We start from the raw sequence: 57,256 nt of genomic DNA, 5'->3' as shown, positions 1-57,256 counted from the left end.
GTGGCGAAGACTGTCATCGGCCACCCGCCGTGGCCGTTCATGGCCTGGGTGGCGGACATGTACACGGCGTCCACGTCCGGGCGTTCCTCGCGGTCGACCTTGACGTTGACGAAGTGCTCGTTCATCAGCGCGGCCGTGCCCTCGTCCTCGAACGACTCGTGGGCCATCACATGACACCAGTGGCAGGCGCTGTATCCCACGCTGATCAGCAGCGGCACGTTGCGGCGCCGGGCCTCGGCGAAGGCCTCGTCCCCCCAGGGGAACCACTCCACCGGATTGTCGGCGTGCTGCAGCAGATAGGGACTGGTCGCGTCCTTCAAGCGGTTCATGATGACCTCTCTCCTACGCGGTGCGTACGCTCTCCTCGCGAGGTGCGCGGGTCGCGCGTCACGGTTTCTACCCGCAGGGCCCGGCTCACACCTGCCGGTTCCGCCCGCAGGGTCGGCTCACACCTGACGGTCGGGGGCGGGCACGCCCAGCGCCAGCAGGGCGGTGTCGTCGTCCAGGCCGTCGCCGAAGGTGCCGAGCAGCTCGGTCACCGCCGCCACGGCCGCGGGCGCGCCGGCGGGCGACAGGCCGGTGGCGAAGGCGAGCAGGGCCTCGTCGCCGTACCGGTCGCCGCCGGGGAGACGGGCCTCGGTCAGCCCGTCGGTGTAGAGCAGCAGGGTGTCGCCGGGCCCGAGCCGGGTCTCGACGGCGGTGAAGCGGGCCTCGGCCAGGGCGCCGATGAGCAGGCCCTCGGGGGTGTGCAGGTACCGGGCGTCCTCGCCGGCGGCGCGCAGCAGCAGCGCCGGGGGGTGGCCGCCGCTGGCCAGGGTGGCGGTGAAACCGTCGCCGTCCGGGGTGATCACGCCGAAGATGACGGTGCAGAAGCGCATCTCGTCGTCGGTGTACTCCTGGCGCAGCACGGTGTTGAGGGTGCGCAGCACCTCCAGCGGATCGGGGGCGTAGGCGGCCGCGGCGCGCAGCGTGTACCGGGTCAGGGAGGTCAGCGCGGCGGCCCCGGCCCCCTTGCCGCACACGTCGCCCAGGAAGATCCCCCACCGGCCGTCGCCGAGCGGGAACACGTCGTAGAAGTCGCCGCCCACCTGGTCGGGAGAGGCGATGTGGTAGTGCGCGGCGATCTCCATCCCGGGCACGTGCGGCAGGACCGGGGGCAGCAGGCTGCGCTGCAGGGTGGCCACCAGGCGCTTGAGCCGCTCCCGGTCGCGTTCGGCCTCCTGGCGGGCGCGGAGCAGCTCGCGTTCGTAGGCCCGGCGGTCGCGGGCGTCGAAGACGGTCGTGCGGATCAGCAGCGGCCGGCCGTCGGTGTCGGTCTTCAGCACCGAGGTGACCATGACGGGTAATCGGGCGCCGTCCGCGGTCCGCATCTCCAGGGCCACCCCGCCCAGCTCGCCCTGCATGCGCAGCAGGGGCGCGAAGTGGGTCTCGTGGTAGAGCCTGCCGCCGACGGTGAGCAGGTCGCTGAAGCGGCGCCGGCCCACCAGCTGCTCGCGGGTGTGGCCGAGCCAGGTCAGCAGGGTGGTGTTGATCTTGACGATCTGGCCGTCCAGGAGAGTGGACAGGTAGCCGCACGGCGCGTGCTCGTACAGGTCCTCGGAGCTGTCCTCCAGCAGCGCGTTGAACAGCGCGACCTGGGACGGGTCGTGGGCACCGGTCTGGCGGGGGACGCCCCCGCGATCCGGTGTCACCCGGTACCGGCCGCGAAGGAGGTGATCGCCTCCGCGGTGAGCCGGGGCGCGCTGAGCTGCGGGCAGTGGCCGACGGCGTCCAGGGTCACCAGCCGGCTGCCGGGGATCTGGGCGTGGACGAACGCACCCACCTCGCGCGGGGCGATGGCGTCGCTGGCGCACTCGATCACCAGGGTCGGCACGGTGACCTTGACCAGGTCGGCCCGGTTGTCGGACAGGAACGTGGTCCTGGCGAAGACGCGCGCGATCTGCGGGTCGGTACGGCAGAAGCTGTTGGTCAGCTCCTCGCCCAGCTCGGGACGGTCCGGGTTCCCCATGATCACCGGGGCCATCGCCGCGGACCAGCCCAGGTAGTTGCTGTCCAGCGACTCCAGCAGCTCCTCGATGTCGGCCTCGCTGAAACCGCCCCGGTAGCCGTCCTCGTCGTCGATGTAGCGCGGTGAGGGGGTGAGCAGGACCAGCTTGGCGAAGCACTCCGGCTCCCGCGCCGCCGCCAGCACGCCGATCATGGAGCTGACGGAGTGACCCACGAACACCGTCTCGCGCAGGCCCAGCTCCCGGCAGATGTCCAGCACGTCGTCGGCGTAGCCGTCCAGGGTGGAGTACCGCTCGGGCAGCCAGGCCGACATGTCCGACCGGCCCGCGCCCACGTGGTCGAAGAGCACGACGCGGAAGCGCTCGGCCAGGGCCGGGACCACCAGGCGCCAGAGGTTCTGGTCGCAGCCGAAGCCGTGGGCGAGCATGACCGGCGTCCCGTCCTCGGGGCCGGTGATCACGACGTTGTTCCGTCTGGTCGCGCTCATCCGTGCATCATTTCATCTTTTGTCACGACACCGGGAGCCCGCCCCGGGCTCCGCCGCCGTCCCCGGGCGGGCCGGGCCCCCGGCCCGCGACGATCTCCCCGGCGCCCCGCCGGTGCCCCTGTGCCCCACCGGTGGGTCATCGGGGCTCCGGTACGGCCCCGGGACGGCCTCAGCCGCCAGCGGGGCGCGCCGGGACGAGGACGAACCCGCTCGCCGGGCGGGCCGGGATGCGGTGCAGCGCGATGCGGAGGTCCTGGGCGGGCACCTCGTACTCCAGCCGGGCCAGGCGGACGCTCAGGGCCCGCAGGAGCGCGACGCTGATCGCGTCCCCCGGGCACCGGTGGCCGGTACGCGGGTCACCGCCACCCTGGGGGATCAGGTCGAACGAGCCGGGCCGGTGACCGGCGAACCGCTGCGGGTCGAACGTGTAGGGCTCCTTCCACAGGGAGGGGGCGTGGTTCTGGCCGTAGACGTCCAGCAGCACCAGCGAGCCCTCCTCGATCGGCTGCCCCTGCCAGGACAGGTCCCGGACGGCCCTGCCGCCGACGAAGGGGGCGAAGGGGTAGAAGCGGCGGATCTCCTGGGCGAACATCTCGGCGAACAGGCTCTGGTCGTCGACCTCGCGCAGGGCGGCGCGCTGCTCGGGCCAGCGGTGCAGGGCGTGGGCCGCGAACGTGACGTACCAGCACACGGCCACGGTCGGCCGGATCACGTTGAGCAGCTCCACCGCGGCCACGCGCGGGTCGAGGAGCTCACCGTCGGGGCCGCGATGACCGGCGACCACCGCGAGCGCCGAACTCGCCGGCGCGGAGCGCACCCCGTCCCGCACGTCCCGGACCAGACCGGCCAGCCACGCCTCCAGGCGCCCGCGGGCCGCGCGGGCCCGCCAGTGCCGCGGCCCGCCGGTGGCGAAGCCGTCGACCAGGGCGACCAGGGCGCGGGCCGTGTCGTCCACGTCGTCGTCGGCGACCGGGACGCCGGTCCACCGGGTCACCCCCCGGGTCAGCACCCTGGAGACCTCGTCGAAGAGCACGACCGGCCGCCCGGCGGGCCAGGAGGCCACCGCGTCGGCCCAGGCCGCCACGGTGTGACCGACCAGGTCGCGGACGCCGTCCTCGGTCATGAGCGACATGAACATCGCCTTGCGCAGGCGGTGGTCGGCGCCGTCCAGGGTGTGCACGGCCCCGTGGCCGGTCAGCGTGCTCTTGATCGGGCCGGGCAGGGCGTCGACGCGCCTGATGTGGTCCTCGTCGTAGAAGAAGCGCGCCGCCTCGGGACCGCACAGCGCCGTCACGCGCATGCCCAGCAGGCGCGTGCGGACCACGTCGTTCCCGGTACGGCGCCGGAGGTTCGGCAGCCAGCCGTAGCCCTCGAGCAGCAGCGGAAGGGTGTTGTCGAGATCAGGCATACGGTCGTGCATGCCCTGACCCGCCCGCCGAAAACAGCCGGGAGCCGCGGCCGGGGCGACGGCGGGCACGGCGGCCTGCAACACCGAACGGCTCGCCCGGCCGGAGCCGCCGTCCCGGACCGGGGACGGCGGTTCAGCCGAGGACGCCGACCTGGCCGCCGTCGGCGTCGGAGAGGCGATCCGCGGCGACCCCCGGGTCGCCGCGGTCCTGACGGTTCCCAAGGCCCCGCGGGACCCCTTCCAGGGCCTCCCCCAGGGTGTCGCGGAGCTCGAACACCGTGTTCAGCCCCGTGATCCTCAGGGTGCGGCACAGTGACGGCGGCGGGGCGGCCAGCACGAAGCGCACCTGGCGCGCCCGGCATCCCTTGGAGATCTCGATCAGCGTGCCGAGCCCCATGGAGTCGCAGAACGTCATCGGGCTCAGGTCCAGGATCAGGGAACCGTCCCGCAGGAAGTCCCAAAGGTGCTCGACCATGGTGGTGAGGGTGGGGGCGCTGTTCCAGTCCAGTTCACCGCGGACGTGGACCACGGCATGACTGCCCGGCTCGCCCAGATCGACGGTGAAGGCCAGCTCGTCGGAGGGGTGCGTGCCCATCTTCTCCAGTCCTTCTCGCGTGTCCCGCCCTCCATTGTGCAGCCGGATCGGATGAACGTCTCGCAGACCCCCGGACGGGCGCGACGGCCCCTCGGATGGTGTGCTCGGGGCACTTCGGGCGTAGGCTCACTGGGCGTGGATCTCGACTTCGTCTGTGCGCACGCCGGAAGAGCGGCCTCCGGGCTGACCCGGCGTGATGTTGCCCGTGCGCTGCTCGCCGTGCCGTCCGGTGTGGCGCTGGTGGCGCTGCCCGACCTGAGAAGGGCGATGCTCGCGGCGGGCAACCCGCTCTCGGCCCCGTTCTGGGACTCGGCCAAGGCCACGCTCAGCGCGATCGAGTCCGGCGGTGCCACCGTGGGGGACGTGCAGCGCTGGATGGAGTCCACCGGTACCGAGCCGCTCCTGCTGACCCGGAGCTTCTTCGTCTGGCCCGAGGAGGACGAGCGCGGGCCGGTCGGCGAGGAGATGTTCCGCAGGCTGGTGGCCCACCTGGAGGAGAAGGTCGCCGAGGGCGAGATAGACCCGGACGCCCTCGCCCGGGGCGACGAGGAGGCCAGGGAGGCGTACGCGGACCTGCAGGAACGCTGGCTCACCGGGCCGCTGCCGGACGGGCGGATCCCCGGCGCGGCCGTCTCCGACGAGCAGGACGAGGAGCTCTTCGCCGCCTGGGACGAGGAGGAGGCGTTCGCCCTGGGCGAGCTGCGGCGCATCCTGGCCGAGCTGCCCGCCCCCGAGCGTCCGGCCAGGGACCTCCGGGTCGCCGCCGCGCGGCTGCGCGAGATGCTGGACAGGCCCGGCTATCCCGGCAACGTGCTGCGGGCCTGCGCCGGGTACGAGGAGGAGCCGCTGCCCACCGACGACGAGGAACTGTGGATGACCGTCACGGCGGGCATCGCGGGGCCGATCTCGGACCTGCCGGAGGAGGACGACCGGGTGGAGGTCTTCTCCGACCTGGAGGGGGAACTCGGCCCGGAGGACGCGGTGCTGGCCGCGCTCTGCGCGATCCACCACGCCGACTGGCTGGCCGTGGTCGCGGCCCTGGCCAGGCGCGGTCCCGGGGTGCTGGCCTCGCCGGAACGGATCGCCCGGCTCATCGCCGAGTCCGAGGACATCGACGTCGACATGGACGAGCCCGAGGACCTGGACGCGGCCGAGACGCTCTTCAGCTCGGTCACCCCGCTCTGGGCCTGCCTGGGGATCGTCGACCGGACCGAGGTGCTCACCCCGCTGGGGCACTGGGGCCTGCCCAAGGCGCTGGAGCGGGCCTGGTCCTCGACGGACGCCCTCGGCGACTGACGGCCGCGGGAGCCGGGTCCTTCCGACCGGCGGCGGGGCGGGTCAGGTCTGCGCGGTCTCCTCGTCGACGAGGTCGGCGTATCCCTCCGGGACCAGGTCCCGGTAGGCGGGGTGCCGCCGGATGTAACCGGCGATGAACGGGCAGAGCGGCACGACCGCCCGGCCCGAGGCCCGGCTCGCGTCCAGGGCCGCCGAGGCGAGCCGTCCGCCCAGGCCCCTGCCCTCGAACGCGGGCGAGATCTCGGTGTGGGTGAAGATGATCTTCCCGGCCCGGAGCCGGTACGCGGCGAATCCCGCGGCCGTGCCGTCCACCGTGATCTCGAAGCGGGAGGCCCCGGGGTCGTCGGAGACGGCCACGCCGCCGGAAGGGGCGCCGGGGCCGGTGGTCTCGGCCATGCTCGTCCTCGAAGCTGTCGGCCCGGCCGGAGCCGGGGTCAGGGAGCGGTGGTCGGGGCCGAGGGTGCCGAGGGCCCCGGGGGCACCTGAGGGGCCGTAGAAGCGGTGGGTCCCGCGGACGCCGGGGGCTCCGCCGGCCCGGTGGAACCGCCGGCCCCGGCGTCGTTCCGCCGCTGCCTGAACTCCGCCTCCGAGGGGACCTCGATCCTGGAGATCTGCTTCCTCATCGACTTGACGAGCATGTACAGGGCGAACCCCAGCCCGGCCACGACCAGGAAACCCAGCAGGCCGGGACTGACGTCACCCGTGGGGCCCGTAGGGGCGGTTTCGAATGCAATCACGGCTCAAGTCTGCCACCGCCCCCTCGCGGTCGTGTCAGTGGCAGGCGGGCGAGACCGTGTCCGCGTGGATGCCGGTGAACAGGTCGTTCTCGGGAAGCTCGACGTCCACGAGCGAGCGGGCCAGGTGGTAGTCCTCGGTCGGCCAGATCTCGCGCTGCAGGTCGCGCGGGCAGACGAACCAGAACCCGTCCGGGTCCACCTGGGTGGCGTGCGCGAGCAGCGCCTCGTCGCGGGCCTCGAAGTAGTCCCCGCAGGGGACGCGGGTGGTCACCGGCCACTTCTGCGGCCGGTCCTCCCAGCGGGCGATCCAGTCGGCGTACGGGGAGCCGATGCCCCGGGCGTTCATCGCCTCGTGCAGCGCCTCGAAGCGGTCCTTGGTGAAACCCATGTGGTAGTAGAGCTTCAGGGGCTGCCAGGGCTCACCGGTGCCGGGGTAGCGGTCGGGGTCACCGGCCGCCTCGAAGGCCTCCACCGAGACGCGATTGGTCATGATGTGGTCGGGGTGCGGGTAGCCGCCGTCGTCGTCGTAGGTGAGGATGACGTGCGGCCGGAACTCCCGGACGGCCGCCACCAGGGGCTCCGAGGCGACCTCGATCGGCTGTACGGCGAAGCAGCCCTCGGGCAGCGCCTCGTTCTCGTCCTCGGGCAGGCCGGAGTCGACGAACCCCATGAAGCGCTGCCGCACGCCGAGGATCTCGCGGGCGCGCTCCATCTCCAGCCGCCGGACCTCGGCGATGTTCTCCAGGATGTCGGGACGGTCCATCTTGGGGTTCAGGATCGACCCGCGCTCGCCTCCGGTGAGCGTACAGACCAGCACGTCCACGCCCTCGGCCACGTAGCGCGCCATGGTGGCGGCGCCCTTGCTCGACTCGTCGTCGGGATGCGCGTGAACGGCCATCAGCCTGAGCGGTGCACTCACGGGCTCGGTGTCTCCTCTGTGTCGGTCACGCTCTTCGATGTCACCGGCCGCCGCGCGGGCGGACGGCCTGTCCGGCCGTGCCCCCCGCGCCACTCCGGCGCCTCGTCCCGCGTGCCCTCGGCTTACGTCACTCCGAAGAAAGGTTAGTTTCTCCTGGGCGGTCGCGAGGGCGACACCCCCGCGAGGGACAATCGTCTCGGATAACACCGAGGTAGTGCAGGGAGATTCCGTGATGGCCACCAGCGAAGCCGAGAAGGGCCGTCAGGACGGTCCCGTCCTCGGCAGCCCGGGCGACTTTCCCGACCGCCCGGAGCGCCGGGGGCGCCTGGTCGTGCACGTGGTGATCGCCATCCTCTGCGCGGTCTGCGCCGGGGGGTGGGGGTACGTGATGTGGGCGTCGAAGGGGAATACGGAGGTCTTCGAGCAGGTCGTGACGTTCGACGTCAGCCGCGGCGATTCCGTGCGGATCACCTTCGAGGCGTACAAGCCGGCGGATCGCTCGGCGCGCTGCCGTCTCCGGGCCATGGACGTCGACCATGTCGAGGTGGGCAACAAGGAGGTCGGTATCCCCCCTGGTGAGGAGCATGTCCGGCTTACCGAACGGCTAGAGACCAGTGCCCAGGCCACTTCCGTCGATGTCCAGTACTGCTATCTCGTATAGTGAGACATTTGGGGAGGCGGTGGAGGGCTTAACTTGTTAGCCTTTCGAGATTCGTCCGACCGCAACCCCCTGAAGCAGCATGCCCCCTAGAGGAAGCAAGGAGAACCCGTGGCCGACTCCCACAACGAGAGCGTCACCTGGCTCACTCAGGAGGCGTACGACCGCCTGAAGGCTGAGTTTGAGCACCTCTCGGGGCCCGGGCGCGTCGACATCGCCAAGAAGATCGAGGCAGCCCGCGAAGAGGGAGATCTGAAGGAGAACGGCGGCTACCACGCGGCCAAGGACGAGCAGGGCAAGATGGAGGCGCGCATCTTCCACCTCCGTCAGATCCTGGACAACGCCAAGGTCGGCGAGGCGCCCCGTACCGAGGGCGTGGTCGGCCCCGGAATGACGGTCACCGTGCGTTTCGAGGGCGACGACGAGGAGGTGGCCTTCCTGCTGGCCTCCCGTGAGGAGAGCGGCGCCCCGATCGACGTCTACTCGCCCAAGTCGCCCCTGGGTGCGGCGATCAACGGCAAGAAGATCGGCGAGAAGGCGACCTACACCATGCCGAACGGCCGTTCCAACACGGTGGAGATCCTCGAGGCGGTGCCCTACATCGGCAACTGAGCCGCCGTGTCCCGCCGTCTCGCACCTCGCTCCTGAGCCGCGCGTCCGTCCTCCACGGATCCGCCGGGACCTCCGTCCCGGCGGATCGTCACGTATCGGGACGGCCGCCGGACTACACATCCGAAGGTCGTGCCGGTGACCGGCCGTGAGGCCGCGCCGGCGACTGGACCGAGGAGAGGAGGATCGTGAGGAACGAACGATCCCCCTCGACGAGGGAAGGAGCCGGATCAGAGCGGCCTCACCGCGACGCGCAGCGTCGCCATGAACACAGAGCCGGATAAGAGCGGCCTCACCGCGACGCGCAGCGTCGCCATGAACACGGCTAAACACTAATAAGGCGCTTTTCGCGAGGTTCGCGTACATTGTGGCGCGGGGTGAGGCACTCTCGTAGGGCTGGGTCATCGGGGAAGGGAACAAAGTCGTGTTCTATCGGCGGCCGCGCGTCTCCGATCTGATCCGGGAGGCCCGTCAGGACCTCGCCTACCGTCCCCGTCTCGGCCCCCGGCACCCGTACCACCCCTACCGTGACCCCCGCGCCGCCCGTCTGCGGTGGCTCGTGCCGGTCGTCGCGGTCATGACCGTCAGCGTGCCGGCCGCCGGCCTGGTGATCCTCACGCAGATGCCGGAGACCGAACGCGGGACCGTCGTGATGCGCAGGTCCGTGGCCACCGCGCCCGCCGCCGCGGCCGAGCCCGCCCGGGGCGGGACGGCCGCGACCGCACCCGCCGCACCCGCCGCACCGTCGTCCGCACCGTCGTCCGCGCCGTCCCCGGTGGCACCGCTGACCGCGATGCGGCAGCCGCACCTGTTCGTCGTGGCGCCCCGGTCGCTCGGCGACGACGTGGTCGCCAGGATCACCCGGCTGGCCGGGGTGCGGGCCGTGGAGCGCGCCGACGCCGCGGAGGTGGTCCTGGACGGCAAGCGGGTGCAGACGCTGGGGGTCGACCCCTCGACGTTCCGCGCGTACACCCCCAGGCCGACCGCGCGCTCGGACCGGCTCTGGAGGAACGTCTCGGCCGGCGAGGTCGCCGTCTCCTTCGTCCTGGGCAGCGACGGGGGCATGCCGCTGGGCAAGACCTTCACCACCGCCGGGCGGAACCTGCGTGTCGGCGCCTACGCCACGATGGGCATGGGCGCCATCGACGCGGTGGTCTCCCGCCAGACCGCCCGCGCCCTGGGCATCCCGGAGAACAACGCGCTGGTGGTGAGCGCCCCCCGAGCCGACTCCGCGAAGCTGCGCCGCGCCCTGCTGCGGCTCCTGCCCAGGGGCGGGCAGGTCGCCGTGATCAACCCGGTGCTGACGGCGCCGCGCCGTACGGCCTGGTCGGCGGGGTCGTTCATGACCACCGCCCAGCTGCACACCGCGCTCACCGCCGCCGCGGGCAAGGTCGGTCGCCCGTACGTGTGGGGCGCCGAGGGTCCCGACAGCTTCGACTGCTCGGGCCTGGTCCAGTGGGCGTACGCGCAGGCGGGCATCAAGGTGCCCCGGGTGACGCACCAGCAGTTCGTCTCGGGCCCGCAGATCCCGCTGTCCCAGGCCCAGCCCGGCGACCTGCTGTTCTGGCGGCACGACCCCACCAATCCCGGGTACGTCTCGCACGTGGCGATCTACTGGGGCGGCGGCAAGATGCTGCACGCCCCCAGGACCGGGGACGTGGTCAAGCTCGTCCCCGTCAGCACCCGTAACTTCGCCGGGGTCGTACGGATCAGCCCGCAGGTCGCCGCCCGCGTGCGCTGACCCGGCGGTGCCGCCCCGGCGGCACCGATGACACCGGTCCCGCGACACCGGTCCCGCGACACCGGTCCCGCGACGCCGGCTCGACAGCACCGATCCGACGGCACCGATCCGACGGCACCGACCCGGCGGTGCCGCCCCGACGGCGTGAGCCCGGCGACGCCTGCCCGACGGCACCGGTCTGTTCCCGGCGTCCGCCGGTGCGCCCGTACGCGGCGTCCCCCCCGTCCGGGCCCGTCCCCGGATCCGAGCGTGTCGCGCTCCCCGTCGTGCGCGGCGCGAGGCTGGTCTCGTCGGACGTAGCGTTGTAATCTCCATTACATGGAAAACAGTAAAGCGGTCGAGCAGCTGCGCGGCTGGTTCTCGGGAAGACTGCCCGCCGACTGGTTCGACGGCGAGGTGCAGATCGTCCTGGACCGCGAGGAGATCACGGTGATCGGCCGGCTCCGGCCTCCCGCGCTCGGCGACGACGTCTCCGAGGTCGAGCGCGCCGCCGCGTTGGAGGGCGGCGTCCTGCGTTTCCGCGAGGAGACCAGGGAGCGGCGGATGGAGATCGCGGTGGAGGCCGAGCGCCGCTTCCGCAGGAAGGTCTCCTGGGGGGTGGTCGCGGGCGAGGAGACAGTGATGTTCACCACACTCTCCGTGCCCGTCATGACCCGCCTGCGGCAGTCCGAGCGCCGGGTCCTCGACACTCTCGTCGCGGCCGGGGTGGCCCGCAGCCGCAGCGACGCGCTCGCCTGGTGCGTGCGTCTGGTGGGCGACCACACCGACACCTGGCTGGCCGATCTGAGGGACGCCCTCCAGCACGTCGACCGCGTCCGGGCGGCCGGGCCCGGCGTGAATTCCTGATCCTGGTCAGCGGAAATGGCCGAGAAATTGGTCTGAACCTTCCGGCCCATTGGTTTAGACCTTTCTCATTGGCCTATACCACTGCCGGGAGGGCTTTTTTTAGTCGCACTTCTTCTGGGTAGGGCCTTCGAAACCACGCGACTCCTTCCAGGTCACGCGCTGTCGGTGATGATCGGGAAGGGACGCCGGGACGTCTTACCGCTGAATTCAATGGTCTATGCCAATTGGATCGGAAGCGGTCGTGTCGTCAATGATGATTTGGCCGCGAGAAGTGCAAAGGAGCCCACGTAGTGTCCGTTACCGTAGATGTGACCGCCGCCCCGACCGGCCATGCCGAGCTGGCCGAGTGGGTCAGGGAGATCGCCGAACTGACACAGCCGGACCGGATCGAATGGTGCGACGGCTCCGAGGCCGAATGGACCCGCCTGACCAACCTGCTCGTGGAGCAGGGCACCTTCAAACGCCTGGTCAAGCGGCAGAACAGTTTCTACGCCGCCTCCGACCCCGGCGACGTCGCCCGGGTCGAGGACCGCACCTACATCTGCTCCGAGCGCGAGGAGGACGCCGGGCCGACCAACAACTGGATCGCCCCGGCCGAGATGCGCCGTACCTTCGGAGAGATCTTCAAGGGCAGCATGCGCGGCCGGACCATGTACGTGGTGCCGTTCTGCATGGGCCCCCTGGGCGGGGAGATCTCCCAGCTCGGTGTGGAGATCACCGACTCGCCGTACGTCGTCGTCTCGATGCGGGTGATGACCCGGATGGGCGAGGACGCGCTGCGCCTGATCGAGGAGCGCGGCTCCTACGTCAAGGCCGTCCACTCGGTCGGCGCCCCGCTGGAGCCCGGGCAGCCGGACGTGCCCTGGCCGTGCAACACCACCAAGTACATCAGCCACTTCCCCGAGACCCGGGAGATCTGGTCCTACGGCTCGGGCTACGGGGGCAACGCCCTGCTCGGCAAGAAGTGCTACGCGCTGCGGATCGCCAGCACCATGGCCCGTGACGAGGGCTGGCTGGCCGAGCACATGCTCATCCTCAAGCTCACCCCGCCGTCGGGGGAGACGCGCTACATCGCCGCCGCGTTCCCCAGCGCCTGCGGCAAGACCAACCTGGCCATGCTCCAGCCCACCCTGCCGGGGTGGAAGGTCGAGACCATCGGCGACGACATCGCCTGGATGCGCTTCGACGCCGAGGGACGGCTGCGCGCCATCAACCCCGAGGCGGGTTTCTTCGGCGTCGCCCCCGGCACCGGCGAGTCCACCAACGCCAACGCGGTCAGGACGCTCTGGGGCAACAGCATCTTCACCAACGTCGCCCTCACCGACGACGGCGACGTGTGGTGGGAGGGCCTCACCGACGAGCCCCCGGCGCACCTGACCGACTGGCGGGGCCGCGACTGGACGCCGGACTCCGACGAGCCCGCCGCGCACCCCAACGCCCGCTTCACGGTCCCGGCGGCGCAGTGCCCGACGATCGCGCCCGAGTGGCAGGACCCGGCGGGCGTGCCGATCTCCGCGATCCTGTTCGGCGGGCGCCGGGCCAGCGCGGTCCCGCTGGTGACGGAGGCGCTGAGCTGGCAGCACGGCGTCTTCATCGGCGCCGGGATCGCCTCGGAGAAGACCGCCGCCGCCGAGGGGAAGGTGGGCGAGCTGCGCCGCGACCCGTTCGCGATGCTGCCCTTCTGCGGCTACAACATGGGCGACTACTTCGCGCACTGGCTCAGGATGGGCCGCCGCGAGGGCGCCGAGCTGCCGCGCGTCTACTACGTGAACTGGTTCCGCAAGGACGAGCGGGGCAGGTTCGTCTGGCCCGGCTTCGGCGAGAACACCCGCGTGCTCAAGTGGATCGTCGACCGCCTCAACGGCCGGGCGGAGGCGGTGAGCACCCCCATCGGGCTGCTCCCCGCCGAGCTCGACACCGAGGGCCTGGACGTCTCCGCCGAGGACATGCGGATGCTGCTCAGCGTCGACGAGGAGGTCTGGAGGCAGGAGGCGTCGCTCATCCCCGCCTTCTTCGAGACCTTCGGGGACCGCATGCCCAAGGAACTCTGGGAGGAGTACGAGGCCCTGGTCGCCCGCCTGGGCTGACCCGCCCCCGCTTCCCGCGTCCCCCGCCTCCCCGCCCCTGCCGGGAGGACACCCGCGCCCGCGTCCGGCCCGCGTCCTCCGCGAGCCGGGCGCGGGCGCGTGACGTACCGGCGCCCGACGGGCGGGCCGGGCGAGAACGCGCAGGTGGGAACGGGTGGGCGGGGCGGCCGGATGTCGCTCGCCTTCCGGTGAGCGACGTCTCACCGGGCCGCCGTCGAGCGGCGACGAAACTTCTGCCAGGCTGTGCGCGTCTACCTGTGTACCGGGACGTCACCCCAACGCCCCACCTTCCCCCGAGGAGGCGGACATGTGGTCCCTGTTGTTCGTCGTCGCCGTCGCCATCGGCCTGGTCGTCGTCCTGACGGCCTCGGCACTCAGCCGTGAGCAGCGGCGGGTCCGCTCGGTCATGGCGGGTCACGGCGCCGGACCGCCCACCCCCTACGAACTCGCCTACCTCTCCGGCGGACCGCGACGCGTGATCAACACCGCGATCGGCCTGCTGGCCAAGGCCGGGGTGATCCGGGTCTCGCGCGGCGGCCTGGTGAGCCTGGTCGCCGGCGCCCCGCCCTCCCCGGACCCCGTCGAGTACGCCCTCATGGAGGCGCTCCACCAGCGCGGCGGCTCCGTTCCGCTGAGCGACCTGCGCCGCGCGGTCTCCGACGGGAAGGCGCTGGAGGGCCTGCGCTACCGGCTGCTCGGCCTGGGCCTGCTCGTACCGGAGAGCGCGCTCGACCACGCGCGGAGCCTGCTGAACCGGCTCCTGATCGCCACCGTCGCCGCGGCCGTCTTCACCGCGGGCTGCCTGCTCGCCGGGCCCCGCGGGGTCGGCGTCCTCGTGCTGCTGGTCGGCGTCCTGTCGACCGTGGTCGGCCTGTCCACCTACTCGCGGCAGAAGCGGGCCCTGCGCGACGCGCTGAGCCGCAGCGGCCACGACGTGCTGGCGGCGGCCCGCAGGACGCACGTGCGGGGCGTCCGGTCCGCCACGCCCGACCTGGCCTTCGCCGTCGGTTTCCCGGTGGCCCTGTACGGGTTGAGCGAGCTGAACGAGCCGGGCCTGCAGGACGAGCTCCAGCGCCAGGACCCGGGCGGCTCGTCGGGCGGTTGCGCCTCGGGCGCCTGCGGCGGCGGTTCCTCCGGCTCGGGGGACGTCACCTACGGCGGCGGGAGCGGCGACATCGGCTCCGGTGGCTGGGGCGACTCCGGCGGCTCGTCCGGTGACTCGGGAGGCTCGTCCGGCGGCTCCAGCTGCGGTGGAGGAGGCGGCTGCGGCGGTGGCGGCGGGTGCGGTGGTGGCTGAGCACGCGACGCTGGGGGTGGGCATCGGGTGGCGGCCCGAGATCGACCTGACCGTGGAGCGCCTGCCGGGGATCGACTTCGTCGAGGTGATCGCCGAGAACGTCCACCCGGGCCGGCTCCCGGAGTCGCTGCGGGTGCTGCGGGCCCGCGGGGTGCCGGTGATCCCGCACGGCGTCGGCCTGGGCATCGGCGGCGCCGAACCCCCCGACCCGCGCCGGTTGGCCCACCTGGCGGACTGCGCGCGAGCCCTGGAGGCGCCGCTGGTCAGCGAGCACCTGGCCTTCGTCCGGGCGGGCGGCATGGAGGCCGGGCACCTGCTCCCGGTCCCGCGCACCCGGCAGGCGCTGTCGGTCATCGCCGAGAACGTCCGGCGGGCGCAGGAGGCCCTTCCGGTCCCGCTGGCCCTGGAGAACGTCGCGGCGCTGTTCGGCTGGCCCGAGGACGAGATGACCGAGGCCGCCTTCCTCGGCGAGCTGGTGGAGATGACCGGGGTCGGGCTCCTGGTCGACGTGGCGAACCTCTACACCAACCAGGTCAACCTCGGCCTGTCGGCCACCGCGGCGCTGGACGGCCTGCCGCTCGCCGAACTGGCCTACGTGCACGTCGCCGGGGGGCATTCCCGCGACGGGCTCTGGCACGACACCCACACCGCTCACGTCCCCGACGACGTGCTGGAGATCCTCTCCGAGCTGTGCGCGCGGGTCGATCCGCCCGGTGTGCTGCTCGAATGGGACGACGACTACCCCAGTGACGGCGCGCTGGAGGAGGAGATGGCCCGGATCCGCGCCGCGATGACCCGTGCCTGAGGACGCGCCCGCACCCGTGTCCGCACGGAAGGACGGGTCCGGCTCCGGGAGCGACGCCCGGGAGGCGCTGGCCGGGGCGCAGGCGGCCCTGGTGGCGGCGCTGGTGGCCGGCCGGGAGGCGCCCGCGGGGTTCGACCGGGATCGGCTGCGCGTCCAGGAGACCAGCCTGATCGCCAAGCGGCGCAGGACGGTGGCCAGGCTCCGTCCCGACCTGGTCGCCTCGCTCGGCGACGACTTCGCCGCGGAGTTCCGCGCCTACGCGCGGGGCCGTCCCAAGCCGCCGGGCGGCTCGCACGCCGACGCCCACGACTTCGCCGGCCACCTGCGGGCCGCGGGACGGCTGCCCGACCCCGACGACCGGGAGCCGGGCGTCCGGGAACCGGCCGCACGGGAGTCCGGCCTCCGGAGGTCCGTGACCGCGTCCCGGCTGCGGTCGATCTTCACCCGCCGCCGGACCGGGGGCTGACGTTCGGGCTCGCGGGTTCCGGCCCGCCGGTTCCCAGGACCGCCGGAACCGGAACCGGAACCGTGAAACTCCACCTCTTCGCCGTTCGTCGTGATGGGTACGGAGAACCTCACGCAGCGGCACCGTCCCGGAGGTCGTCATGTCCGCTCTTCAGATCACCCTCGTCGTGGGCGTCTCGCTGCTGGCGGTGGCCGGGCTGATCGCGATGCGCCTGGCCGCGCACTCCTCCCGCGTCTACGAGGGCCCTGAGCTGACCCCGTACGACCTGGCGCTGCTGGCGGGCGGGCCCGCGCGGCTGGCCGACACCGCGCTGGTCTCGCTCACCACCGCGGGGAGTGTCCGGGCGCGGCGCGACGGGCGGCTGTCCCGGGTGTCCGGCCGGGCGGAGCGGGTGGACCACCCGGTGGAGGCCGAGATCCTCGCGATGGTCGACCGGGAGGCCGACGGCCTGCCGGTCTGGACGATCAGGGGGAGGGTGATCTCGGGACCGGCCGTCGAGGCGCAGGTCGCGCGGCTGCGCGAGCTGGGGCTGATCGACCCCCCGGGCTCGGGCCGGGCCGACCCCACCCACCCCAACCGCGCGGGCCAGGCCGCGCTGGCCCATCACCGCCTGCGGTACCGCGAGAACAGGACGCTGCCGCCCCGGCCCGGCGAGCGGGCCGTCCGGGACCGGCCGGAGGTCGTCGACGTCGCCCTGTACGGCCTGAGCCGGGTGAGGGACGGAAGGCTGTCGGAGACCCTGTCCCTGGACGACCCCCGCCCCGCGCCCCGGCCCGCGCCCCGCTCCCGCCACAGCCGCCGCGGGGGTCACGGCGGGGGCGACGCGGGGGTGTACGGCGGGACGGCCGCGGGGACCCACGGCACGGGGGACGGCGGCTGGGGCCCGTCCGGCGGTGACGGAGGCGGCGGGGGCGGCGGAGACGGCGGTGGTGGCGGAGGCGGGGGCGGCGGGGGCTGCGGAGGCCCCTGAGGGGACCGTCCGGCCGGTGCCCGATCGGCCGGCCCCGCCCGGCTCGGCCAGGTCCTGCCCGGTTCGGCCCTGCCCTGCCCGGCGGGGGCGCGGTCGGTTAGGTTGGGCCGGTACCTGATCGGGCGCCTGCATCGGAGTGGCCGTGGTGAAGATCGTCGACCATGGGACGTGGCCGCTGCGGCCCAAGGACGAGGACCCGCACCCGGCCGGTGTCGAACCGCTGTGGAGCGAGTCGCTCTACCTCGACTTCGCGGCCGCCGACGGCTCGCTCGCCGGTTACGTCCGGCTGGGCCTGTACCCCAACTGGAACCGCGCCTGGTACTGGGCGTGCCTGGTCGGCCCCGGACGGCCCACGGTGCTGCTGGCCGACCACCACGTCCCGCTTCCCGGCCCGGATCTGGCGGTGCGGGGCGCGGGGTTCTCCGCCACCCACGACGTGACGCTCCCCATGCGCTCCTTCCGGCTCACCCTGGACGCCGGCGCGGCGCTCGTGCCGGACGACCCCGCCGCGGCGTACGCCCATCCGGACAGCACCGCTCCGGACGGTGTTCCCGGGAGCGCCGTCCGGCACGGGAGCGTTGCGGAGGACACCGCCCGCGACGACGCCGTCACGACCTCGCTCGCCTTCGACCTGGAGTGGACGACCGTCGGCGGGGTCTATCCCTACGGGTTCCTCCCGCGCTACGAGATCCCCTGTGAGGTCGCGGGGACGGTCCGGGCCGGTGGCGAGGAGATCGCCTTCTCCGGGTACGGCGAGCGCGACCACAGCTGGGGGAAGCGCGACTGGTGGCGGACGTCGTGGCTGTGGAGCTCCGGGCGGATGGACGACGGGACGTTCTTCCACGGCATGCGGGCCAACGTCGGCTTCGAGATGCCCTGGCCGTGCTTCACGGTCCCTCCGGGCGGGGAGATCGAGCACCGCGAGGGGTTCACCGCGGCGAGCGAGTTCGGCCCGGACGACCTCCCGTCCCTGGCGCGGCTGGAGGTGCCCGGGATGCCGATGACGGCGGTGCCGCTCGCCTTCGCCCCGGTCGCCATGACGTCGCCGGACGGGGAGGTCGCCCGCTTCCCGCGTGCCCTGTGCCGGTTCGAGGCCGAGGACGGGCGCGTGGGGTACGGCTGGACCGAGTGGCACCAGCCGCCCGGCTGGCGGGGACATGGATGGCGTTGATCACGTTTTGAGAGTCTGAGCCGGGGATACCCTCTCTGAGGTGGGGGGACTGCGTTGTCTTGATGGTTCTTATCTGACCGTTACGCCGGTGGCGTGCCGGGACGGTCTCGGCACGCCGTACGAGATCACGCTGGAGCTTCACCGGGACGGCGCGCTCTACGGGACGGTGGGCGAGCGGTGCGGCGGTCTTCTCGCGGGCCTGGCCCGCGGGGTCGCCGAGGCGCGCGCCGGCCACCAGGCGTGGTGGCCCGACCCCGACGACCGCTTTCCCGGCGAGGCGGAGCTGTTCGCCCTCCGCTACCGGGCCAGGAACGGTGTCGTCGGCGGGGGTGAACTGCGCTGCCGGCTGCGTACCGTCCCGCTGTGGGTGCCCGGACGGCGCGGGCCGGCCGGGGAGTGGCGGCTCACCAGGCGGGCGGTCGTGGAGGCCGGGGGCGACGGCGGGACGGGCCTGCGCGCCGTGCTGACCTCGGCCGAGCTGGGGGCGTTCGTCGAGGGGATCGTCGCCGAGGCGGAGGACGGCCTGGGGCCGTACAGACCGGGCAAGCCCGCCAGAACCCTGTAGAGGGGGCGGAGGGGTCCGCGGGACGGCGATAATTGCCTGTCAGCGCTCATTCATGGCGGGTGCTGAGGGAGGGGCTCCAATGGGAGTGCGCGATCTCGTCTATCGGTTGTACGAGCGCCGGCTTGAGGCGAAGCTGTCCCGCCAGAGGGAGATGGCTCCCCGGCACGTGGGCGTGATCGTCGACGGCAACCGGCGCTGGGCTCGCTCGATGGGCATCGACGACGTGAGCCGCGGGCACCGCAAGGGCGCGGACAAGATCTCGGAGCTGCTCGGCTGGTGCCGCGAGGCCGGGGTCGAGGTCGTCACCGTCTGGCTGCTGTCGAGCGACAACATCAACCGCTCCAAGGACGAGCTGGACCTCCTGATGAAGATCATCGAGGACGTGGTCCAGGAGCTGGTGGCCGACGGATGGCACATCAAGCCCATGGGAGCGCTCGATCTTCTTCCCGATCGCACGGCCCGTGTCCTGAAGGACGCAAAAGAGGCGACATCACATCGTCCCGGTTTGATTGTGAACGTTGCCGTTGGGTATGGAGGAAGGCGTGAGATCGCTGATGCGGTGCGCTCCCTTCTCCAGGAGCACGCCAGCAAGGGCGCGAGCATCGAGGAACTCGTGGAGGTCCTCGACGTCGAGCACATCGCGGAGCATCTCTACACGCGCGGCCAGCCCGACCCGGATCTCGTCATCCGGACCTCGGGGGAGCAGCGGCTCTCCGGCTTCCTGCTCTGGCAGAGCGCCCACTCCGAGTTCTACTTCTGCGAGGCCTACTGGCCCGACTTCCGCAGGGTGGACTTCCTCCGGGCCCTCCGCTCCTACGCCGCGCGGCACCGCAGGTACGGTTCCTGAAACACCGCATGAACGGCCGCTTTCGGCTGGTCTAAACCAGTTGGAAATCGGTCAATCAGGACGTACCGTAAGAAGTAGGAGAGCACAGCTCGCCTACGCCGGAGAGGGCCCGCCTTTGCGTCACGAATCGCTGAGGAGGGCCGGCCGACGGTCCCCGCTCGGTGTTCTCGTGGGCGGGTCCAGGGCCGGTCCGCATCCCAGCTCATGGCAGGGCGCCGTCATTGGTGCCCGGGGGAGAACGCGTGGCAAACCCTTCGTCCTCACCCACGTCGCCGGCAGTCAAGCGGCGCACGTACGTCCTGGACACCTCGGTGCTCCTGGCGGATCCAACGGCGATGAGCCGTTTCGCCGAGCATGAGGTCGTCCTCCCGATCATCGTCATCACCGAGTTGGAGGGCAAACGCCACCATCCAGAGCTCGGATACTTCGCGCGCAAGGCGCTGAGGTACCTCGACGACCTTCGGGTGACCTACGGACGTCTGGACGAGCCCATGCCGATCGGCGAGGGCACCATCCGGGTCGAGCTCAACCACAGTGACCCGTCGATCCTGCCGGTCGGTTTCCGGCTCGGCGACAACGACACCCGCATCCTGACCGTGGCGAGGACCCTCGCCGCCGAGGGCAAGGACGTGGTGCTGGTCTCCAAGGACCTGCCGATGCGGATCAAGGCCGCCTCGATCGGCCTGTCCGCCGAGGAGTACCGCGCCGAGCTGGTGGTCGAGTCCGGCTGGACCGGCATGGCGGAGCTCCAGGTGACCACGGAGGACGTGGAGACCCTGTTCGAGCACGGCACCGCCGACCTGGACGAGGCCCGCGACCTGCCGACGCACACGGGTCTGCGGCTGCTGTCCAGCAAGGGGTCGGCGCTGGGCCGGGTGCTGCCCGACAAGTCGGTGCGGCTGGTGCGCGGCGACCGCGAGATCTTCGGCCTGCACGGCCGTTCCGCCGAGCAGCGGATCGCCCTGGACCTGCTGATGGACCCCGAGGTCGGCATCGTCTCCCTGGGCGGCCGGGCGGGCACCGGCAAGTCCGCGCTGGCGCTGTGCGCCGGCCTGGAGGCGGTCCTGGAGCGCCGCCAGCACCGCAAGGTCATCGTCTTCCGTCCCCTGTACGCCGTGGGCGGCCAGGAGCTGGGCTACCTGCCCGGTTCGGAGAACGAGAAGATGGGGCCGTGGGCGCAGGCCGTCTACGACACCCTGGGCGCGGTCACCACGCCCGAGGTGATCGAGGAGGTCATGGACCGGGGCATGCTGGAGGTGCTCCCGCTCACCCACATCCGCGGGCGCTCCCTGCACGACGCCTTCGTCATCGTGGACGAGGCGCAGTCGCTGGAGCGCGGGGTGCTGCTCACCGTGCTGAGCCGGATCGGCGCCAACTCCCGGGTCGTGCTCACCCACGACATCGCCCAGCGCGACAACCTGCGGGTGGGCCGGCACGACGGCGTGGTCGCGGTGGTGGAGAAGCTCAAGGGCCACCCGTTGTTCGCGCACGTCACGCTGACCCGCTCGGAGCGCTCGCCGATCGCGGCGCTGGTGACCGAGATGCTGGAGGACATCACGATGTGACGCCCCTCCCGGCGCCGGGGCCCGCCCTGGCGCCGGGAGACGTCCATCTCCTCACACCGGCTTCGCCGCTTCGCCGTGGGTCGCGCGCGACCGTACGGGACCGTCAGGGCGGCAGCCGGACGCCCGGGGCGGCCAGTCCCCGGTACTCGAAGCAGGTGCGGTCGCCCATCGACTTCGGGGTCCCCGGGAAGAGCCGGGTGACCTCGACGCTCCAGATGCTCTCCTGCTTGTTCTGCCGGATGGTGCAGGTGATCTGGGCGAGACCCGCCTCGGAGATCTCCCCCTCACCGGTGATGATCACGTTCAGCCGGTAGCCCCGGTTGTCGTCCGGCTCGTTGCGCTTGTCCCCGGTGCCGACGTTGTCGCCGTAGCGGGTCGTCTTGGTGTCGTAGTGGCTGAAGTCGTTGAGCGCGCTGGTCAGTCCGGTCTCCGGGGGCTGCCTGCCGGCCCGGAACAGGGTGTCGACGATGTTCTTGGCCGAGTCGGAGACCACCGGGATCTTGGAGGGCACCAGCCTGCCGCCCTTGAGCAGGTAGACGGTCACCCAGGTGGGGCTGTAGCTGATCACCGGCGGGCGGCCGTGGTCCTGGACGTCGGTGGGGGAGATGCCGCACCCGGCGGCCACCAGCAGCACGACGAGCAGGCGGGCCAGGCCCGCGGCCGGGGAACGACGCGGACGGGGGCCTCCGGTACGGGAGGTCCCGGTGCGGGAGGCTCCGGTGCGAGAGGCTGCCGTACGGGGGGCTGCGGTACCGGGGACTGCGGCGGAGGCGGGAACGGATCGCGAGGGGACGGCGCTCATGCGGGGGGCAGCCAGACCGTGAAGAGCGTTCCGGGGTGCTGGGCGCGTACCGAGATCGTGCCGCCGTGCAGCTGGGCGTTGGCGCGGGCGATGGAGAGTCCCAGGCCGCTGCCGTCCCCGCGGGCCCCCGCCTTGTAGAAACGGTTGAACACGAACGGCAGGTCCTTCGCCGGAATGCCCTTGCCGTGGTCGCGCACCTTCACCTCCAGGCCGTTCGGGGTGCTGCGGGCGGTCACCAGCACGGGGGGCTCCCCGTGGCGCAGCGCGTTGCCGACCAGGTTGGCCATGATGACGTCGAAGCGCCGGGGGTCGAGGGGGAACGACAGCCCCTGCGGCACGTTCACCCGCACCTGGTCCGTCCAGCCCCGCATGGCCAGGCAGTCGCAGACCGCGTCGACGATGTTCACGGTGTCGACGTTCAGCGTCGCCGTGCCCGAGTCGAACCGGCTGGCCTCGATGAGCTGTTCCACCAGGGTCCGCAGCCGGGCGATCTCCTGCAGCACCAGCCGGACCGCCGCGGCGGGCTCGCGCGGCAGCCGCTCGGCCTCCTCCGAGAGCATGTCGGTGACCGCGGTCATCGCGGTCAGCGGGGTCCTCAGCTCGTGGGAGACGTCGGCGACGAAACGGCGGGACATCGCCTCCAGCGAGCGCAGTTCGAGCACGCTGCGCTCCAGGGCGGCGGCGGTGTCGTTGAACGTGGCGGTGAGCTCGGCGAGCTCGTCCTGGCCGTGCACCGGCAGGCGGGTGTCGAGATGGCCTGCGCCGAGCGCGCGCGCCGCCGAGCCCAGCCGCCTGACCGGCAGCAGGACCCGCCGGGCCGAGGCCAGTCCCAGGGCCAGCGCGATGATCAGCATGGCGCCCCCGGCGAGGGCCAGCGGCTGGCGCAGGTCGCTCAGGAGCCGCTGCTCCTCGATGAGGGGGGCGAACACGAAGACGGTCATCCCGGTGGGCTGGGCGGTGTGGATGGGCTCGATCCGCCAGACCGGCGTGCCGATGAGCAGCCACATGTCGCCGTCGATGAGCTGCCGCTTGGCGACCAGCCGCTGGGTGGCCCGCACCCCCAGATCGGCGGGGACGTCGCTGATCCCGAAGTCGCCGTCGGGGTAGAGGTAGTCCTCGTAGCGGACCACCACCCGGCCGCCCTGCGGTCGCAGGCTTTTCTGCAGGGCGCTGATCTCGTCGTCGGTGGGCGGGCTGTCCCCGGGCCAGAGCGCGCCGATCGGCACCCTGATCCCCTCCAGGGTGTCGCGTACGTCGCTCACGGCCACCTGCTCGGCACGGTCGATCATGCGGCTCTTGACGAACTCGTAGCCGATCCCCGCGACCAGCGCGGAGGCCGCGACGGCGATGACGGTGAAGGTGAAGACCAGGCGGACGCGCAGGCCGGTGTGCGTGCGTCTCACGGCGGGCTGAACCGGTAGCCGAATCCCCGTACCGTGTGGATGAACTCGGGCTCGGCGGGGACCGCCTCGATCTTGGCGCGGACCCGCTGGACACAGGCGTCGACCAGCCGCGAGTCGGCGACGTGGGTGTGGTCCCAGACGGCGCGCAGCAGGTACCTGCGGTTGAGCACCTGGCCGGGATGGCGGACCAGTTCGAGCAGGAGCCGCAGCTCGGTCGGGGTGAGGTGGACCTCCCTGCCGCCCAGCACGACCTTGAGCGCGCCCCGGTCGATGACCAGGTCGCCGAAGGTGATGCGGTCGGAGGCCACCGACTCCATCCGGCGCAGGACGGCGCGGATGCGGGCGTCCAGCACGCGGGGCTCGACCGGCTTGACCACGTAGTCGTCGGCGCCCGCCTCCAGGCCCACGACCACGTCGAGGTCGTCGCCCCTGGCGGTGAGGAGGATCACCGGCAGCTGGTCGAGCCTGCGGATGCGGCGGCACACCTCGACGCCGTCGATGCCGGGCAGCATGACGTCCAGGATGGCGATCTCGGGCCGGCGGACCTTGACATGCTCCAGTGCCTCCTCGCCGCTGGCGTAGGAGGTGACGGTGTGACCCTGACGGGTGAGCGCGAGCTCCAGCCCGATCCGGACCGCGGGGTCGTCTTCGACGAGGAGGATGCCTGCCACCGGGTGGACCTTCTCCCAAGGCTTGATGGAACTGCAGGGTCACAAAACCCTGACATAGCGCAAACAGTACCTGAATGAGGTGGTCAGACCGTGAATCGAGCGTTCGTAGATCGCCTGGCCCGCCACGAGGACCCTAGAGTAAAGTGTGAGCAAAATCACGTCTTCTTTTTCGCCGGTCGTAAAGCGGCCGTGGCCTGGCCTTAGTTCGAACGCGTCCGCGGCGGCGGGGACGGGATGCCGACCAACTCTCGCGTTCCGGTTGCGGACCACCCCCCCTGGCACGGCAAGCTCATAGGTCGTGAGTCCAGGATCACAGCAACTGAAGGAACGCTCGGCGTCCCGCGCCCGCCGTTCGTCCCGCAGGAACGCCGCGAGCCCCGGGACGAAGGCGCTCAGGGGACGTCCCTCCAAGCCGGTGCTGATCTGGGGCGGCGTGCTCCTGCTCCTGGTCGGGGGCGGCGCGTTCACCGCCTACACCGCCGTGCAGAACGCCTCGGCGCCGCCCGGCAAGCCGCTCACCCTGGACGAGATGGCGCAGGTGCTGGGCCCCGACCCGTTCGGCTCCGACATGAAGTCCGACGCGCTCAAGGCCCAGGCCGCCCAGGCCCTCAAGGCCGACCGGCTGGCCGCCCGCCGGGAGAACCGCGAGCCGCTCAGCCAGGTCAAGATCGTCGACAAGGCGCCGGGCGGCGGAGGCTTCAACCCCCAGGCGCTCCCCCCGGGGACCTCCAACCCCACCGGGAACCGGGCACTGGGCAAGCAGATGCTGGAGTCCCGCGGCTGGGGCGACCAGTGGGGTTGCCTGGAGAAGCTCTGGATGAAGGAGAGCGGCTGGAACGAGCGCGCCATGAACACCTCCAGCGGCGCGTACGGCATTCCCCAGTCCCTGCCCGGTCACAAGATGGCCAGCGCGGGAAGCGACTGGCAGACCAACGCGGCCACCCAGATCGAGTGGGGGCTGACCTACATCAAGGGCCGCTACGGCACGCCCTGTGGAGCCTGGGCCCATTCCCAGGCCAAGGGCTGGTACTGAGAGCCCAGGAGTCGGCAAGTCTGACCGTCCCGCGCCTCCGCGCCCCGCACCCTGGGCCGCATGGACGTGAAGGTCAGCGTGGTGGTGCCGGTACGCGACCCCGGTGACGGTGCCGACGCCTGCATCCGCTCGGTGCTGGACCAGTCGATGGCCCCCGAGGAGTACGAGGTCATCTTCGCCGACGACGGCTCCGAGGACGGCACCGGCCGGCGCCTCGACGCGGTGGCCGCGGCGCGCCCCAACGTCCGCGTGCTGCACCTGGAGCGGACCGGCTCGCCGATGCGCGGCCGCAACGCCGCCCTCCTGGCCGCCAGGGGCGAGTACGTCTACCTGCTCGACCAGACCGACCGGCTGGAGCGCCCCGCCCTGGAGCGGATGTACCGGCGCGCCCTGGAGACCGACGCCGACATCCTCGTCGGACGGCTGACCGACGACCGAAGGCCGCCCTCGGCCGTCTTCGACGCCGACCGCGAGCGCGCCGACGTGGTCAAGGACCGGCTGCTCACGCTGCTCACCCCGCACAAGCTCTTCCGCAGGACCTTCCTGATGGCCCAGGGACTGACCTTCCCCGACCCCGGCGGGCGCCTGGCCGAGCAGGCCTTCGTGCTCCGCGCCTACCTGCGGGCCAAGGTCGTCGTCGTGCTGGCCGACCCGGTCTGCTGCCACGTCGCCGAACGGCCCGACCCGCCCGAGGATCCCTACGTCTGGGCCGCCGAGCTGCGCGGGCTGCTCGACATCATCGACGAGGAGGTCCCCGAGGGGGGCCGCAGGGACCGGATGTACGCCCAGTGGTTCCGCACCGCGGTGCTGCGGCGGCTCGGCGGGGGCAGGTTCGTCACCTCCCCGGCGAACCGGGCCGCCACCTTCGCCACCCTGCGCGAGCTGGCCCTGCAGCGCTTCCCCCCGCGCCTGGACGCCCTGCTGCCGGTGCAGCTGCGGGCCCGCGCCGCGCTGCTGCGCGCAGGCAGGCTCGACGAGCTGGTCGCGCTGGCCGGGGCCATGCGCGACACCCGCCTGCAGGCCGACCTGGAGCGGGTCGCCTGGGAGGACGGCGCGCTCGTCATGGCGCTCACCGTGGAGATCACCCAGGCCGACGGCACCCCGATGCGCTTCGTCCCCTACGGCGACGACGGCCTGCTCTGGGAACCCCCGGTCCGCCTCGACGGGCTCCGCCTAGCGCCCGAGCTGGCCGACGTCAGCCAGGCCGCGGCACGGGCCAGGTTCGAGGTCTACGCCAGGCACGAGGAGACCGGTGACGTGCACCTGCTGCCGGTGGACTGCTCGATGATCCGCTGCCGGCACGACGGCGGGGTCAGGCTCCAGGTCACCGGCACGGCCCGGCTGGACGCGGAGGCGGCCGCCGGTGGCGGCCCGCTGCCGGCCGGGCTGTGGGAGCTTCACGTGCGCATGTACGGGGCCGCGCGCCAGGCCCGTACCCGGGTGACCGGGTCCCCGCTGAGCTGCGCCGGGACGGTCGTCGGCCGCTCGGAGCGGCTGGTGGTCCCCTGGTGGTCGCCCAGGGGCGAGCTCGGGGTGTGCGTGGAGCCGCGCTCGTTCCCCGAGTCGATCGCCCTGGTCTCACCGGCCGCCACGGCCGTCGGGCCGCGCGGGCACGCCTTCGTCGTGGTACCCGTGCCGTACGTGCCGCCGAGCGGGGGGCCGCCCGCCGAGCTGCTGCTGCGGCAGACCACGGGACGGCTGCAGGAGATCGTCGCGCCCGCCCTGGTGGAGCCGGGCGTCCCGGGCGAGCTCGCCGGACGGCTGGTCGCCAAGTTCCCGACCCGCCTGACCTACCGCGAGGAGTTCCTCTCGCCCGGCCGCTGGGCGCCGTTCCTGCGGATCGACGGCAGGGAGACCCCCCTGCGGTTCACGGTGGCCATGAACCGGGGCGGGCGGGTGGAGATCCGCGAGCCCGTACCCGACGGCCCGCCACCGCGCCGCCGTCCGCTGCTGAGGCGCCTCGCGCTGCGGGTGCCGGGGGTCAGGAACGCGGTCCGGGCGACCCGCACCGCGCAGCGGCGGTACATGCTCGGCTGAGGGTCGCCCGGCGGTGCGGTGCGGTGCGGTGCGGCGCGGCGCGGTGGGGGCGGTGCGGTGGGGTGTGGCGGTGGTGGGGTGGTGTCACCCGCTCAGCCGGCACTCGTTGGACAGGTCGCCGGTCGAGGGCCTCGGCAGGGTCGCGCTCGGCGGCGGGCTCTGCCTGCGCTCCACCCAGCCCTCCAGGGTCTCGAACGCGCTGCGGAAGCACGGCAGCAACGGGCGCAGCCGGTCGGGGTAGGCGGCGTAGAGGCTGTCCACGTGGGTGCCGTCGGTGATCCGGTAGTAGCGGAACGGCCGGTGCCCGCCGACCATGTCCGCGTAGACGTCGCTGGAGCGGGAGATCGGCAGCAGCGAGTCCAGCGTGCCGTGGATCGTGATCAGCGGCTTGCCGATCCGGCCGGTGAGCCCGATCTTCCGCACCGCCGCGTACGGCTTGCGCGCGTCGTAGTCGTAGTCGGTGTCGCAGGCCGGGGTGCCCGAGGCGCAGAAGGGGGTGCCCGCCTCGGTGTCGCCGTCGAAGGAGGGGTCGAGTTCCTCACGGTAGAGGCGCTGGGTCAGGTCCCAGTAGTACTGGTGGTGGAACGGCCACAGGAACTCCGAGCCGCGGGCGAACCCCGCGTCGTACATCGCCTGGGTGTCTCCCGCCGGGTAGGCCCGCAGCGCCGGGGGCAGGTAGTTGATCAGGTTGTCGCCCTTGACCCGCCAGAGCGTGCCCTCCCAGTCGATGCCGCCGTCGTAGAGCCAGGCCCGGTTCTCCAGCTGCCAGCGGACCAGGTATCCGCCGTTGGAGATGCCCGCGGCGTAGGTCCGCGCGGGGAGCCTGCCGTAGCGCTGGGCGACGACGGCCTTGGCCGCGATCGCGATCTGCGTGACCCGGTCGTTCCACTCGGCGATCGCGTCACCGGGCCTGCGGCCGTCCCGGTGGAAGGTGACGCCGACGTTGCCCTTGTCCGTCACCGCGTAGGCGTAGCCCTTGGCCAGCGCCCAGTCGGAGATGGTGAAGTCGTTGGCGTACTGCTCCCGGTTGCCCGGGGTGCCGGTGACCACCAGCCCGCCGTTCCAGTCGTCGGGCAGCCGCAGCACGAACTGCGAGTCGTGGTTCCAGCCGTGCGTCGTGTTGGAGGTCGAGGTGTCGGGGAAGTAGCCGTCGACCTGGATGCCGGGCACGCCCTTCGGGTTGACCGCCCCCGCCGGGTGCAGGCCCGCCCAGTGGGCCGGGACGGTGTGCCCGGAGACGGTCGTGCCCGCCGTCGTGAGGTCGTCCAGGCATGCCTTCACCTGGCGCTCGGCACCCGGCACCGCCACCCGGTCCAGCCGGGCGCAGTGCGCCGGTGAGGCCCCGGCACTCGCCGCAGGCGCTCCGGCCAGTGCCACCAGGGCGGTGAGGCCGACGACGGCGAACCCCGCGACGACTCTGACCCGTGAGGCCGCACCGGTGACCGGTCCTAGGAAACCGCGACGCGGAGCGTCGCCATTGATACCAAGCATCAGATTTCTCTCCGTACGGTTCAGCGGGTGGTCTTGGTCTCGTCGCGGGTGCCGATGGTGACGAGATCGCGTCCGCGGGTCTCCCGGGAGACGTACACGGTGATCAGGGTCAGCACGGCGGCTCCGGCCACGTACAGCATGACCGGCAGCGAGGAGTCGTAGCGGTCCAGCAGGGCGACCGCGATCAGCGGGGCCAGGCCGCCCGCGACGATCGAGGCGAGTTGCGAGCCGATCGACACGCCCGAGTAGCGCATCCTCGTGGCGAACAGCTCGGAGAAGAAGGCCGCCTGGGGCCCGTACATGGCGCCGTGCAGGACCAGTCCGACGGTCACCGCCAGCGTGACGGCGGCGAAGTTCCTCGTGTCGATCAGCGGGAAGAACGCGAACGCCCACAGGCCCACCCCGGCGGCGCCGAGCAGGTAGACCGGCCTGCGGCCGAGCCGGTCGGAGAGCGCGCCCCACATCGGGATCGAGACGAAGTGGACGGCCGATCCGATGAGCACCGCGTTGAGCACCACGCCCTTCGTCAGGCCGGCCGTGGTCGTCGCGTAGACCAGCACGAACGCGGTGAGGACGTAGTAGGAGACGTTCTCGGCGAAGCGGGCGCCGATCGCGATCAGCACGTCCCGCCAGTGGTGCCTGAACACCCCGACGATCGGCATCGACGGGGCGGGCTCGGCGTTGGCCACGGCCTGCTGGAAGACCGGCGACTCGCTGATGGTCAGCCGGATCCACAGGCCGATCAGCACCAGCACGCCGGAGAGCAGGAACGGGATCCGCCAGCCCCAGCTCAGGAACGCCTCGTCGCTCTGGATCGCGGCCAGCAGGGCCAGCACCGCGGTGGCCAGCAGGTTCCCGCCCGGCGCCCCCGCCTGCGGCCAGGAGGCCCAGAAGCCGCGGCGCTCGGCGTCGCCGTGCTCGGAGACGATCAGCACCGCGCCTCCCCACTCACCGCCCAGCGCGAAGCCCTGGACGAGCCGGAGCGCGGTCAGCAGCAACGGGGCCGCGACGCCGATCGCCGTGTGCGTGGGAAGGCAGCCGATCAGGAAGGTCGCCGCGCCCATCAGCATCAGGCTGAGCACCAGCAGCTTCTTGCGGCCGAGCCGGTCGCCGTAGTGCCCGAAGACCAGCGCGCCCAGCGGCCGGGCCACGAACCCCACCGCGTAGGTCAGGAACGCCAGCAGGGTGCCGACCAGCGGCTCCGACTCGGGGAAGAACAGCTTCGGGAAGATCAGCGCGGCGGCGGAGCCGTACAGGAAGAAGTCGTACCACTCGATCGTGGTGCCGATCAGGCTGGCACCGACGATCTTGCCGATGGGGGTGCGGGTTTTCTCTGCCATCTCACTCACCAGGGGTCGCCGTTGGGGGGTTTCGGCAACCGTACGGAGTGACGTGTGTCACTCCTATGGGCGTGGCCGCCATAGCCTTCCGGTGACCTATGTGGACGGCCGGATCGGCGGGTCCGGGTTGAGAAGATCACGGGCCCCCGCGTCCTGTACGGCCTGTCCGCTCCACGGCCCCGGGCCCGTGCAGGACCGGTCTCAGCCGCTGAGGCGGTGCAGGCGCAGGGCGAGCTGGATCTCCAGGGCCCGGTCGGGGGACTGCCAGTCCTCGCCGAGAAGCTGCCCGACCCGTTCCAGCCGCTGGGTGACCGTGTTGACGTGGATGTGCAGGCTCTCGCTCGCCCGCGACAGCGAGCAGCCCGTACCGAAGTACGCGTCCAGCGTCCGCACCAGCGCCGTGCCCCTGCGGGCGTCGTAGTCGATCACCGGGCCGAGCGCGGAGGCGACGAACGTCCCGATCTCGCGCCCCTCGCCGACCAGCAGGCCGACGAAGCCCAGCTCCTCGGGACCCGCCCCGTCCCCGGAGCGCCCCAGCGCCACCAGCGCGTCGGCGCAGCGCTGCGCCTCCCGGTGCGCGGCGGCCACCTGAGCGGGACCCCGTACGGGACCCCCGGCGCCCGCCGTGGCCGGGTGGCCCAGCGAGGCGCTCAACTCGGCCGCCACCCGTTCGGCCACCGGACCCGGCCGGGATCCCGGCAGCAGCAGGACCACCTCGTCACCGCGCTGGGCCGCCAATCCCTGCCGCAGGGCCGCCTGTGAGGACGCCCAGAAGGCGGCCCGGTCACGCCCGCCGCCGTGGCGGACCACGACGACCACGTGGTCGGTCTCCAGGTTCACCCCCACCCGCCGGGCACGGTCGGCCAGGCCGTCGAGCGCGGGCCGGGAGATCAGGTCGTCGAGCAGCTCTCCCCTGACCCGGCCCTCCGCCTCGGCCACCGAGCGCCGGAACAGCAGCAGCAACGCGGTGACCAGCGCGGCCCGCTCCAGGATGCGCTGGTCGGCGTCGGACACCTGGCCGCCGACGCGCAGCACCAGCGTGCACAGCGGCTCCGCCCCCACGTCCACCGACGCGACCAGCAGGTCCCCCCGCCGCACGGTGCGCCCCAGCGTCCTCGACGACCGCGCCGCCTCCGCGATCACGTCCGCCGTCGTACGCGGCCCGGAGGGCACCCGGCCGGACGATCCCTCCCTGGTACGCGGCCCGGACGTCCTGTCCTTCGTACGCGACTCGGAGGGCGCCTGACCGGGAGCCTCCCCGGCCAGCACGCCCGCGTCCCCGGCGATCGGGTGCCCGGCGTCGTCGAGCACCGTCAGCGAACCGCCCAGCACCTCGGTCACCACCGCCGCCACGTCCTCGACCCCGCCGCCGCGCAGCACCAGGCCGGTCATCCGGTCGTGCGCGAGCGCGGCGCGCTCCACGGCCTGGCTGTGCGCGCTCACCTGCCGGTTGGCCTCGCTGAGCTCGTCCAGCGCGTTCCTGGTCTCCTGCAGCAGCCGGGCGTTGTCGATCGCCACCGCCGCGTGCGCGGCCAGCGAGCCCAGCAGCGCCACCTCGTCCTGGGTGAAGGGCCGCACGCTCCGGTTGGCCGCGAACAGTACGCCGATCACCCGGGCGCCCAGCTTGAGGGGCACCCCCAGGATGGCGACCAGGCCCTCCTCCAGTACCGCGTCGTCGATGTGGGTCTTGTGCCGGAAGCGCTCGTCGGCGAAGTAGTCGGCCGTGGAGTACGGGGTGGCGGTCTGCGCCACCAGTCCGCCGAGCCCCGCCCCCATGGCCAGCCGCAGCGCCCGGAACTTCGCCGACACCGAGCCGTCGGTCACCCGCATCCAGGTGTCGCCCCGCTCGGGATCGTGCAGCGTCATGTAGGCGGTGTCCGTACCGAGCAGCTGCCTGGCCCGGTGCACGATGGCCTCCAGGACGGCGTCCAGGTCACGCAGCCCCGCCAGGTCGCCCGCAGTGTCGAACAGCGCCGACAGCTCCGCCTCGCGCTTGGCCCTGCGCCGCAGCAGAGCCCGGACCCTCAGCGCGACGAGCTTGGCCTCCTCCAGCTCCGCCAGCTCCCGCGCACCGGCCCCCCTGCCGCGCGCCTCGAGGACGGGCCCCTCGAACTCCACGGCCGAGGCCTCCCTGGCGAGGAGTTCGAGGAAGACGGTGTTGTTCGGCGACGCTGTGTTGGCTGGCGACGCTGTCGCGTCGCGGTTCGGCCGCTTAGACCCGGCTCCTTCCCTCGTCGAGGGGGATCGTTCGTTCCTCACGACCCCCCTCTCCTCAGTGTTCATGGCGACGCTTCGCGTCGCGGTTCGGCCGCTCGGATCCGGTTCCTTCCCTCGTCGAGGGGGATCGTTCGTTCCTCACGATCCCCCTCTCCTCAGTCCAGTCACCGGCGCGGCCTCACCGCCGGTCACCGGCGCGGCCTCACGGCCGGTCACCGGCGCGGCCTCACGGGGGCGGGTCCCCTGGGACGGCTTGGGTGGCCTGTTCGCGGTGACGTGTGGCTCGTGGTGTCCATTCTTGACTAGCGGGCGGTCCAGCCGCCGTCCAGGGGTAGGGAGACGCCGGTGATGGAGGAGCTGTGCGGGCCGCAGAGGTAGGCGACGAGTTCGGCCACCTCGGCGGGTTCGATCAGCCGTTTGACGGCGGCGGGGGCGAGCATGATCTGCTCGACCACCTCGTCCCTGCCGATGCCGTGGGTCTCGGCCTGCGCGTCGACCTGGTTCTCCACCAGGGGCGTACGGACGTAGGCGGGGCTCACGCAGTTGGAGGTGACGCCGTGCGCGGCGCCCTCCAGGGCGATCACCTTGGAGAGCCCCTCCAGGGCGTGCTTGGCGGTGACGTACGCCGACTTGTAGGGAGAGGCGCGCAGGCCGTGGACCGAGGAGATGTTGACGATCCGGCCCCAGCCGCGCTCGTACATCCCCGGAAGGGCCTGCCTGGCCAGCAGGAACGGCGCCTCCACCATCACCTTGAGGATCTTGGAGAACACCTCCGGGGGGAACTCCTCGATCGGGGAGACGTGCTGGAACCCGGCGTTGTTCACCACGATGTCCGCGTCGGCCGGGATCGCCCGGACGAAGTCCGGCTGCGACAGGTCCGCCACGACGGGGGTGCCCGAGGTTTCCGTGGCGACCTTGGCCGCGGCCTCGGCCTGGACGTCGACCACCACCACGTGCGCTCCGGCGGCGGCCAGCCGGTGCGCGCAGGCACGCCCGATCCCGCTGCCCGCTCCGGTCACCACGGCCCTGCGGCCGGATAGGTCAATCATGCTGCCGAATCTAAGCACGCCCCGGGTTCCGGCCCATGTCGCCCGTCCCCACAGTGCGCCGTACGCCTATGTGGCGGACAGCCGCTCCGATCCGGCTCTCCAGGCCGCCGGACGCGGGGACCGCGGTGGTGAAGGGCCGCGAGCGGATCAACGCCTCAGAAGCCATCGCTTCGCCAGCGCCCAACGTGCGCGGGCCGTCCACTGATCGAGCTGGTCCCCGGCGCTCCTCACGCCCGGGTCTGTGGGACCCCAGACCCTTTTGAGCACCGGTACAAGGGCTGCGAACTGGTCGCGGGCGCCGGCCGCGTCTCCCGCCTCTCCCGTCCAGGCGGCGAGATTGAAACGGACGGTCAGCGTGGTCGGATGTTCGGGGCCCAGAGCCTTTTCGGCCACCGGTACCAATGCCGCGAGCTGGTCCATCGCACCGGCCGCGTCCCCGGCCTCGCCCATCCACCTGGCGAGGTGGGCGCGGACATCCAAGGTGACCTGGTGTTCAGCGCCCAGAACGCGCTTGATCACCGGAACCAGCATCGTGAATTCGTATCGGGCACCGGCCGCGTTTCCCGCTTCTCCGGTCCAGCGGGCGAGGGCGTAGCGGGCGTTCAAGGTCGTGAGGTGTTCGGGGCCCCGAACTCGTTCCAGGACGGGTATCAGGGCTGTGATCTGGTCTCGGGCATGAGCCGCGTTTCCCACTTCTCCGGTCCAATGGGCGAGGGCGTAGCGGGCGTCCAGGGTGGTGGGGTGTTCGGGGCCCAGGACGCGCTCGAGGAGCGGCATCAGCACTGAGAACCGGTCGCGGGCTTCGGCCGGGTTTCCCGCTTCCCCGGTCCAGCGGGCGAGAACGCAGCGGGCGTCCAGGGTGGTGGGGTGTTCGGGGCCCAGGACGCGTTCGAGGGCCGGTATCAGCGCCGTGAACTGGTCGCGGGCGTCGGCCGGGTTCCCTGCTTCCCCGGTCCAGCGGGCGAGACCCCAGCGGATTTCCAGGGTGACGGGGTGTTCGGAACCTCGCGTCCGTTCGGCCAGGGGCAGCAGGAGTGCGTAGTGGTCTCGGGCCTCCGCCGCGTCTCCCGCCTCTCCGGTCCAGCGGGCGAGGCTGATCCGGACCCCCACGGTGGTGCCGTGCTCCGGACCCAGAGCTCGTTCGGCCGTCGCCACCAGTGAAGTGAACCGGTCCCGGGCGCCTGTCGCGTCCCCTGCCTCTCCGGTCCAGCGGTCGAGCTGGGCTCGAGCGTACAACGTGATCAGGTGTTCGGAGCCCAGGGCCCGCTCGGCCAGTGGCAGCAGTGTCGCGAACCGGTCCCGGGCGCCAGCCGCGTCCCCTGCCTCTCCCACCCAGTAGGCCAGGTTCAGCCGGATGTTCAGCGTGACGGAGTGGTCGGGGCCCAGCGCCTTTTCGGCCACCGGCGCCAGTTCCGCGAACCGGTCGCGGGCGCCGGTCGCGTCTCCCGTCTCTCCTACCCCGTGGGCCAGGTTGGCGCGGGCGTCCACGGTGGTGAGGTGGTCGGGACCCAGGAGCCGTTCGACCAGTGGTGTCAGCGTCGTGAACCGGTCCCGGGCGCCGATGACGTCTCCCATCGTCCCCACCAGGGAGGCGAGGTCGACGCGTGCGGTCAGCGTGTCCTCGTGCTCGGGGCCCAGGATGTCGTTCAGGGCGGTGTGACGCCGCTGCAACACGGTCCGGGCGGTGTGGTGGTCGCCCAGGACGTACAGGTAGTCGACGACGGAACCCATGGCGGGGGACTCGGGCGTCAGGACGGCGAGGGCGTGGGGCAGCAGCCGGGCGTAGGCGGGCCAGGAGGAGGGGTGCTCGGCCTCCTCGGGGATCGCGGCGCCGAGCAGGGCGGCCGCGGTGGTTCTGTCGGCGGCGTGCTCCTCCCGGGTCAGGCCGTCCACGACGGAGGCCCGGACCCGGTGGTCCATGCTCACGGACAGGCCGTCCGGCGACAGGCCGATCACACCGTCGGAGGCCAGCGTCTCCAGCGCGCCGCCGAGAGCGGCCTCGTCGGCGTCCTCCAGCCCGTTCAGCACGGTACGCGGCAGGTCGTCGGGCGCGTAGCGGGCCAGGATCCGCAGCACGCGGAACGCCAGGGGATCGGCCCGCTCGATCCGTTCGCGCGTCATTGCCCAGGTACGGGACGCGGCATGATCGGCGTCGGTGCGAGGGGGCGATCCGGGTGACGGGTCGTCCGCGGGGGACAGGGGAGTCGACACCGGTCAACCTTGTCGCCTGCAGGCGATATCACACCAGTATGTGGTGAATCCGTTATCTCGTTCTGGCGGGACGGGCCCGGTCGCCGCGTGTTCCCGGGTGGTGTGAAGGGGTGATCTCCCGGTGTCATCCGGTCGAAAGACCGCTCGGCGGTGAAGCGGTGAAGCGGTGGTCAGATGGTGACCGGGTACATCAGCGTCAGCTCGTCGCCCGGGAGGCCGCGGATGCCCCAGTTGGTCTTGGGGGACTCCATGATCATGATTTCCAGGTCCTCGGCGGCGAGGTCGAGCACCTCACCGGCCCGGGTGAACAGGGCACGGATCAGCTTGCGCTTGGCCTCGTCCGACCGGCCGTTGAAGCAGACGATCTCCACGATGAGGTACCGCTCGCTGCGCTGCGGGCAGATCATGTCCTCGGCGTCAAGCAGCAGGAACCGGTGGAACCGCTTGTCCTCGGGCAGCTGCCAGACGTCCACCAGGCAACCGTGCACGAGGTCGGAGACATGCCGGCGCCGGCCGGACCAGACGTCCCGGCGGCCGTAGAACTTGATCTGGGTCATGCCGAGAAGTCTTCCAGGTGCCCGGGAGCGGCGACGCCGGGGGGCCGGGATGAGGACATCCCGGCCCGGGGGCTCACCCGGGTTGCGAGGGCGGCCGGGTCATGGAGAGCACGTCGAGCAGGTCGTCGAGCTTCTCCTCGGTGAGGGTGCCGTTGGCCACGTGGCCGCGTTCGATCACGACCTCGCGGATGGTCTTGCGCTCGGCCAGGGCCTGCTTCGCTATCTTGGCGGCCTCCTCGTACCCGACGTACCGGTTGAGCGGGGTGACGATCGACGGCGAGGACTCCGCGTACTCGCGCATCCGCTCGACGTTGGGGGTGATGCCGTGCACGCACCGGTCGGCCAGCAGCCGGGAGACGTTGGCCAGCAGCCGCACCGACTCCAGGATGTTGCGCGCCATGACCGGGAGCATCACGTTGAGCTCGAACGTGCCCGACGCGCCGGCGAACGCGATGGCCGCGTCGTTCCCGACGACCTGGGCGGCGACCATGGTCACCGCCTCCGGGACGACCGGGTTGACCTTGCCGGGCATGATCGAGGAACCGGGCTGGAGGTCGGGCAGGTTGATCTCGCCCAGCCCGGCCCGGGGTCCCGAGCCCATCCAGCGCAGGTCGTTGGCGATCTTGTTGAGCGAGACCGCGACCGTGCGGAGCTGGCCGGACAGCTCGACGAGGGCGTCGCGGGCGCCCTGGGCCTCGAAATGGTCGGGGGCCTCGGCGAACGGCAGGCCGGTGGCCTCGCGCAGCCTCTCGATGACCTTGGCCGCGAAGCCGGGCGGGGTGTTGACGCCGGTGCCGACCGCGGTGCCGCCCAGGGGGAGCTGGGCGAGGCGGGGAAGGGCGCTCCGCACCCGCGCGATGCCGTTGTCGATCTGCGTGGCGTACCCGCCGAACTCCTGTCCCAGGGTGACCGGGGTGGCGTCCATCAGGTGCGTCCGGCCGGCCTTGACCACGCCCTCGAACTCCAGCGACTTCTCGCGCAACGCGGTCGCCAGGTGCCGCAGCGAGGGGATCAGGTGGTACGACACCTCGGTCGTGGCGGCCACGTGGATGGAGGTGGGGAAGACGTCGTTGGACGACTGTGAGGCGTTCACATGGTCGTTGGGGTGGACGGGGCTGCCCAGCCGCTCCTCGGCGAGGGTGGCGATGACCTCGTTGGCGTTCATGTTGGAGGAGGTGCCGGAACCGGTCTGGAAGACGTCGACCGGGAACTCGCCGTCCCACTCGTTCTCGGCGACGTCGGTGGCGGCCTCGGCGATCGCCCGCGCCAGTTCCTTGTCGAGCACCCCGAGCTCGGCGTTGACCTCGGCGGCGAGCGCCTTGATCAGGCCGAGCGCGGCGATGTGCGGGACCTCCAGCCCGCGCCCGGAGACGGGGAAGTTCTCCACCGCCCGCTGGGTCTGCGCCCGCCACTTCGCGCCCGCCGGCACCCGTACCTCGCCCATCGAGTCATGCTCGATCCGATACTCGCTCATGGATCCAGTCTGCGTCCTATGAGAGGAATCAAACCGGTTGAACGGGCATCGACGGGTATCGCGTACGGAGGATCCGCCCCGGCGGGCCGTTCCTCAGGTGAAGGCCACCACCACCAGGATCATGATCACTACGAGCGCGATCGCCGCCACCCCCATCAGGACGAAGATGCCGATCTTGGGCTTGCGGGGCGGGGCCTGCGGCTGCCCGGGAACCGGGTGGCCGTTCTGCCCGGCGATCGCGAACAGGTCGGTGCCCAGACCGGGGGAGCGGCCCGCCTCGGGCCCCGGCGGGCGCCAGGGCTGGGGTGCCGCCGGGCCCGGGCGCCCGGGAAGGCCGGAAGGCGCGCCCGCTCCCGGTGACCGGTCACCGGGCAGGGGCGCGTGCGGCACCGGACCGGCCGGGGCGGGGACCGGCGGGAGCACCGCGGTGGACGGCCCGGAGTCCGGCCCGGCCGCGGGGAAGCCGTGCGGCGGGGTGGCGGAGGGGTCGGACCCGGCCACCGGGAAGCCGTGGGGCGGGGTGGCCGACGAGGAGACGTCCGCCCCGTCGAAGGCGCCCGGGGAACGGTCTGCCATGGGCCCCCGGGCGACGGGCGTACCGAGGGAGGGGGAGCTCTGGCGCCCCGCGACCGGCCTGCCGAGGTCGGTGGGCGCCGGGCGGTCCGGGTAGGGCGAGGCCGTCGACCGGCCCGGGGCGGCCACCGGGGGAGCCGGCTCGGCGGGGATGCGCAGGCCGTCCTTGGGGCGGATGACCACCATCGTGCGGTCGGCGTCGAAACCGCCCGCGTCGTCGTCCCCGGAGGCGTCCGGGCCGTCCTGGACTGCGGGGACGCCGGTGTCCTTCGCGGCGTCGGCGTCCTCCGGGAGCCCGGCCGGCTCGGCGCGTTCCGGCTCCGCGTCCTTCGAGGCGGACACGGATTTCGATGCGGACACGGGCTTCGAAGCGGACACGGGCTTCGGGGTGGGCACGGGCTTCGGGGTGGTCGCGGACGGCCGCGCGGGTGCCGGGGTCGCGCGGGGCGGTGCGGCGGGGGGCGGGGTGGAGGGCAGCGAGTCCGCCAGGTGCGTGGGGGTGTCCGCCACCGCCCGGAGCATCGCGCCTGCCTGGGCGGCCGTCAGGCGCGCCGTGTGGTCCTTCTCCAGGAGCTGTTCGAGCACCGGCCGGAGCGGTCCCGCCTGGGTCGGCGGGTCGACCTGCTCGCTCATCAGCGCCGCCAGCGTCTCCGCCACCGAGGACCGCTCGTAGGCCGGGCGGCCCTCGACCGCGAAGTAGAGGGTGGCGCCCAGCGACCACAGGTCGGACTCGGGGCCGGTGTGCTCGCCGCGGGCGCGCTCGGGTGCCGTGTAGCCGGGGGAGCCGATCACCATGCCGGTCTTGGTGAGGCTCGTGTCGCCCTCGGCCTTGGCGATGCCGAAGTCGGTGAGGACCACCCGGCCGCTCTCGGTGATCAGCACGTTGCCGGGCTTGACGTCGCGGTGCAGCACCCCCTGGGCGTGGGCCGCGCGCAGCGCCCCCAGCAGGTCGGCCCCGATCTCGGCGACCAGGCGCGGCGGGAGCGGGCCCTCCTCCTCGATCACCTGCTCCAGTGAACGGGCCTGGACGAGCTCCATGATGATCCAGGGACTGCCGTCCTCGACGATGGCGTCGTGGACGGTGGCCACCGAGGGGTGGCTGATGCGGGCCGCCGTACGACCCTCGCGGATCATCCGTTCCCGAAGTTCGGTGCGCTCCGCCTCGCTGAGCCCGGGCTCCTGACGGATCTCCTTGATCGCCACCTCACGGCCGAGGGAACGGTCGTGGGCCCGCCACACGGTGCCCATCGTCCCCCGGCCGATTGGCGCGATCAGCTCATAACGGTCCGCGAGCACGCGCGTCTGCTGTTCCGGCATGAGAAGAAGATAGCCATTCCCACTTGAGAAGTGCTTTACCCGCGCTTACGGAGTTCCCTCGGCCAGAGAAGACGTGGGAGGACCAACCTGATGAACGGCGTCATGAAACGGACAAACGAGTTGTTTCCTATAGAAATGTCCGCATTTTTCCGGTGGACGCCCTCGTTCGTCCGCCGGTGCGACCGCGACTGCGCCGGTGCCGAGAGCGGCCCCGACTGCGGCCCCGACGGTGGCGGCGGCGAGACCGGCGAGGTGGGACGCGGGGCCGGTGGCGGCGCGGAGCCGACCCGGTGCAGCCCGCGGTGCTGCGAGCGGCGGCCGAACGGCGGGGCCGAGGCCGGAGCACCCCTGTCGGACCCGTCCGCGTACGGCCTGGAGCCGGGCCGCGCCGCGGGCGGCCGGGGGACGAGGTCCTCGGCCGTGCCGCCGGCCGCCACCCGGGCGAGCATCAGCGCCGCCCGGACCGTGTCCAGCCGGGCGTTCGGGTCGATCGTGAGCAGGCCGCGCAGCACCGGCGCCAGCGGCCCGGCACGCTCCATGGGGATCGGCTCACCGCTGGTCAGCGCCGCGAGCGCGGCGGCGGCCGTACGGCGCCCGTGCAGGCCCCTGCCCTCGACGGCGGTGTAGAGGGTCGCGCCGAGCGACCACAGGTCGCCGGCCGGGCTGGCCTTGGCGCCCAGGACGCGCTCGGGGGCGATGTACCCGGCCGAGCCCAGCACGATGCCGGCCTGGGTGATGGACACGTCGCCCTCCAGGGCGGCCAGGCCGAAGTCGGTCAGCACGGCCCGGTCGTCGGTGACCAGGACGTTGCTGGGCTTCACGTCGCGGTGCAGGATGCCCTTGGCGTGCACGGCGCGCAGCGCCCCAAGGACCTGGCGGCCGATCTCCGCCACCTGGCGCGGCGGCAGCGGGCCGTGGTCCTGCAGGAGCTGCTCCAGCGACCTGGCGCGCAGCAGCTCCATCACGATCCAGGGGCGCTCGTCCTCGGTGACGACGTCGAAGACGGTGATGACCGAGGGGTGGGCCACCATCGCGGTCGCCCGTCCCTCGCGCTCGGTCCTGGCGCACAGCTCGGCGCGCAGTTCCTCGTCGAGGATCAGGGGGAGGCGCACCTCCTTGACCGCCACCTCGCGGTTGAGCAACTCGTCCTGCGCTCGCCAAACGGTACCCATGCCGCCTCGGCCGACCGGTTCCGACAACCGGTAGCGCGCGGCGAGAAGGTATCCGGGTGGCGCACGCATGTGGTGCAGCTTACCGATTTGCGTAATGCGACCAGTAGAGACCCGGCCGAATCTTCTTGCCAACTTCGGTCAGATTTTCTCTCTCGTGATTGTTCGGAAACCGAGAGTGACATCAGACCGATTCCGTACGTCTCCCGAATTCACCGATTCGGGCCGGGACGGTGCGGCCCGGGCCGACCCGGACCGGGGCCGACCCGAGCCGACCCGGGGACGGTCAGCGGCGGCCGATGCTCAGGACCGGCCCGGTGGAGTCGGCGAAGAAGTCGTTGCCCTTGTCGTCGACCACGATGAACGCGGGAAAGTCCTCGACCTCGATCCGCCAGACGGCCTCCATGCCCAGCTCGGGGTACTCGAGGACCTCGACCTTCCGGATGCAGTCCTGGGCCAGGCGCGCGGCCGGGCCGCCGATGGAGCCGAGGTAGAAGCCGCCGTGGGCCTTGCAGGCGTCGGTGACCTGCTGGGAGCGGTTGCCCTTGGCCAGCATGACCTTGGAGCCCCCGGCGGCCTGGAAGCGCTCGACGTAGGAGTCCATCCGCCCGGCCGTGGTCGGGCCGAAGGAGCCGGAGGCGTACCCCTCGGGGGTCTTGGCCGGGCCGGCGTAGTAGACCGCGTGGTTCCTGAGGTACTCGGGCATCTCGCCGCCCGCGTCCAGGAGCTCGCCGATCTTCGCGTGGGCGATGTCGCGGGCGACCACGAGCGGCCCGGTCAGCGACAGGCGGGTCCTGACCGGGTACCGGGTCAGCTCGGCGAGGATCTCGTCCATCGGGCGGTTGAGGTCGATCCTCACCACGTCGTCCGACAGCTGCTCGTCCGTGGTCTCCGGCAGGAACCGGGCCGGGTCGGTCTCCAGCCGCTCCAGGAAGACCCCCTCGGGGGTGATCTTCGCCAGGGCCTGGCGGTCGGCGCTGCAGGAGACCGCGATGGCGACCGGGCAGGAGGCGCCGTGGCGGGGCAGGCGGATGACGCGGACGTCGTGGCAGAAGTACTTGCCGCCGAACTGCGCGCCGATGCCGAGCCTCTGGGTGAGCTCGAAGACCTTGGCCTCCAGGTCGGTGTCGCGGAAGCCGTGCCCGGCCGGGGAGCCCTCGGCGGGGATGGAGTCCAGGTAGCGGGCGCTGGCGTACTTGGCGGTCTTCAGGGCGAACTCGGCGGACGTGCCGCCGACGACGATCGCCAGGTGGTACGGCGGGCAGGCCGCGGTGCCGAGGGAGCGGATCTTCTCCTCCAGGAACCGGAGCATCCTGGCCTCGTTGAGCACCGCCTTGGTCTCCTGGTACAGGAACGACTTGTTGGCGCTGCCGCCGCCCTTGGCCATGAACAGCAGCTTGTACGCGTCGGGGTGGCCGCCCGGGTCCTCGGCGTACAGCTCGATTTGCGCGGGCAGGTTGGAGCCGGTGTTCCTCTCCTCCCACATGGTCAGCGGGGCCATCTGGGAGTAGCGCAGGTTCAGCCGGGTGTAGGCGTCGTAGACGCCCCGGGAGATGTGCTCGGCGTCGGCGCCGTCGGTGAGCACGTGCCGGCCGCGCTTGCCCATCACGATCGCGGTGCCGGTGTCCTGGCACATCGGCAGGACGCCGCCCGCCGAGATCGAGGCGTTCTTGAGCAGGTCCAGGGCGACGAACCGGTCGTTGCCGCTCGACTCGGGGTCATCGATGATCTTGCGGAGCTGGGCGAGGTGGGACGAGCGCAGGTAGTGGGAGATGTCGTGGATCGCGGTCTCGGTGAGCAGCCGCAGCGCCTCGGGCTCGACCTCCAGGAAGCTGCGCCCCGCGGCCTCGACGACCCGTACCCCCTCGGAGGTGATCAGACGGTACTCCGTCTCGTCCGGTCCCAGGGGAAGCAGGTCGGTGTAGTCGAACTCGGGCATCGTCGTCGATCCTTCGTGCGGGGGTCAGCTCCGTTTTCCCTAGAGGGTAAGGCTTCGCCCAGGTGTCCGGCCGAAGGGTCCGGCCGAGGTTGCCGGTCGGGGGACGTTCGTCCCTCGGTCGGGCAAACCCGTAGGGACATATGTGATGAAAACCGAATATTCAGGACAAGGCTTGGTGGGATATGCGGCTTTTGTCCATATGTGTTCGGAGGGAGGGGGGAAGCTGGAAACAGGCCGGGCCGAGCGTCCGGGGAAAGCCGAGGGACATCATGGACATCGGAAACACCGTCGTGGCCGGGAACGTCGTCATGCTGGTGCTCGTGGCGGTCTTCATCGTGGCCGGTCTGACCGTGTCGCTGATCACCATCACGCTGTCGAGCATCAAGGAGGCCGGGGGGCGGACGCCCGAGTGGCCGGTGAGCTGGCCCGACTCACGCCTGGCCCTGACCGAGGCGCCGATCGCCATCTCCCCGGTAAGAGGGGCCGTGTCCTCCCCCGGCTCCCACGGATGGCGGGTCAGCCGTCCCGAGCGGGCCGGTGACTCCCGGCGGCGGGCGAACTCGTCCCGCTGGGCCGAGAGCCGCGAGCGCCGGGTGAGCCCGCCGCAGCGGGCCGACGTGCCTCCGCAGCGGGTGAGCGTGCCCCGTCAGCGGGTGAACCCCTGGGGCTGAGACCGATGGCGATCCCGGCGACCACCAGTGCCGCGCCGAGCAGGTCGGGCCAGGTGGGGACGCTCAGGCCGAGGACCGCGCCGGTGACGATGGCGCCGACCGGGATCAGCCCGGCGAACAGCCCGGCGGTCCCCCGGCCGAGCCTCGGCAGGGCGTCGTACCACAGCAGGAACGCCACGCTCGTCACGAACACCGCCTGGTAGGCCAGGCCGGCCGCCTCGGGCACGGTCGGCACCCTGACCAGCGCGGTGCCGTCCGCCAGCAGCCCGGCGGCCGTCAGCAGCGGTACGGCCAGCACCGTGGAGTAGGCCGAGACGCGCACCGCGCCCAGCCGGGGCAGCAGCGGGAGGGCCAGCACCGAGAAGCAGATCTCGCAGCCCAGCGCGCCCAGCGCCCAGAGCAGCCCGGCCGGGTCGCCGCTGCCCAGGCCGGTGGCCACCGTCGTCCCGGCGACGACCACCGTCGCCGCGCCGAGGACCCTCCGCGAGGGCCGCCCGCCGAACAGCGCCAGGGCCAGCGGGACGGCGCCCAGGACGGTGCCGACCAGGGCGGGCCCGCCGTGCCGGGTGCCCTCGATCACGCACACGTTGAACAGCACCAGCCCGGTCAGGGCCAACGCCACCAGCAGCGCCGCCTCGCGGGGCGTGAGGCGCACGAACCGCAGCCCCGCCAGCCGGGCGACGGTGAGCAGGATCACGGCCGCCGCCAGGTAGCGCAGGGCCTGGCCGCCGTGGACGGGGTAGTCGCCGATCACTCCGGAGATCCCCGCCAGGGTGCCGACCAGGAACATCCCGCCCGCGGCCTGGACCGGCCCTCGCAGCTCCGACCTGCTGACATCGTGGTTCATGTACGGAATGCTAGAAAGGCAATGGTTCGTCCACCGGGTCCAATGATCCTGAGAAAAAGAGGGCCAATTGGCCGATCTGCACCTCGTCGTCGACCGGTCGGCGGGCGGCGTCGCCGCCCAGATCGCCCGCGAGCTCCGCGAGGCCGTACGGCACGGGCGGCTGGCCGCCGGAGTCCGCCTGCCCGCCAGCCGTGAGCTGGCCAGGGACCTCGGGCTCTCCCGCGGTGTGGTGGTGGAGGCCTACGAGCAGCTGGTCGCCGAGGGCTTCCTGCTCTCCAGGGTCGGCGTGGGCACCACCGTGGCCCCGGCCGCCGCCCGCTTCGCCACGTCCGGTCCTTCGCGGACCGGAGGCGTTCCGCGGACCGGAGGCGTTCCGCGGACCGGAGGCGTTCCGCGGACCGAGAGGCTTTCGCGGGCCAAGAGGCTTTCGCCGGATGAGAGCCCTCCGGCCGCCGCGGGCCCTTCGCGTGCCGAGGGCCTCCCGCGGGCCGGGAGGTCCTCGCGCACCGGGAGGGTCCCACCGGCCGGACGCCCCCTCCCGGACGGGAGCCTCCCGCGGGCCGGGCGTCCCGCACCGGGCGGGAGCGCCCGGGAGGCCGTGGAGGCTCCGGCGGCCGGGCGCGACTCGTCCGCCGGGCGCTGTGCCGCCGCGCCCGACCTGAGCGGGTTCCCCCGGCAGCGCTGGATGGCCTCGATGCGGCGGACGCTCACCTCGCTGCCCGACGGCGCCCTGGACTACGGCGATCCCGGCGGCGTCCTCGCCCTGCGCGAGGAGCTGGCCGCCTACCTCGGAAGGGTCCGGGCGGCCGACGTCGGCCCGGACGAACTGGTGATCGTGGGCGGGGTCGCCCAGGGGCTGAGCCTGGCGATCCAGGCGCTGGCCGGCAGGCTTCCCCAGGTCGCGAACCGGCACGGCCTCGCCTGGTTCGTCCGGGACGACACGCGTCCCGCGGCGCGTCCCGGCCGGATCCGGCTGGCGATCGAGGACCCCACCAGCCTCCGCCAGCTCCCACTGCTCCGGGCGGCCGGTGCCGACCCGGTCGCGGTCGGCGTGGACGACGAGGGCATCGACGTCGGCGCCCTCGCCGCGACCGGGGCGCGGGCCGTGCTGCTCACCCCCGCCCACCAGTACCCCACCGGGGTCGTGCTCTCCCCCCGGCGCCGCGCCGAGCTGATCGAGTGGGCCGACGCGACCGACGCGATGATCCTGGAGGACGACTACGACGCCGAGTTCCGCTTCGACTGCGACCCCGTGGGCTGTCTGCAGGGCCTGGCCCCCGGCCGGGTGATCCTGGCCGGGAGCGTCAGCAAGTCCCTGGCCCCCGGGCTCCGCCTGGGATGGGTGGCCGCTCCGGCCCCGATCGCCGAGTCGCTGCGGCTGGCCCGCGGCGAGCTCGACCTCGGCTCACCGGTCCTGGAGCAGCACGTCCTGGCCGACTTCATCACCACCGGTGGCTACGACCGGCACCTGCGCAGGATGCGCCGGGAGTACCGGGCCCGCCGCGACGCCCTCGCGGGGGCCCTGGCCGAGCACCTCCCCGAGATCGTCGTGCGGGGCGTCTCGGCCGGGCTCCACCTGCTCGCCGAGCTGCCGGCCGGCTGGGACGAGGCGTCGGCGGCGGAGGCGGCCCTGGCCTGCGGGCTGGCCACGGAGCCGGTGGCCCCGATGCGCCACGCCCCCGGCCCGCCCGCGCTGGTGATGGGGTTCGCGCGGCTTCCGGTCCACCGCGCCGACGGGACGATCCGCGCCTTCGCGGCGGCCCTGTCCCGCTGACGTCCCCACCGCGCGGGCCACACCGGCCGCGCGCCCTGTCGGCCGCGCACGCCCTCCCGCCCGCTCGCCCGTGCATGTTTTTCCGGTCGCGCACGCCCTTCCGGCCACGCGGTCGGCGGGGCCGTTCCGACGTGCCGGTCACCGCGCCCGCCCCCGTGTCCCGTACGGGATGACATCGTCCTTATGTCCTGACAAATTCTTGACGGCGACCGGCTCCTCGCCTAGAACTGGAGATCGGCCGCTCTCTCCTTTCGCGGAGGCATCATGCGTGTTGGACTGCTGGGGCTCGGCAGGATCGGGGCGTTCCACGCCGCGACCCTGGCGGCGCACCCCGGGGTCGGCGAGTTGGTGGTGAACGACGCGGACGGCGAGCGGGCGGCGGCGGTGGCCGCGAGGCTGGGAGCCCGGGTGGGGGACGCCTTCGACGCCGACGCGCTGGTCGTCGCCACCCCCACGGCGACGCACGCGGAGCTGCTGACGCGCGCCTGCGCCGAGGGGCTGCCGGTGTTCTGCGAGAAACCGGTCGCGGCCGGCGTACCGGAGACCCTGCGCGTGCTCGACGCGGTCAGGCGGAGCGGCACGGTCGTGCACATCGGCTTCCAGCGCCGCTTCGACGCCGGGTACGCCGCGGCGCGCAGGGCGCTGGCCGACGGCGAGCTGGGCACGCTGCACCGGGTGCACATGCTCAGCGCCGATCCCCGGCCGCCCGACCCCGGGTACATCCCGCTGTCGGGGGGCATCTACCGCGACTGCCACATCCACGACTTCGACATCCTGCGCTGGGTCACCGGCCGCGAGGCCGAGACCGTCTACGCGACCGGCGCCAACCGGGGGGAGGCGTTCTTCGCCGAGGCGGGGGACGTCGACACCAGCGCCGCGCTGCTCACCCTGGACGACGGCACGCTCGTCACCCTGCAGGGTTCCCGCTACAACGGCGCCGGGTACGACGTACGGATGGAACTGGCGGGCACCCTGCGGACCCGGGCCGTCGGCCTCGACCCGCGCGCGCCGCTGACCAGCGTCGAAGGGCTGCAACCCCCCGGCGAGCCGTGGCCCGACTTCACGAGCCGGTTCCGGGCGGCCTACGTGGCCGAGCTGGACGCGTTTCTCGCCGCCGCGCGCGGGGAGACGAAGAGTCCCTGCACGGTCGAGGACGCCCTGGCCGCGCTCTATCTCGCCGAGGCCGCGGAACTCTCCCGGCGCGAGGGGCGCCCGGTACGCGTCGCGGAGGTGGTCCTGTGAGAATTGCCGGTGCGCCGATCTCCTGGGGCGTCTGCGAGGTCCCCGGCTGGGGGTACCAGCTGGACCGGTCCCGGGTGCTCACCGAGATGAGGGACCTGGGCCTGACGGCCACCGAACTCGGTCCCGAGGGCTTCCTGCCGCCCTCGCCGACCCGCTGCCGCGCCCTGCTGGCCGAGTACGGGCTGCGCGCGGTGGGCGGGTTCGTCCCGGTGGTCCTGCACGAGGGCGACCACGACCCGCTCCCGGTGGTCCGGGCCGCGATGCGCGCCTTCGCCGACGGCGACGTGGACACGGTCGTGCTGGCCGCCTCCACCGGCGGCGAGAGCTACGACGCCAGGCCCGAGCTGGACGCCGCCGCCTGGAAGACCCTGATGACCAACCTGCGCCGGATCCTCAAGAGCGCCAAGGAGTTCGGCCGCTCCGTCACCCTGCACCCGCACGTCGGGACCGTGGTACAGGACCCCGGCGAGGTGCAGCGGGTGCTCGACGGCAGCCCCGTGCAGCTCTGCCTGGACACCGGCCACCTGCTCGCGGGCGGCACCGACCCCGCCGAGCTGGTCTCGCGGGCCGCCGGGCGGATCGCGCACGTCCACCTCAAGGACGTGGACGCCGCCATGGCCGAACGGGTCAGGGCGGGCGAGCTGCCCTACGGCCGGGCCGTCAAGGAGGGCCTCTACCGCCCGCTGGGCCGGGGCGACGTGGACGTGCCCGCCATCGTCGCGGGCCTGACCGCGGCCGGGTACGACGGCTGGTACGTGCTGGAGCAGGACGTCGTGATCGCCCCCGGGGACGCGGCCGACGCCGACCCGCGGGAGAACGTCGCCGAGAGCCTGGCGTACCTGAACGGGCTCGCCGGCCCGGGCGGCGGGGCGGGCCCGTGATCGAGGTCCTGACCATGGGACGCGCCGGTGTCGACGTCTACCCGCTGCAGGTGGGCGTCTCGCTGCGCGAGGTGGAGACCTTCGGCAAGTACCTGGGCGGCAGTCCTGCCAACGTGGCGGTGGCCGCCGCCCGGCTGGGCCGTACCAGTGCCGTGATCACCAGGACCGGCGACGACCCGTTCGGGCTCTTCGTGCACGACGCGCTGCGCGAGTACGGGGTCGACGACCGCTACGTCACCGCGGTGACGCACCTGCCGACCCCGGTGACGTTCTGCGAGATCATGCCGCCGGACGACTTCCCGCTGTACTTCTACCGCCTGCCCAAGGCGCCCGACCTTGAGATCTTCCCCGAGGAGCTGGACCTGGAGGCCGTCGCCGGGGCGCGGTTGTTCTGGGCGACCCTCACCGGCCTGTCCCAGGAACCTTCCCGGAGCGCGCACTTCGCCGCCTGGCGGGCCAGGGGGCGCGTCCCGCACACCGTGCTGGACCTGGACCACCGTCCCATGTTCTGGCCCCGGCCCAAGGAGGCCCGCGACCTGGTGCGCGAGGCCCTGCGCCACGTCACGGTGGCGGTGGGCAACCTCGACGAGGTCGAGGTCGCCACCGGCACGCGCGACCCGGAGGCGGCCGCCGAGGCACTGCTGGAGGCCGGTGTCGAGCTCGCGATCGTCAAGCAGGGCCCGGCCGGGGTGCTCGGCATGACCGCGACCGAGACCGTGCGGGTGCCGCCGGTGCCGGTGGAGGTGGTCAACGGCCTCGGCGCCGGGGACGCCTTCGGCGGGGCCCTGTGCCACGGCCTGCTGGAGCGCTGGCCGCTGGAGGAGACGCTGCGGTTCGCCAACGCGGCCGGGGCGATCGTCGCGGGCCGGCTGGCCTGCGCCCCCGCGATGCCCCGGCAGGAGGAGGTGACGGCCCTGCTCACCGGCCGGCCGGGCGGGCCGTCACCCGCGGCACCCGCCTCCGGTACGGCCAAGGGCCCGGCCACGGCCACGGCCACGGTGACGGCCACGACCACGGCCACGGTGACGAGCACGCGGGCCCGCCATCCCGGTCGGATCGCCGAGGCGCTGGCGGCACGCGAGCGCAGGAGCCTGCTCCAGGAGCGCGACCGGCTCCTGATCGTCGCCGCCGACCACACCGCCAGGGGCATGGTGGGCGTCAGGGACCGTCCCGCGGCCATGGAGAGCCGTGTCGAGCTGCTGGAACGGCTCTGCGTGGCGCTGGCGCGTCCCGGTGTGGACGGCGTGCTGGGCACCCCGGACGTGGTGGAGGACCTCCTGCTGCTCGGCGCGCTGGAGGGGAAGGTCGTCATCGGGTCGATGAACCGGGGCGGCCTGCACGGGGCGGCGTTCGAGTTCGACGACCGGTTCACCGCCTACGACGCCTCCTCGATCGTCCGGGCGCGCCTGGACGGCGGCAAGATGCTCTGCCGGATCGGCGTGGACGACCGGGCCACCGCCCGCACCCTGGAGGCGTGCGGCCGGGCCGTCACCGAGCTGGCCTCGCACGACCTGGTCGCCATGGTCGAGCCGTTCTGGTCGCGCAGGGTGGGCGGCGAGATCGTCCACGACCTGTCGCCCGAGGGGGTCATCCGCTCCATCCACGTCGCCCAGGCGCTCGGCGCGACCTCCGCGCACACCTGGCTGAAGATCCCGGTCGTGGACGGCATGGAACGGGTGATGCGCGCCACCACGCTGCCGACGCTGCTGCTGGGCGGCGACCCGGGCGAGGCGCCGGAGGTCGTCCACGCGGCCTGGCGCGGGGCGCTGCGGCTTCCCGGGGTGCGGGGGCTGGTGGTGGGCCGTGCCCTGCTGTACCCCGCCGACGACGACGTGGCGGCGGCCGTCGACACCGCCGCGCAGATGCTGGAGGAGGCGTGAACCGAGCGGTCACTTCGGTAGTGACCTGAGAGGCCATCGAGGCGATCATTGAAACGGTCACCGGGGCGGTCACCGACACGATCAACGGGACGCCGCCCAGTCGTCACGTGAGGAGAGGCCATGACCTTCGTACCGGCGGGAAGCACCGCGCGGGCGCCGTGGGCGCTGTCGATCACCCCGGAGACCGCCGGGTGGACCTACTCGGGGCTGCGCGTGCTCTGCCTGTCCGGCGAGGGCGTGAGCTTCGACACCGGGGACGAGGAGATGCTCGTCCTGCCGCTCTCGGGCGAGTGCGTGGTCGAGTGCGAGGGGGAGCGGATCACGCTCGACGGCAGGCCCTCGGTCTTCGAGGGGGTCACCGACTTCGCCTACCTGCCGATCGGGGCGAGCGCCAGGGTCACCGGCCGGGGCCGCTTCGCCCTTCCCTCGGCCCGCGCGACCAGGCGCCTTCCGGTGCGGTACGGCCCGGCGGAGAAGGTCCCGGTCGAGGTGCGCGGCGCCGGCCAGGCCAGCCGGCAGGTCAACAACTTCTGCGCCCCCGGCGTCTTCGAGTGCGACAAGCTCGTCTCGGTCGAGGTGCTCACCCCGGGCGGCAACTGGTCGTCGTACCCGCCGCACAAGCACGACGAGGCCTCCGATCACGAGGCCGTGCTGGAGGAGATCTACTACTTCGAGGGCGGCCCCGGCTACCAGCGGGTCTACGGCGGCCACGAGGTGCTCGCCGAGGTGTCGTCCGGTGACGTCGTCCTCGTGCCCAGGGGGTACCACGGCCCGTCGATGGCGGCCCCCGGCTACGACCTCTACTACCTGAACGTGCTGGCCGGGCCCGCGCCCGAGCGGACGATGGCCTTCTGCGACGACCCCCGGCACGCCTGGGTCCGCGACTCGTGGACGCGGCAGCAGGCCGACCCCAGGCTCCCGATGACGGGGGCGCGGAGATGAGGCTCACCGTGGCGCAGGCGCTCCTGCGCTTCCTCGCCAACCAGTGGTCGGAGCGCGACGGCGTCGAGCAGCGGCTGGTGGCCGGGTGCCTGGGCATCTTCGGGCACGGCAACGTCGCCGGGATCGGGCAGGCCCTGGCCGAGCGGGGCGCGGGCACCTCCGGCGACCTGCCGTACTACCTGGCCCGCAACGAGCAGGCCATGGTGCACACCGCCGTCGGGTACGCGCGGGCCCGCGACCGGCTGTCCACCTTCGCCTGCACCAGCTCGATCGGTCCCGGCGCCACCAACATGGTCACCGGCGCGGCGCTCGCCACGATCAACCGGATCCCGGTGCTGCTGCTGCCCGGCGACGTCTTCGCCACCCGCGTCGCCGACCCGGTGCTGCAGCAGCTGGAGGATCCGCGCTTTCCCGACGTGACCGTCAACGACGCGCTGCGCCCGGTCTCCCGCTTCTTCGACAGGATCAACCGTCCCGAGCAGCTCGTCGCGGCGCTGCCGGCCGCGATGCGGGTGCTGGCCGACCCGGCGGAGACGGGCGCGGTCACCCTGGCCCTGCCGCAGGACGTGCAGGCCGAGGCGTACGACTGGCCCGAGGAGCTGTTCGCCCGCAGGGTCTGGCACGTGGCGCGGCCCGTCCCCGAGCCGGCCGCGCTGGCCCGGGCGGCGGAGCTGGCCCGGCGCTCGCGCCGCCCGCTGATCGTGGCCGGGGGCGGCGTGGTCTACTCCGGGGCGTGGCGGGAGCTGGCCGCCTTCGCCGCCCGGCACGGCGTCCCGGTGGGCGAGACCCAGGCGGGCAAGGGGGCGCTGCCGTACGACCATCCCTGCGCGGTGGGCGCGGTCGGCCACACCGGCACCGCGGCCGCCAACGAGCTGGCCCGTGACGCCGACCTGGTCATCGGGGTCGGCACCCGCTACACCGACTTCACCACCGCCTCGCGCACCCTGTTCGGCCAGGCCGCAGGAGGGGTGCGGTTCCTCAACGTCAACGTCGCCGCCTTCGACGCGGCCAAGCACTCCGGCGAGATGCTCGTCGCCGACGCCCGCGCGGCGCTGGAGGCCCTGGGACCCGCCCTGGACGGCTGGCGGGCCGACCCGGACTGGACGGCCAGGGCGGCCCGGCTGACCCGTGAGTGGCAGGAGCAGGTCGCGCTGCTGACCACCGGGGACGCGCTGACCCAGCCGGTGGTGCTCGGCATGCTCAACGAGGTGGCGCACCCGACGGACGTGGTGGTCAACGCGGCCGGTTCCATGCCCGGCGACCTGCACAAGCTCTGGCGGGCGAGCGACCCGAAGTCCTACCACGTCGAGTACGGCTACTCCTGCATGGGATACGAGATCGCCGGAGGGCTGGGGGTGAAGCTGGCCGTGCCGGAGCGGGAGGTGTTCGTGCTGGTCGGCGACGGGTCCTACCTGATGATGGCCCAGGAGATCGCCACCGCCGTGCAGGAGGGCGTGAAGCTCGTCGTGGTGCTGGTCGACAACCGGGGCTTCGCCTCCATCGGCGGCCTGTCGGAGTCGGTCGGGGCCGGGCGGCTGGGCACCGCCTACCGGCTGCGCGGTCCCGGCGGGGAGCTGGACGGGGCGCTCCTCCCGGTCGACCTGGCCGCCAACGCGGCCAGCCTGGGCGCGAACGTGCTCCGCGCCGACGGCCCGGAGTCCCTGCGCCTGGCCCTGGCCGAGGCGAGGCGGGCCACCGCGACCACCGTGGTGTACGTCGAGACCGTGCCCGGCCCCGGCGCGGACACCACGGCCTGGTGGGACGTACCGGTGGCCGAGGTGTCGGGAGAGGAGGGGACCCGGCGGGCACGCGCCGCCTACGAGGAGGCCAAGAAGGCCCGGCGCCCCTACCTGTGATCCTCGCGAGTCCCTAAGGCCGCGCGCCGGGCTCGCGCGGCGCGGGTTCCGGGGTGGGATCGGGGGCGGGGCCGGGAGCGAATGTGCTCTTGCGCGCGGGCTCGGGGTCCGGCCGGAAGCCCCGGGCCAGGAAGACGATCAGGCCCACCAGCACCGCGGCCGGGACGAACGCCACCCTGATGTCCACCGTGTCGTTGAGGGTGCCGACCACGGCGGCCCCCACCAGGAAGCCGACGTAGTTGAACAGGTTGACCCGGGCGATCGCGGTCTCCGCCCCGCTGCCGAGGCGGCCCGCGGCCGAGAACGACTGCGGGGCGATGACGGACAGGCCGATGCCGACCAGGCCGAACGACACGACCGCCACCACGACGCCGGGCGCCAGCACGAGGCCCAGCATGCCCGCCGCCGCGATCACCGCGCCCGCGCGCACCACCGGCGCCGGCCCGTACCTGCGCACGGCGAGGTCGCCGGGCACCCGGGCCAGCAGCATGGCCGCCTGGTAGACGAGGTAGCCGAACGGCACCAGCCACCCGCTCGCCGCCAGCGCCTTCTCCATGTAGACCGTGCCGTAGTTGGAGACCGCCGCGTCGCCGACGTACAGGAACGCCATCGCCAGGCAGAGCGGGATGATCGGCCGCCACGGCGACCGGGAGGTCACGGCCTCGAGCGGCGTCTCGACGCCCTCCTCGTCGCGCCGGTAGAGGCGCGGGAGCAGGACCACCGAGATCAGCGCGCCGATCATCACCGGTACGGAGAACGACCAGCCCAGCGGCACGCCGAGCGCGCTGAAGGCGGAGTTGGCGCCCGCGCCCAGCATCGAGCCGACGCTCCACACGGCGTGGAAGCCGGTCAGCACGCTCATCCCGTACCTGCGCTCGACCGCGACCGCCTGCATGTTCATCGCCGCGTCCACCGCGCCGACGAACAGGCCGAAGACGGCGCTGAGCGCGTACAGCCCGGTGAGCCCGTCGTTCCAGCCCAGCAGGATCACGGCCGTGCAGACGCCGATCTGGGAGATCCGCAGCACCGGGGCGCTGCCGTACCGGCTCGCCAGGGGGGCCGCGACCGCGCTGCCGACCCCGGAGATCACCGGGACGAGCAGCAGGACCAGGGTGAGGTCGCCGTCGCTGAGGCCGAACCGGTGCTGGAGGTCGATCACATGGGTGAGCAGGGTGGCGAAGCAGAGCCCCTGGACGAAGAACGCCGCCCAGGTCGCCACGCGTGCCTGCCTGTCACGGGGGGTCGGCATGGCGATCTCCGGGAACATGAGGGGGATTCAAGTTCCCGTCAGGGTATGGGCGGCGTACCCGGTGGTCAATGGCCCGTCACCTGCCGGTTCCGCCCGTCCGCCGGCCCGTCCGCGCGCACATCCGGAGCGCGCCGGACGAGGCGTCGGGGCCCGGCGGCGATTATGGTCGAAGGGTGGAGAGTCACCGGCCCCCCGCCATCCGCCGTCACGTCCCCGAGCCGCGTCCCGCCGACCTCAGAGCCGGGGACGTCGACCGCGAGAGGGTGGCCGTCGTGCTCGGCGACGCCCTCGCCGACGGACGCCTCGACCACGGCGAGTACGAGCAGCGCGTCGAGGCCCTCTACCGGGCGCGCACGCTGGGGGAGCTCTCCGCCCTCACGGCCGACCTGCTCCCGCCCGAGGCGCAGCCGCTGCGCACCGACGTCCGCCCGGTGACGGCGTTCTTCGGCTCGGAGAAACGCTCGGGCCGCTGGGTGGTGCCGACCCGGTTCCCGGCCACCGCGATCTGCGCCAACGTCACGCTCGACCTGTGCGAGGCGCTGCTCCAGTCCAGCCGGGTGACCCTGCAGGTCACGGTGCTGTTCGGCACCCTCACCCTGATCGTGCCCGAGGGGGTGCGGATCGAGATGCCCGCCTCGACGTACATGGGGGGCAAGAAGAACCAGGTCCGGGCCTCGCCCGACGGCCCGGTCATCGAGATCACCGGCGTCGTCACGTGCGGCAACATCGTGGCCAAGTCCCCCAGGCGCCCCCGGCGCTCCTGGTTCCGCCGCTGACGTTCGTGACGCGCGTCCGTCGTCGGCGCCCACGGCACGCGTCCGTCGTCGAGGCCCGCGATGCGCGTCCACTGCCGGTGTCCACGTCGCACGTCCGCCGCTGACGCCCGCGGCGCGTCCGGCGTCGGCGCCCACGGCGAGTGTCCGCCGTGGGCGTGCCCCGCCCGCGCCTAGCGGGCGTTGTCGAAGTTGATCGCGCTGTAGGCCCGCAGCTTCCAGAGCTGGTGCTCGCTCTCGATCTTCCGGATCGTCCCGGACCGGCCGCGCATGACCAGGGAGCTGGTGACGGCCCGTCCGGCCCGGTAGCGGACCCCCTGCATCAGCTCGCCGTCGGTGATCCCGGTGGCGGCGAAGAACACGTCGTCGGACCTGACCAGGTCGTCGGTGCTGAGCGTGGCGTCCAGGTCGAGGCCCGCGTCCAGCGCCCGGCGGCGCTCGGCCTCGTCCTGCGGCCAGAGCCTGCCCTGGATGACACCGCCCAGGCACTTGAGCGCGCACGCGGCGATGATGCCCTCCGGGGTGCCGCCGACGCCGAGCATCAGGTCGACGCCGGTCCCCACCCGGGCCGCCATGATCGCACCGGCCACGTCGCCGTCGGTGATGAGCCTGATCCGCGCACCGGCCTCCCGGATCTCCCGGATCGTCTTCTCGTGGCGGGGCCGGTCCAGGATGACCACGGTCACGTCCGACGGCTCGCCGCCCTTGGCGCGCGCCACCGCGGCGATGTTGTCGGCCACCGGCGCGTTGATGTCCACCGACGAGGCCGCCTCGGGGCCGGTGACCAGCTTGTCCATGTAGAAGACCGCCGACGGGTCGTACATCGAGCCGCGCTCGCTGACCGCGATCACCGAGATCCCGTTGGGCATGCCGAGAGCGGTCAGCCGGGTGCCGTCGATCGGGTCGACGGCCACGTCGCACGCCGCGCCGCTGCCGTCGCCCACCTGCTCGCCGTTGTAGAGCATCGGCGCGTTGTCCTTCTCGCCCTCGCCGATCACCACCACGCCGCTCATCGACACGGTGTTGATCAGCTGGCGCATCGCGTTCACCGCGGCGCCGTCCGCACCGTTCTTGTCACCCCGCCCGACCCAGCGGGCCGCCGCCATCGCGGCCGCCTCGGTGACGCGGACGAGCTCCAGGGCGAGGTTGCGATCAGGTGCGTGCTCACCCGTGGCGAGGGTGGCGGGAACGGACGTCTGATCGGACATGGTGGGAAACCCCTCTCGTGGATTGTTGCAACGATCGTAGTTGGCACCCCTGTGACCGGTCGGCGGAGGATAATCTGCCCACCATGAGCAGTGACACGGAACGGCTGGTGAAGGGCGGGGGTGCGCGGACCTCCGAGCGGGGTGCCGCCACGCGCGTCGCACTCCTGGCCGCGGCCAGGGAGACGTTCGTCACGAGCGGCTTCGCCGAGGCCGGGGTCACCGACGTGGTCTCCCGGGCGGGGGCGAGCGTGGGCAGCCTCTACCACCACTTCTCCGGCAAGGCCGACCTCTACCTCACCCTCTTCGACGAGTTCCAGACCCGGCAGACCCAGCGGACCAAGCAGGCGGTCCAGGAGGCCAGGGCCGAAGGCGAGGGCGACCCGATGCGGTTGTTCATCGCGGGGGCCCGCGCCTACCTGGAGGGCTGCCTGGCCGAGCGGGAGCTGTCGGCCCTGTTCCTGCGCGGCGACGGGCCGCCCGGGTTCGAGGTCATCATGCGCGACCGGCTCCGGCAGTGGGCCAAGCGCAACGCCGCCCTGTTCGAGGGCGACGAGGGTGCGCTGGTCGTGGTCCTCACCGGGGCGCTCGCCGCCGCCGTCTCCGAGGTCGCCCTGTCCGACGACGAGGACGCCTCCCGGGTGCTCGCCGAGGACGTGCTGGCCATCGTCGCGCAGATCCGCCGCCCCTGAGACGGGACCGCCCCGCGGAACGGATAGTGTCGGTGGTCGTGCGAAGGTTCACTGAGGGCTTCTACGGCTACGCGTTCGCGATGGCGGTCTGCCTGGCGGCCGTCGGCCTCTTCCTGCTCATCACGCCACAGAGCCGGACCGAGCGCATCCCCAAGGTCGACTACTCGCTCGCCCTGGCCGACCTGCGGCGTACGGCCCCCTTCCAGGTGTGGGCGCCCGGACAGGTCGCCCCCGGATGGGTGCCGAACAGCTCCCGCAGGACGAACGACGGCGGCTGGACGACCTGGAGGCTCGGCTTCGCCACCGCCGAGCGCCGCCACGCGATGCTCGCCCAGAGCGACGAGAAGCCCGCGGCCGAGTTCGCCAACCGGCTCGCCAACACCTCCACGGCCACCGGTACCGTCCAGATCGGCGGCGTGACCTGGGAACAGCGCGTCCGCGAGGACAAGGACCAGCGTTCCCTGGTACGCCTCCTGCCCGACGTCACGGTCGTCGTCACCGGCACCGCCTCCTGGCAGGAGCTGTCCACCCTGGCCGGGTCCCTCAGGCAGCAGCCGAAGATCACGTCCTAACGTCCGGGAACGGCCGCAGGCCCGGCCGCTCGCGCACCGCGCGCCGTCCGGCCCTCGTGGTTCGGTCGTGTCGTACGGCCCCTCCGCGGCCGCGGGCGGCGTCGGTCGCTCAGAAGGGGGCGTCCGCGCCGGGGTCGGGCTGCCGCCGCTGGGCCATGGCCGCGGCGAGCTTCACCCGGGCCCCCTGCAGCCACTCCTCGCAGAGCGAGGCCAGCCTCTCCCCGCGCTCCCAGAGCTCGATCGACTCCTCCAGGGTGAGCCCGCCCGCCTCGAGGCGGCGGACCACCTCGGTCAGCTCCTCGCGCGCCTGCTC

At 72.6% G+C, this 57,256-nt stretch carries 51 protein-coding genes and 1 pseudogene (2 of these 52 only partly in view); 26 read left to right on the top strand and 26 right to left on the bottom strand.

The annotated features are described in order from the left end of the window. The 5 genes from ACIBCT_RS13585 to ACIBCT_RS13565 form a co-directional block, all read right to left on the bottom strand. Positions 1–329 carry the start of a thioredoxin domain-containing protein gene (locus ACIBCT_RS13585; protein WP_399188111.1) on the bottom strand. It extends 1,720 nt beyond the left edge of the window, so only the first 329 of its 2,049 coding nucleotides appear in the window; its start codon is at positions 327–329; the stop codon falls past the left edge of the window. Positions 330–446: 117 nt separating this feature from the next. Then, a complete protein-coding gene (locus ACIBCT_RS13580; protein WP_399188109.1) occupies positions 447–1,691 on the bottom strand; it encodes a PP2C family protein-serine/threonine phosphatase in 1,245 nt (414 codons plus the stop codon). Continuing rightward, a complete protein-coding gene (locus ACIBCT_RS13575; protein ID WP_399188106.1) occupies positions 1,688–2,494 on the bottom strand; it encodes an alpha/beta fold hydrolase in 807 nt (268 codons plus the stop codon). The genes ACIBCT_RS13580 and ACIBCT_RS13575 overlap by 4 nt, the downstream gene beginning before the upstream one ends. 169 nt (positions 2,495–2,663) lie before the next feature. Beyond that, positions 2,664–3,902, bottom strand: coding sequence for a cytochrome P450 (locus ACIBCT_RS13570; RefSeq protein WP_399188104.1), 1,239 nt, complete (start codon positions 3,900–3,902; stop codon positions 2,664–2,666). Between the two features lie 133 nt (positions 3,903–4,035). Continuing rightward, positions 4,036–4,497, bottom strand: coding sequence for an STAS domain-containing protein (locus ACIBCT_RS13565; protein ID WP_399188102.1), 462 nt, complete (start codon positions 4,495–4,497; stop codon positions 4,036–4,038). 135 nt (positions 4,498–4,632) lie between these two features. On the opposite strand from ACIBCT_RS13565, the gene ACIBCT_RS13560 reads away from it, so the two are divergent. Continuing rightward, positions 4,633–5,793, top strand: coding sequence for a hypothetical protein (locus tag ACIBCT_RS13560; RefSeq protein ID WP_399188100.1), 1,161 nt, complete (start codon positions 4,633–4,635; stop codon positions 5,791–5,793). A 42-nt stretch (positions 5,794–5,835) separates the two neighbouring features. On the opposite strand, the gene ACIBCT_RS13555 is transcribed toward ACIBCT_RS13560, so the two are convergent. The 3 genes from ACIBCT_RS13555 to mca are packed head-to-tail and all read right to left on the bottom strand — an operon-like array spanning position 5,836 to position 7,449. After that, positions 5,836–6,189: a GNAT family N-acetyltransferase gene (locus ACIBCT_RS13555; protein ID WP_399188098.1), complete on the bottom strand. Its 354-nt coding sequence runs from the start codon at positions 6,187–6,189 to the stop codon at positions 5,836–5,838. 38 nt (positions 6,190–6,227) lie between these two features. Next, positions 6,228–6,530: a hypothetical protein gene (locus ACIBCT_RS13550; RefSeq protein WP_399188096.1), complete on the bottom strand. Its 303-nt coding sequence runs from the start codon at positions 6,528–6,530 to the stop codon at positions 6,228–6,230. A gap of 34 nt (positions 6,531–6,564) precedes the next feature. Continuing rightward, complete coding sequence (gene mca / locus ACIBCT_RS13545; RefSeq protein WP_399188094.1) at positions 6,565–7,449, bottom strand: mycothiol conjugate amidase Mca; 885 nt, start codon at positions 7,447–7,449, stop codon at positions 6,565–6,567. Between the two features lie 232 nt (positions 7,450–7,681). On the opposite strand from mca, the gene ACIBCT_RS13540 reads away from it, so the two are divergent. From ACIBCT_RS13540 to ACIBCT_RS13480, 13 genes are all read left to right on the top strand, one after another. Further along, positions 7,682–8,110: a DUF4307 domain-containing protein gene (locus ACIBCT_RS13540; RefSeq protein WP_399188092.1), complete on the top strand. Its 429-nt coding sequence runs from the start codon at positions 7,682–7,684 to the stop codon at positions 8,108–8,110. A gap of 108 nt (positions 8,111–8,218) precedes the next feature. After that, entirely contained in the window at positions 8,219–8,719 is a 501-nt protein-coding gene (gene greA, locus ACIBCT_RS13535; RefSeq protein ID WP_344902669.1) for a transcription elongation factor GreA, read from the top strand. 421 nt (positions 8,720–9,140) lie between these two features. After that, entirely contained in the window at positions 9,141–10,457 is a 1,317-nt protein-coding gene (locus ACIBCT_RS13530; RefSeq protein ID WP_399188089.1) for a C40 family peptidase, read from the top strand. Positions 10,458–10,775: 318 nt separating this feature from the next. Continuing rightward, on the top strand, positions 10,776–11,303 hold the full coding sequence (locus ACIBCT_RS13525; protein ID WP_399188087.1) for a hypothetical protein: 528 nt from the start codon (positions 10,776–10,778) through the stop codon (positions 11,301–11,303). Positions 11,304–11,593: 290 nt separating this feature from the next. Further along, complete coding sequence (locus ACIBCT_RS13520) at positions 11,594–13,390, top strand: phosphoenolpyruvate carboxykinase (GTP) (RefSeq protein WP_399188086.1); 1,797 nt, start codon at positions 11,594–11,596, stop codon at positions 13,388–13,390. 307 nt (positions 13,391–13,697) lie between these two features. Further along, the gene (locus ACIBCT_RS13515; protein WP_399188084.1) at positions 13,698–14,687 is read left to right on the top strand and encodes a TIGR04222 domain-containing membrane protein; all 990 of its coding nucleotides are present in this window, start codon (positions 13,698–13,700) and stop codon (positions 14,685–14,687) included. Continuing rightward, the gene (locus ACIBCT_RS13510; RefSeq protein ID WP_399188082.1) at positions 14,680–15,492 is read left to right on the top strand and encodes a DUF692 family multinuclear iron-containing protein; all 813 of its coding nucleotides are present in this window, start codon (positions 14,680–14,682) and stop codon (positions 15,490–15,492) included. The genes ACIBCT_RS13515 and ACIBCT_RS13510 overlap by 8 nt, the downstream gene beginning before the upstream one ends. 16 nt (positions 15,493–15,508) lie before the next feature. Continuing rightward, on the top strand, positions 15,509–15,958 hold the full coding sequence (locus tag ACIBCT_RS13505) for a hypothetical protein (RefSeq protein ID WP_399188080.1): 450 nt from the start codon (positions 15,509–15,511) through the stop codon (positions 15,956–15,958). Between the two features lie 139 nt (positions 15,959–16,097). Further along, positions 16,098–16,928 carry a TIGR04222 domain-containing membrane protein gene (locus tag ACIBCT_RS13500; protein WP_399188078.1) on the top strand — a complete coding sequence of 277 codons (831 nt, stop codon included), beginning with the start codon at positions 16,098–16,100 and terminating at the stop codon, positions 16,926–16,928. A gap of 142 nt (positions 16,929–17,070) precedes the next feature. Further along, entirely contained in the window at positions 17,071–18,099 is a 1,029-nt protein-coding gene (locus ACIBCT_RS13495) for a hypothetical protein (RefSeq protein ID WP_399188076.1), read from the top strand. Between the two features lie 88 nt (positions 18,100–18,187). Then, entirely contained in the window at positions 18,188–18,664 is a 477-nt protein-coding gene (locus tag ACIBCT_RS13490; protein ID WP_399188074.1) for a hypothetical protein, read from the top strand. A gap of 79 nt (positions 18,665–18,743) precedes the next feature. After that, the gene (locus ACIBCT_RS13485; protein ID WP_344902639.1) at positions 18,744–19,511 is read left to right on the top strand and encodes an isoprenyl transferase; all 768 of its coding nucleotides are present in this window, start codon (positions 18,744–18,746) and stop codon (positions 19,509–19,511) included. Between the two features lie 242 nt (positions 19,512–19,753). Next, complete coding sequence (locus tag ACIBCT_RS13480) at positions 19,754–21,076, top strand: PhoH family protein (protein ID WP_399188072.1); 1,323 nt, start codon at positions 19,754–19,756, stop codon at positions 21,074–21,076. 103 nt (positions 21,077–21,179) lie between these two features. On the opposite strand, the gene ACIBCT_RS13475 is transcribed toward ACIBCT_RS13480, so the two are convergent. The 3 genes from ACIBCT_RS13475 to ACIBCT_RS13465 all read right to left on the bottom strand — a co-directional run bounded on the left by ACIBCT_RS13475 (position 21,180) and on the right by ACIBCT_RS13465 (position 23,952). Further along, the gene (locus ACIBCT_RS13475) at positions 21,180–21,710 is read right to left on the bottom strand and encodes a hypothetical protein (RefSeq protein ID WP_399188070.1); all 531 of its coding nucleotides are present in this window, start codon (positions 21,708–21,710) and stop codon (positions 21,180–21,182) included. A 164-nt stretch (positions 21,711–21,874) separates the two neighbouring features. Beyond that, a complete protein-coding gene (locus tag ACIBCT_RS13470) occupies positions 21,875–23,281 on the bottom strand; it encodes an ATP-binding protein (protein ID WP_399188068.1) in 1,407 nt (468 codons plus the stop codon). After that, positions 23,278–23,952, bottom strand: a complete 675-nt coding sequence (locus tag ACIBCT_RS13465) for a response regulator (RefSeq protein ID WP_399188067.1) — start codon at positions 23,950–23,952, stop codon at positions 23,278–23,280. The genes ACIBCT_RS13470 and ACIBCT_RS13465 overlap by 4 nt, the downstream gene beginning before the upstream one ends. A gap of 298 nt (positions 23,953–24,250) precedes the next feature. On the opposite strand from ACIBCT_RS13465, the gene ACIBCT_RS13460 reads away from it, so the two are divergent. Both ACIBCT_RS13460 and ACIBCT_RS13455 read left to right on the top strand, forming a co-directional pair. After that, the gene (locus ACIBCT_RS13460) at positions 24,251–24,985 is read left to right on the top strand and encodes a lytic transglycosylase domain-containing protein (protein WP_399188065.1); all 735 of its coding nucleotides are present in this window, start codon (positions 24,251–24,253) and stop codon (positions 24,983–24,985) included. A gap of 60 nt (positions 24,986–25,045) precedes the next feature. Beyond that, positions 25,046–27,022 (top strand): glycosyltransferase family 2 protein, encoded by a 1,977-nt coding sequence (locus ACIBCT_RS13455; RefSeq protein ID WP_399188063.1) that lies wholly within the window; start codon positions 25,046–25,048, stop codon positions 27,020–27,022. Positions 27,023–27,106: 84 nt separating this feature from the next. Here ACIBCT_RS13455 and ACIBCT_RS13450 read toward each other — a convergent pair whose 3' ends face one another. From ACIBCT_RS13450 to ACIBCT_RS13395, 12 genes are all read right to left on the bottom strand, one after another. After that, positions 27,107–28,513: a tannase/feruloyl esterase family alpha/beta hydrolase gene (locus tag ACIBCT_RS13450; RefSeq protein WP_399188061.1), complete on the bottom strand. Its 1,407-nt coding sequence runs from the start codon at positions 28,511–28,513 to the stop codon at positions 27,107–27,109. Between the two features lie 20 nt (positions 28,514–28,533). After that, a complete protein-coding gene (locus ACIBCT_RS13445; RefSeq protein ID WP_399188059.1) occupies positions 28,534–29,853 on the bottom strand; it encodes an MFS transporter in 1,320 nt (439 codons plus the stop codon). A 201-nt stretch (positions 29,854–30,054) separates the two neighbouring features. Next, complete coding sequence (locus ACIBCT_RS13440; RefSeq protein WP_399188057.1) at positions 30,055–32,112, bottom strand: helix-turn-helix domain-containing protein; 2,058 nt, start codon at positions 32,110–32,112, stop codon at positions 30,055–30,057. A gap of 260 nt (positions 32,113–32,372) precedes the next feature. Continuing rightward, entirely contained in the window at positions 32,373–33,119 is a 747-nt protein-coding gene (locus tag ACIBCT_RS13435) for a 3-hydroxybutyrate dehydrogenase (protein WP_399188055.1), read from the bottom strand. 147 nt (positions 33,120–33,266) lie between these two features. Next, the gene (locus tag ACIBCT_RS13430; RefSeq protein WP_399188053.1) at positions 33,267–35,330 is read right to left on the bottom strand and encodes a tetratricopeptide repeat protein; all 2,064 of its coding nucleotides are present in this window, start codon (positions 35,328–35,330) and stop codon (positions 33,267–33,269) included. A 170-nt stretch (positions 35,331–35,500) separates the two neighbouring features. Continuing rightward, positions 35,501–35,887, bottom strand: a complete 387-nt coding sequence (locus ACIBCT_RS13425) for a tautomerase family protein (RefSeq protein ID WP_344902607.1) — start codon at positions 35,885–35,887, stop codon at positions 35,501–35,503. Positions 35,888–35,960: 73 nt separating this feature from the next. Then, the gene (locus ACIBCT_RS13420) at positions 35,961–37,361 is read right to left on the bottom strand and encodes a class II fumarate hydratase (RefSeq protein ID WP_344902604.1); all 1,401 of its coding nucleotides are present in this window, start codon (positions 37,359–37,361) and stop codon (positions 35,961–35,963) included. A 93-nt stretch (positions 37,362–37,454) separates the two neighbouring features. Further along, positions 37,455–39,251, bottom strand: a complete 1,797-nt coding sequence (locus tag ACIBCT_RS13415) for a protein kinase (RefSeq protein ID WP_399188051.1) — start codon at positions 39,249–39,251, stop codon at positions 37,455–37,457. A 35-nt stretch (positions 39,252–39,286) separates the two neighbouring features. Beyond that, a complete protein-coding gene (locus tag ACIBCT_RS13410; RefSeq protein WP_399188049.1) occupies positions 39,287–40,423 on the bottom strand; it encodes a serine/threonine-protein kinase in 1,137 nt (378 codons plus the stop codon). 283 nt (positions 40,424–40,706) lie between these two features. Then, positions 40,707–42,359, bottom strand: coding sequence for a fumarate hydratase (locus ACIBCT_RS13405; RefSeq protein WP_399188047.1), 1,653 nt, complete (start codon positions 42,357–42,359; stop codon positions 40,707–40,709). Between the two features lie 160 nt (positions 42,360–42,519). Beyond that, positions 42,520–42,825, bottom strand: a complete 306-nt coding sequence (locus ACIBCT_RS13400; RefSeq protein WP_399188045.1) for a hypothetical protein — start codon at positions 42,823–42,825, stop codon at positions 42,520–42,522. A gap of 50 nt (positions 42,826–42,875) precedes the next feature. Continuing rightward, entirely contained in the window at positions 42,876–43,877 is a 1,002-nt protein-coding gene (locus tag ACIBCT_RS13395; protein ID WP_399188043.1) for a DMT family transporter, read from the bottom strand. Between the two features lie 67 nt (positions 43,878–43,944). On the opposite strand from ACIBCT_RS13395, the gene ACIBCT_RS13390 reads away from it, so the two are divergent. The 7 genes and pseudogenes from ACIBCT_RS13390 to iolD all read left to right on the top strand — a co-directional run bounded on the left by ACIBCT_RS13390 (position 43,945) and on the right by iolD (position 52,452). Continuing rightward, complete coding sequence (locus ACIBCT_RS13390; RefSeq protein ID WP_399188041.1) at positions 43,945–45,651, top strand: aminotransferase class I/II-fold pyridoxal phosphate-dependent enzyme; 1,707 nt, start codon at positions 43,945–43,947, stop codon at positions 45,649–45,651. Positions 45,652–45,915: 264 nt separating this feature from the next. Continuing rightward, positions 45,916–46,893: a Gfo/Idh/MocA family oxidoreductase gene (locus ACIBCT_RS13385; RefSeq protein WP_399188039.1), complete on the top strand. Its 978-nt coding sequence runs from the start codon at positions 45,916–45,918 to the stop codon at positions 46,891–46,893. Continuing rightward, positions 46,890–47,774, top strand: a complete 885-nt coding sequence (locus tag ACIBCT_RS13380) for a TIM barrel protein (protein ID WP_399188037.1) — start codon at positions 46,890–46,892, stop codon at positions 47,772–47,774. Before ACIBCT_RS13385 ends, ACIBCT_RS13380 begins: the two co-directional genes overlap by 4 nt. After that, positions 47,771–48,694 (top strand): annotated as a pseudogene (gene iolC, locus ACIBCT_RS13375) (5-dehydro-2-deoxygluconokinase); the annotation flags it as partial. The gene ACIBCT_RS13380 and the pseudogene iolC, both read left to right, overlap by 4 nt. Beyond that, the gene (locus tag ACIBCT_RS13370) at positions 48,680–49,654 is read left to right on the top strand and encodes a class I fructose-bisphosphate aldolase (protein WP_399188356.1); all 975 of its coding nucleotides are present in this window, start codon (positions 48,680–48,682) and stop codon (positions 49,652–49,654) included. The pseudogene iolC and the gene ACIBCT_RS13370, both read left to right, overlap by 15 nt. Before the next feature lie 120 nt (positions 49,655–49,774). Further along, positions 49,775–50,596, top strand: a complete 822-nt coding sequence (gene iolB / locus ACIBCT_RS13365; protein ID WP_399188035.1) for a 5-deoxy-glucuronate isomerase — start codon at positions 49,775–49,777, stop codon at positions 50,594–50,596. After that, a complete protein-coding gene (gene iolD / locus ACIBCT_RS13360; protein ID WP_399188033.1) occupies positions 50,593–52,452 on the top strand; it encodes a 3D-(3,5/4)-trihydroxycyclohexane-1,2-dione acylhydrolase (decyclizing) in 1,860 nt (619 codons plus the stop codon). The genes iolB and iolD overlap by 4 nt, the downstream gene beginning before the upstream one ends. A gap of 13 nt (positions 52,453–52,465) precedes the next feature. Here the strand turns inward: iolD and ACIBCT_RS13355 are convergent, their stop codons facing one another. Continuing rightward, entirely contained in the window at positions 52,466–53,719 is a 1,254-nt protein-coding gene (locus tag ACIBCT_RS13355; RefSeq protein ID WP_399188031.1) for an MFS transporter, read from the bottom strand. A gap of 155 nt (positions 53,720–53,874) precedes the next feature. Between ACIBCT_RS13355 and ACIBCT_RS13350 the strand changes: the two genes are divergently transcribed. Then, positions 53,875–54,477 carry a DUF1707 domain-containing protein gene (locus tag ACIBCT_RS13350; protein ID WP_399188029.1) on the top strand — a complete coding sequence of 201 codons (603 nt, stop codon included), beginning with the start codon at positions 53,875–53,877 and terminating at the stop codon, positions 54,475–54,477. A 170-nt stretch (positions 54,478–54,647) separates the two neighbouring features. Here ACIBCT_RS13350 and glpX read toward each other — a convergent pair whose 3' ends face one another. Next, positions 54,648–55,682: a class II fructose-bisphosphatase gene (gene glpX, locus ACIBCT_RS13345; protein WP_399188027.1), complete on the bottom strand. Its 1,035-nt coding sequence runs from the start codon at positions 55,680–55,682 to the stop codon at positions 54,648–54,650. Positions 55,683–55,765: 83 nt separating this feature from the next. Between glpX and ACIBCT_RS13340 the strand changes: the two genes are divergently transcribed. Together ACIBCT_RS13340 and ACIBCT_RS13335 are read left to right on the top strand one after the other, a co-directional pair. After that, positions 55,766–56,371: a TetR/AcrR family transcriptional regulator gene (locus ACIBCT_RS13340; protein WP_399188025.1), complete on the top strand. Its 606-nt coding sequence runs from the start codon at positions 55,766–55,768 to the stop codon at positions 56,369–56,371. Between the two features lie 38 nt (positions 56,372–56,409). Further along, complete coding sequence (locus ACIBCT_RS13335; protein ID WP_344902566.1) at positions 56,410–56,943, top strand: DUF4245 domain-containing protein; 534 nt, start codon at positions 56,410–56,412, stop codon at positions 56,941–56,943. Positions 56,944–57,052: 109 nt separating this feature from the next. Here the strand turns inward: ACIBCT_RS13335 and ACIBCT_RS13330 are convergent, their stop codons facing one another. Continuing rightward, positions 57,053–57,256, bottom strand: partial view of an exodeoxyribonuclease VII small subunit gene (locus tag ACIBCT_RS13330; protein WP_344902563.1) — the 3' portion only. Its footprint extends 27 nt past the window's final position; 204 of the gene's 231 nt are visible here — the last part of the coding sequence; the start codon falls outside the window, past its right edge; the stop codon is at positions 57,053–57,055.

This window comes from Streptosporangium sp. NPDC050855 (genome assembly GCF_044456585.1).
GTDB lineage: Bacteria > Actinomycetota > Actinomycetes > Streptosporangiales > Streptosporangiaceae > Streptosporangium > Streptosporangium longisporum.
This window is presented reverse-complemented; position numbering and strand designations above follow the sequence as displayed.

What these genes read in the sequence shown, in the direction of transcription:
- ACIBCT_RS13415 (WP_399188051.1), bottom strand. Translation starts at nt 39,251, where the DNA reads ATGCCGGAACAGCAGACGCGCGTGCTCGCGGACCGTTATGAGCTGATC.
- ACIBCT_RS13340 (WP_399188025.1), top strand. Translation starts at nt 55,766, where the DNA reads ATGAGCAGTGACACGGAACGGCTGGTGAAGGGCGGGGGTGCGCGGACC.
- ACIBCT_RS13395 (WP_399188043.1), bottom strand. Translation starts at nt 43,877, where the DNA reads ATGAACCACGATGTCAGCAGGTCGGAGCTGCGAGGGCCGGTCCAGGCC.
- ACIBCT_RS13540 (WP_399188092.1), top strand. Translation starts at nt 7,682, where the DNA reads ATGGCCACCAGCGAAGCCGAGAAGGGCCGTCAGGACGGTCCCGTCCTC.
- ACIBCT_RS13445 (WP_399188059.1), bottom strand. Translation starts at nt 29,853, where the DNA reads ATGGCAGAGAAAACCCGCACCCCCATCGGCAAGATCGTCGGTGCCAGC.
- ACIBCT_RS13525 (WP_399188087.1), top strand. Translation starts at nt 10,776, where the DNA reads ATGGAAAACAGTAAAGCGGTCGAGCAGCTGCGCGGCTGGTTCTCGGGA.
- ACIBCT_RS13485 (WP_344902639.1), top strand. Translation starts at nt 18,744, where the DNA reads ATGGGAGTGCGCGATCTCGTCTATCGGTTGTACGAGCGCCGGCTTGAG.
- ACIBCT_RS13455 (WP_399188063.1), top strand. Translation starts at nt 25,046, where the DNA reads ATGGACGTGAAGGTCAGCGTGGTGGTGCCGGTACGCGACCCCGGTGAC.
- glpX (WP_399188027.1), bottom strand. Translation starts at nt 55,682, where the DNA reads ATGTCCGATCAGACGTCCGTTCCCGCCACCCTCGCCACGGGTGAGCAC.
- ACIBCT_RS13400 (WP_399188045.1), bottom strand. Translation starts at nt 42,825, where the DNA reads ATGGCGATCGGCGCCTCGGTCAGGGCCAGGCGTGAGTCGGGCCAGCTC.
- iolD (WP_399188033.1), top strand. Translation starts at nt 50,593, where the DNA reads ATGAGGCTCACCGTGGCGCAGGCGCTCCTGCGCTTCCTCGCCAACCAG.
- ACIBCT_RS13385 (WP_399188039.1), top strand. Translation starts at nt 45,916, where the DNA reads ATGCGTGTTGGACTGCTGGGGCTCGGCAGGATCGGGGCGTTCCACGCC.
- ACIBCT_RS13410 (WP_399188049.1), bottom strand. Translation starts at nt 40,423, where the DNA reads ATGGGTACCGTTTGGCGAGCGCAGGACGAGTTGCTCAACCGCGAGGTG.
- ACIBCT_RS13420 (WP_344902604.1), bottom strand. Translation starts at nt 37,361, where the DNA reads ATGAGCGAGTATCGGATCGAGCATGACTCGATGGGCGAGGTACGGGTG.
- ACIBCT_RS13405 (WP_399188047.1), bottom strand. Translation starts at nt 42,359, where the DNA reads ATGCCCGAGTTCGACTACACCGACCTGCTTCCCCTGGGACCGGACGAG.
- ACIBCT_RS13570 (WP_399188104.1), bottom strand. Translation starts at nt 3,902, where the DNA reads ATGCCTGATCTCGACAACACCCTTCCGCTGCTGCTCGAGGGCTACGGC.
- ACIBCT_RS13515 (WP_399188084.1), top strand. Translation starts at nt 13,698, where the DNA reads ATGTGGTCCCTGTTGTTCGTCGTCGCCGTCGCCATCGGCCTGGTCGTC.
- ACIBCT_RS13435 (WP_399188055.1), bottom strand. Translation starts at nt 33,119, where the DNA reads ATGATTGACCTATCCGGCCGCAGGGCCGTGGTGACCGGAGCGGGCAGC.
- ACIBCT_RS13575 (WP_399188106.1), bottom strand. Translation starts at nt 2,494, where the DNA reads ATGAGCGCGACCAGACGGAACAACGTCGTGATCACCGGCCCCGAGGAC.
- ACIBCT_RS13565 (WP_399188102.1), bottom strand. Translation starts at nt 4,497, where the DNA reads ATGGGCACGCACCCCTCCGACGAGCTGGCCTTCACCGTCGATCTGGGC.
- ACIBCT_RS13555 (WP_399188098.1), bottom strand. Translation starts at nt 6,189, where the DNA reads ATGGCCGAGACCACCGGCCCCGGCGCCCCTTCCGGCGGCGTGGCCGTC.
- ACIBCT_RS13450 (WP_399188061.1), bottom strand. Translation starts at nt 28,513, where the DNA reads ATGCTTGGTATCAATGGCGACGCTCCGCGTCGCGGTTTCCTAGGACCG.
- iolB (WP_399188035.1), top strand. Translation starts at nt 49,775, where the DNA reads ATGACCTTCGTACCGGCGGGAAGCACCGCGCGGGCGCCGTGGGCGCTG.
- ACIBCT_RS13355 (WP_399188031.1), bottom strand. Translation starts at nt 53,719, where the DNA reads ATGTTCCCGGAGATCGCCATGCCGACCCCCCGTGACAGGCAGGCACGC.
- ACIBCT_RS13500 (WP_399188078.1), top strand. Translation starts at nt 16,098, where the DNA reads ATGTCCGCTCTTCAGATCACCCTCGTCGTGGGCGTCTCGCTGCTGGCG.
- ACIBCT_RS13425 (WP_344902607.1), bottom strand. Translation starts at nt 35,887, where the DNA reads ATGACCCAGATCAAGTTCTACGGCCGCCGGGACGTCTGGTCCGGCCGG.